This window comes from Microbacterium sp. UNCCL10 (assembly GCF_000746195.1).
Lineage (GTDB): Bacteria > Actinomycetota > Actinomycetes > Actinomycetales > Microbacteriaceae > Microbacterium > Microbacterium saccharophilum.
This window is the reverse complement of the sequence record NZ_JQKT01000008.1, coordinates 115344-171882: the sequence shown is the minus strand read 5'-3', so window position 1 is coordinate 171882 and position 56539 is coordinate 115344. Positions and strand designations below refer to the sequence as shown.

51 protein-coding genes and 1 riboswitch (2 of these 52 only partly in view) are annotated in these 56539 nt (G+C 71.7%); of the genes, 31 read left to right on the top strand and 20 right to left on the bottom strand.

From position 1 onward, the window contains the following. On the top strand, positions 1-640 hold the 3' portion of the coding sequence (locus tag BR85_RS09305) for a nuclease-related domain-containing protein (RefSeq protein ID WP_028496373.1). It extends 290 nt beyond the left edge of the window; 640 of the gene's 930 nt are visible here — the last part of the coding sequence; the start codon falls outside the window, past its left edge; its stop codon occupies positions 638-640. Positions 641-651: 11 nt separating this feature from the next. Here BR85_RS09305 and BR85_RS09300 read toward each other — a convergent pair whose 3' ends face one another. Then, positions 652-2016, bottom strand: a complete 1365-nt coding sequence (locus BR85_RS09300) for a D-alanyl-D-alanine carboxypeptidase family protein (protein ID WP_081782742.1) — start codon at positions 2014-2016, stop codon at positions 652-654. A 69-nt stretch (positions 2017-2085) separates the two neighbouring features. Continuing rightward, positions 2086-2195, top strand: a riboswitch (TPP riboswitch). Between BR85_RS09300 and BR85_RS09295 the strand changes: the two genes are divergently transcribed. The 3 genes from BR85_RS09295 to BR85_RS09285 all read left to right on the top strand — a co-directional run bounded on the left by BR85_RS09295 (position 2188) and on the right by BR85_RS09285 (position 5048). Continuing rightward, positions 2188-2814: an ECF transporter S component gene (locus tag BR85_RS09295; protein ID WP_028496374.1), complete on the top strand. Its 627-nt coding sequence runs from the start codon at positions 2188-2190 to the stop codon at positions 2812-2814. It overlaps the preceding riboswitch by 8 nt. A 3-nt stretch (positions 2815-2817) precedes the next feature. Beyond that, positions 2818-4263, top strand: coding sequence for an ABC transporter ATP-binding protein (locus BR85_RS09290; RefSeq protein ID WP_028496375.1), 1446 nt, complete (start codon positions 2818-2820; stop codon positions 4261-4263). Then, entirely contained in the window at positions 4260-5048 is a 789-nt protein-coding gene (locus BR85_RS09285; protein WP_028496376.1) for an energy-coupling factor transporter transmembrane component T family protein, read from the top strand. Before BR85_RS09290 ends, BR85_RS09285 begins: the two co-directional genes overlap by 4 nt. Positions 5049-5063: 15 nt before the next feature. On the opposite strand, the gene BR85_RS09280 is transcribed toward BR85_RS09285, so the two are convergent. Next, positions 5064-5456 carry an MmcQ/YjbR family DNA-binding protein gene (locus tag BR85_RS09280; RefSeq protein ID WP_028496377.1) on the bottom strand — a complete coding sequence of 131 codons (393 nt, stop codon included), beginning with the start codon at positions 5454-5456 and terminating at the stop codon, positions 5064-5066. A 51-nt stretch (positions 5457-5507) separates the two neighbouring features. On the opposite strand from BR85_RS09280, the gene BR85_RS09275 reads away from it, so the two are divergent. From BR85_RS09275 to BR85_RS09260, 4 genes are all read left to right on the top strand, one after another. Beyond that, positions 5508-6587 (top strand): DNA polymerase IV, encoded by a 1080-nt coding sequence (locus tag BR85_RS09275; protein ID WP_197018613.1) that lies wholly within the window; start codon positions 5508-5510, stop codon positions 6585-6587. Positions 6588-6793: 206 nt separating this feature from the next. Beyond that, a complete protein-coding gene (locus BR85_RS09270; RefSeq protein ID WP_028496379.1) occupies positions 6794-7552 on the top strand; it encodes an SDR family NAD(P)-dependent oxidoreductase in 759 nt (252 codons plus the stop codon). An 8-nt stretch (positions 7553-7560) separates the two neighbouring features. Then, a complete protein-coding gene (locus BR85_RS09265; protein ID WP_028496380.1) occupies positions 7561-8343 on the top strand; it encodes an enoyl-CoA hydratase/isomerase family protein in 783 nt (260 codons plus the stop codon). Continuing rightward, positions 8340-9176 (top strand): SDR family oxidoreductase, encoded by an 837-nt coding sequence (locus BR85_RS09260; protein WP_028496381.1) that lies wholly within the window; start codon positions 8340-8342, stop codon positions 9174-9176. The genes BR85_RS09265 and BR85_RS09260 overlap by 4 nt, the downstream gene beginning before the upstream one ends. Here BR85_RS09260 and BR85_RS09255 read toward each other — a convergent pair. Then, complete coding sequence (locus BR85_RS09255; protein ID WP_028496382.1) at positions 9152-9736, bottom strand: TetR/AcrR family transcriptional regulator; 585 nt, start codon at positions 9734-9736, stop codon at positions 9152-9154. The genes BR85_RS09260 and BR85_RS09255 overlap by 25 nt on opposite strands. Positions 9737-9882: 146 nt before the next feature. Between BR85_RS09255 and BR85_RS09250 the strand changes: the two genes are divergently transcribed. After that, positions 9883-10932, top strand: a complete 1050-nt coding sequence (locus BR85_RS09250) for a hypothetical protein (RefSeq protein ID WP_028496383.1) — start codon at positions 9883-9885, stop codon at positions 10930-10932. Positions 10933-10935: 3 nt separating this feature from the next. On the opposite strand, the gene BR85_RS09245 is transcribed toward BR85_RS09250, so the two are convergent. The 7 genes from BR85_RS09245 to BR85_RS09215 form a co-directional block, all read right to left on the bottom strand. After that, a complete protein-coding gene (locus BR85_RS09245) occupies positions 10936-11793 on the bottom strand; it encodes a Cof-type HAD-IIB family hydrolase (RefSeq protein WP_036272677.1) in 858 nt (285 codons plus the stop codon). Positions 11794-11853: 60 nt separating this feature from the next. Continuing rightward, positions 11854-13272 (bottom strand): glycoside hydrolase family 1 protein, encoded by a 1419-nt coding sequence (locus tag BR85_RS09240; RefSeq protein ID WP_028496385.1) that lies wholly within the window; start codon positions 13270-13272, stop codon positions 11854-11856. Between the two features lie 12 nt (positions 13273-13284). Then, positions 13285-15135 carry a beta-glucoside-specific PTS transporter subunit IIABC gene (locus BR85_RS09235; protein WP_036272679.1) on the bottom strand — a complete coding sequence of 617 codons (1851 nt, stop codon included), beginning with the start codon at positions 15133-15135 and terminating at the stop codon, positions 13285-13287. 184 nt (positions 15136-15319) lie between these two features. Next, complete coding sequence (locus BR85_RS09230) at positions 15320-16222, bottom strand: PRD domain-containing protein (protein ID WP_028496387.1); 903 nt, start codon at positions 16220-16222, stop codon at positions 15320-15322. 29 nt (positions 16223-16251) lie between these two features. Beyond that, entirely contained in the window at positions 16252-16893 is a 642-nt protein-coding gene (locus BR85_RS09225; protein ID WP_028496388.1) for a LysE family translocator, read from the bottom strand. A gap of 14 nt (positions 16894-16907) precedes the next feature. After that, entirely contained in the window at positions 16908-17378 is a 471-nt protein-coding gene (locus BR85_RS09220; RefSeq protein ID WP_028496389.1) for a GNAT family N-acetyltransferase, read from the bottom strand. 20 nt (positions 17379-17398) lie between these two features. After that, complete coding sequence (locus tag BR85_RS09215) at positions 17399-18163, bottom strand: hypothetical protein (RefSeq protein WP_028496390.1); 765 nt, start codon at positions 18161-18163, stop codon at positions 17399-17401. Positions 18164-18253: 90 nt separating this feature from the next. Here BR85_RS09215 and rlmN point away from each other — a divergent pair, with 90 nt between their 5' ends. The 4 genes from rlmN to BR85_RS09195 all read left to right on the top strand — a co-directional run bounded on the left by rlmN (position 18254) and on the right by BR85_RS09195 (position 21638). Beyond that, entirely contained in the window at positions 18254-19510 is a 1257-nt protein-coding gene (gene rlmN / locus BR85_RS09210) for a dual-specificity RNA methyltransferase RlmN (protein ID WP_028496391.1), read from the top strand. A gap of 219 nt (positions 19511-19729) precedes the next feature. Beyond that, positions 19730-20743: an aldo/keto reductase family protein gene (locus BR85_RS09205; protein WP_028496392.1), complete on the top strand. Its 1014-nt coding sequence runs from the start codon at positions 19730-19732 to the stop codon at positions 20741-20743. A gap of 1 nt (position 20744) precedes the next feature. Next, positions 20745-21221 carry an NUDIX hydrolase gene (locus tag BR85_RS09200; protein ID WP_028496393.1) on the top strand — a complete coding sequence of 159 codons (477 nt, stop codon included), beginning with the start codon at positions 20745-20747 and terminating at the stop codon, positions 21219-21221. Positions 21222-21278: 57 nt separating this feature from the next. Continuing rightward, positions 21279-21638, top strand: coding sequence for a VOC family protein (locus BR85_RS09195; protein WP_028496394.1), 360 nt, complete (start codon positions 21279-21281; stop codon positions 21636-21638). 1 nt (position 21639) lies between these two features. Here BR85_RS09195 and BR85_RS09190 read toward each other — a convergent pair whose 3' ends face one another. Beyond that, entirely contained in the window at positions 21640-22176 is a 537-nt protein-coding gene (locus BR85_RS09190) for a ribonuclease H family protein (protein WP_028496395.1), read from the bottom strand. 174 nt (positions 22177-22350) lie between these two features. Here BR85_RS09190 and BR85_RS09185 point away from each other — a divergent pair, with 174 nt between their 5' ends. The 6 genes from BR85_RS09185 (at position 22351) to pulA (ending at position 33996) form a co-directional block, all read left to right on the top strand. Continuing rightward, positions 22351-22980 carry a GntR family transcriptional regulator gene (locus BR85_RS09185; RefSeq protein WP_028496396.1) on the top strand — a complete coding sequence of 210 codons (630 nt, stop codon included), beginning with the start codon at positions 22351-22353 and terminating at the stop codon, positions 22978-22980. Then, positions 22977-24503 carry an MmgE/PrpD family protein gene (locus BR85_RS09180; protein WP_028496397.1) on the top strand — a complete coding sequence of 509 codons (1527 nt, stop codon included), beginning with the start codon at positions 22977-22979 and terminating at the stop codon, positions 24501-24503. The genes BR85_RS09185 and BR85_RS09180 overlap by 4 nt, the downstream gene beginning before the upstream one ends. After that, the gene (prpB, locus tag BR85_RS09175; protein WP_028496398.1) at positions 24503-25405 is read left to right on the top strand and encodes a methylisocitrate lyase; all 903 of its coding nucleotides are present in this window, start codon (positions 24503-24505) and stop codon (positions 25403-25405) included. The genes BR85_RS09180 and prpB overlap by 1 nt, the downstream gene beginning before the upstream one ends. Before the next feature lie 2 nt (positions 25406-25407). After that, positions 25408-26598 carry a bifunctional 2-methylcitrate synthase/citrate synthase gene (locus tag BR85_RS09170; RefSeq protein ID WP_028496399.1) on the top strand — a complete coding sequence of 397 codons (1191 nt, stop codon included), beginning with the start codon at positions 25408-25410 and terminating at the stop codon, positions 26596-26598. 35 nt (positions 26599-26633) lie between these two features. Next, positions 26634-27806 (top strand): thiolase family protein, encoded by a 1173-nt coding sequence (locus BR85_RS09165; protein ID WP_028496400.1) that lies wholly within the window; start codon positions 26634-26636, stop codon positions 27804-27806. A 124-nt stretch (positions 27807-27930) separates the two neighbouring features. Beyond that, positions 27931-33996 carry a pullulanase-type alpha-1,6-glucosidase gene (gene pulA / locus BR85_RS09160; protein ID WP_092896955.1) on the top strand — a complete coding sequence of 2022 codons (6066 nt, stop codon included), beginning with the start codon at positions 27931-27933 and terminating at the stop codon, positions 33994-33996. A gap of 30 nt (positions 33997-34026) precedes the next feature. On the opposite strand, the gene BR85_RS09155 is transcribed toward pulA, so the two are convergent. Both BR85_RS09155 and BR85_RS09150 read right to left on the bottom strand, forming a co-directional pair. Continuing rightward, positions 34027-35565, bottom strand: a complete 1539-nt coding sequence (locus tag BR85_RS09155; RefSeq protein WP_081782744.1) for an alcohol dehydrogenase catalytic domain-containing protein — start codon at positions 35563-35565, stop codon at positions 34027-34029. A 4-nt stretch (positions 35566-35569) separates the two neighbouring features. Then, a complete protein-coding gene (locus BR85_RS09150) occupies positions 35570-37141 on the bottom strand; it encodes a long-chain-fatty-acid--CoA ligase (protein ID WP_028496401.1) in 1572 nt (523 codons plus the stop codon). A 188-nt stretch (positions 37142-37329) separates the two neighbouring features. On the opposite strand from BR85_RS09150, the gene BR85_RS09145 reads away from it, so the two are divergent. The 3 genes from BR85_RS09145 to BR85_RS09135 all read left to right on the top strand — a co-directional run bounded on the left by BR85_RS09145 (position 37330) and on the right by BR85_RS09135 (position 40681). Next, on the top strand, positions 37330-38541 hold the full coding sequence (locus BR85_RS09145) for a TetR/AcrR family transcriptional regulator (protein ID WP_051526273.1): 1212 nt from the start codon (positions 37330-37332) through the stop codon (positions 38539-38541). Between the two features lie 121 nt (positions 38542-38662). Further along, a complete protein-coding gene (locus tag BR85_RS09140; RefSeq protein ID WP_028496402.1) occupies positions 38663-39829 on the top strand; it encodes an acyl-CoA dehydrogenase family protein in 1167 nt (388 codons plus the stop codon). 75 nt (positions 39830-39904) lie between these two features. After that, the gene (locus tag BR85_RS09135; protein ID WP_028496403.1) at positions 39905-40681 is read left to right on the top strand and encodes an enoyl-CoA hydratase; all 777 of its coding nucleotides are present in this window, start codon (positions 39905-39907) and stop codon (positions 40679-40681) included. On the opposite strand, the gene BR85_RS09130 is transcribed toward BR85_RS09135, so the two are convergent. Next, complete coding sequence (locus tag BR85_RS09130) at positions 40668-40949, bottom strand: aldehyde dehydrogenase family protein (RefSeq protein ID WP_028496404.1); 282 nt, start codon at positions 40947-40949, stop codon at positions 40668-40670. The two genes, BR85_RS09135 and BR85_RS09130, sit on opposite strands and share 14 nt — an antisense overlap. Before the next feature lie 131 nt (positions 40950-41080). On the opposite strand from BR85_RS09130, the gene BR85_RS09125 reads away from it, so the two are divergent. Next, the gene (locus tag BR85_RS09125) at positions 41081-41689 is read left to right on the top strand and encodes a TetR/AcrR family transcriptional regulator (protein ID WP_028496405.1); all 609 of its coding nucleotides are present in this window, start codon (positions 41081-41083) and stop codon (positions 41687-41689) included. A gap of 39 nt (positions 41690-41728) precedes the next feature. Here the strand turns inward: BR85_RS09125 and BR85_RS15415 are convergent, their stop codons facing one another. Then, positions 41729-42229: an NAD(P)H-dependent flavin oxidoreductase gene (locus tag BR85_RS15415; protein WP_155947971.1), complete on the bottom strand. Its 501-nt coding sequence runs from the start codon at positions 42227-42229 to the stop codon at positions 41729-41731. Here BR85_RS15415 and BR85_RS09115 point away from each other — a divergent pair. Then, positions 42185-43057, top strand: coding sequence for a phosphotransferase family protein (locus BR85_RS09115; RefSeq protein WP_231478646.1), 873 nt, complete (start codon positions 42185-42187; stop codon positions 43055-43057). The two genes, BR85_RS15415 and BR85_RS09115, sit on opposite strands and share 45 nt — an antisense overlap. A 10-nt stretch (positions 43058-43067) precedes the next feature. On the opposite strand, the gene BR85_RS09110 is transcribed toward BR85_RS09115, so the two are convergent. Beyond that, positions 43068-43580 (bottom strand): MarR family winged helix-turn-helix transcriptional regulator, encoded by a 513-nt coding sequence (locus tag BR85_RS09110; RefSeq protein WP_028496406.1) that lies wholly within the window; start codon positions 43578-43580, stop codon positions 43068-43070. Between the two features lie 106 nt (positions 43581-43686). Here BR85_RS09110 and BR85_RS09105 point away from each other — a divergent pair, with 106 nt between their 5' ends. The 3 genes from BR85_RS09105 to BR85_RS09095 are packed head-to-tail and all read left to right on the top strand — an operon-like array spanning position 43687 to position 47494. Beyond that, entirely contained in the window at positions 43687-44463 is a 777-nt protein-coding gene (locus BR85_RS09105) for an electron transfer flavoprotein subunit beta/FixA family protein (protein WP_028496407.1), read from the top strand. Between the two features lie 11 nt (positions 44464-44474). After that, positions 44475-45467 (top strand): electron transfer flavoprotein subunit alpha/FixB family protein, encoded by a 993-nt coding sequence (locus BR85_RS09100; RefSeq protein WP_028496408.1) that lies wholly within the window; start codon positions 44475-44477, stop codon positions 45465-45467. 2 nt (positions 45468-45469) lie between these two features. Then, on the top strand, positions 45470-47494 hold the full coding sequence (locus tag BR85_RS09095; protein ID WP_081782746.1) for a cytochrome b/b6 domain-containing protein: 2025 nt from the start codon (positions 45470-45472) through the stop codon (positions 47492-47494). Positions 47495-47546: 52 nt separating this feature from the next. Here BR85_RS09095 and BR85_RS09090 read toward each other — a convergent pair whose 3' ends face one another. Then, positions 47547-48053 carry a GNAT family N-acetyltransferase gene (locus BR85_RS09090; protein ID WP_028496410.1) on the bottom strand — a complete coding sequence of 169 codons (507 nt, stop codon included), beginning with the start codon at positions 48051-48053 and terminating at the stop codon, positions 47547-47549. A 154-nt stretch (positions 48054-48207) separates the two neighbouring features. Here BR85_RS09090 and BR85_RS09085 point away from each other — a divergent pair, with 154 nt between their 5' ends. After that, entirely contained in the window at positions 48208-48768 is a 561-nt protein-coding gene (locus tag BR85_RS09085) for an acyl-CoA thioesterase (protein ID WP_028496411.1), read from the top strand. Between the two features lie 41 nt (positions 48769-48809). After that, positions 48810-50036, top strand: coding sequence for a hypothetical protein (locus BR85_RS09080; RefSeq protein ID WP_051526275.1), 1227 nt, complete (start codon positions 48810-48812; stop codon positions 50034-50036). Position 50037: 1 nt separating this feature from the next. Here the strand turns inward: BR85_RS09080 and BR85_RS14915 are convergent, their stop codons facing one another. From BR85_RS14915 to BR85_RS09070, 3 genes are read right to left on the bottom strand one after another with little or no spacing between them, the layout of a single operon-like run. Next, positions 50038-50553: a hypothetical protein gene (locus tag BR85_RS14915; protein ID WP_147049734.1), complete on the bottom strand. Its 516-nt coding sequence runs from the start codon at positions 50551-50553 to the stop codon at positions 50038-50040. Beyond that, positions 50550-51092, bottom strand: a complete 543-nt coding sequence (locus BR85_RS09075) for a hypothetical protein (protein ID WP_028496413.1) — start codon at positions 51090-51092, stop codon at positions 50550-50552. Before BR85_RS09075 ends, BR85_RS14915 begins: the two co-directional genes overlap by 4 nt. Continuing rightward, positions 51089-51721 (bottom strand): hypothetical protein, encoded by a 633-nt coding sequence (locus BR85_RS09070; RefSeq protein ID WP_028496414.1) that lies wholly within the window; start codon positions 51719-51721, stop codon positions 51089-51091. Before BR85_RS09070 ends, BR85_RS09075 begins: the two co-directional genes overlap by 4 nt. 43 nt (positions 51722-51764) lie before the next feature. Here BR85_RS09070 and BR85_RS09065 point away from each other — a divergent pair, with 43 nt between their 5' ends. Together BR85_RS09065 and BR85_RS09060 are read left to right on the top strand one after the other, a co-directional pair. After that, entirely contained in the window at positions 51765-55469 is a 3705-nt protein-coding gene (locus tag BR85_RS09065) for a proline dehydrogenase family protein (RefSeq protein WP_028496415.1), read from the top strand. A 207-nt stretch (positions 55470-55676) separates the two neighbouring features. Beyond that, on the top strand, positions 55677-56539 hold the 5' portion of the coding sequence (locus BR85_RS09060; RefSeq protein WP_028496416.1) for an FAD-binding protein. 382 nt of this gene lie beyond the right edge of the window; only the first 863 of its 1245 coding nucleotides appear in the window; its start codon is at positions 55677-55679; its stop codon lies off the right edge, out of view.

Here is a 56539-nt window from a genome sequence, read left to right as displayed (position 1 = left end):
CAAGGCTCGCACGCACGGCCAGCCCGGCGGGTGGCGCCGGGAGCGCTACCTCACCCTCATCCGGGAGTGGGCGGGCCGCGGGGTGACGCTCGCCGACCCGTACGACCCGGCCCTCGTCCGCACGGCGCCGCATGAGATCAGGCGCCTCCTCGCCGATGCGCTGGCCGAGGAGGCGACGGCGCGCATCGTCGCGGACCTCGGCATGGGGTACACGGTCTGGCATGACGTCGAGGCCCGCGACCGCGGGCCGGAGGCGAAGCTCGACCACATCGTCCTCGGCCCGAGCGGTCTGTACGCCGTGCTGTCCGAGGACTTCGGCGGACCCGTCCGCACCCGGCGCGGGGAGGTGATCGGGGATGCCGTGTCCGGCACGCCGGTCGCGACCCTCGTCGCCGGCGCCCGGACCCTCGGGCGGGCCGCGCGCGTGAAGTTCAGCGGCGCCATCGTCGTCCTGCCCGACGACGATGTGTCGGTCGCGATCGACGAGCTCGGCCGGGTCAAGTCGCTCCCCGTCGCAGTGGTCTCCCGCGCCGCGCTGGCGACCGTCCTCCGCCGGGGCGTCACCGGCGCCCGCGAGATCGGCGGCAACGAGCTGTTCGACGTGCGCACCCGCCTGCAGCAGACCGTCCGCTTCGTCTGACCGCGGCGGCGCTAGTCGACGAGGCCGAACAGCTCGAGCGGGTGCGTGAGGCGCCACCAGCGCGACGGCGGTTCGATGTCTCCCGCGAGCCGGAGCCCCACGGTGTCCCTGTCGAGCGGGCCTTCGAAGCTGAGCCGGCCGACGCTGTCGTCCGCGGCCCGCGCCGCGTCGAGCTCGAATGCCGGTTCGGCGACCGCGAATGCGCCGTTCCAGAGCACGACGGCGCCGGCTTCGTCGGTCACGACCTCCGCGCGTGCGCCCCACGGCGTGGTGACGACGCCGGCGACGGTCCCCGCGGGCAGCACGGCGGGCTGTGCGACTTCGGCCGAGACCGCCTCGAGGAGACGCGCGGTCTCCTCGTCGCGCTCCGCGTCGCTCGGCTGGCCGAGCGCCGTCGCGTACACGCGCACCGTCGTCTCCCCGACGACGACTTCGCGGGCGGCCACGAGGTTGTAGTACTCCTCGAGGCCGCCGGTCTTCACGCCGGTGACGGCCGGATCGGCCAGCAGGTCGTTCGTGTTCTCCACCTCGCCGGCGCCGGGCAGCGTGACCGATTCGGTGTCGACGATCTCCGCGATCACGGGGTTGGCCAGGGCGCGGTCGGCGAGGGCGAGCACGGCGGCGGGGGCAGCCAGATTGCCCTCGTCGATGCCGGTCGGCTCGACGACGGTGATGCCGGAGAGGCCGTGCTGCGCGAGCCAGTCCCGCGCAGCGCGCGCGAAGACGGCATCCGAGGGCCAGAACGTCCGCGCCAGGCGTTCGGCGTAGTTCCCTCCCGAGCCGATGAGCATTCCCTGCAGCAGCTGGTACTGCGTGAGAGTGCCGCCGACGGGCACGTCCAGCGCGGACTCTCCGCGGGAGAGGAACTCCCGGTACGTGGCGCGATCGCGCGCCGTGAAGGCGTACTCCGGGCCGGGCTCGCCGACCGTGAGCGGCTGCTGGTCGAGCACCAGCAGCGCCGTCACGAGCTTCGTGATGCTCGCCATCATCGCCGGGTCGGCGGTCGAGGAGACGGTCCCGGCGATGCCATCGACGCTGACGGCGGCCGCACCCTCCTCCGGCCAGGCCGGCGCCGACAGCGGCGCGGAGACCGCCGAGATCTGGCTGGCGGTGATCACCGGCGGCACGGCGTGCAGGGGCCAGAGCAGCGTCGTGGCGACATACGCCGCGACGAGCAGCAGCATCCCGCCGATCGGCACCAGCACGCCCGGGCGGAACGGCGAACGCCGGGGCCGGCGCTCGAGCAGGTCGGGACTGACCATCGCGTAGGGGGCGGTCGCGGTCCGGAGGTCCATGCGCGGCGGGGCCGCCGCCAGCGCGCGCTCATCGACCCATTCCAACGCCCGGCGCTGAGGCGGGGCGGGGGGCCGGGTCATCCCATCAAAGTACCGCGCCGCGAGAGCGGCCTCGAACCGCCGCCGTGAAGAGCAGCTCGGTATACTCGAGCGCACAACCACGGGAGTCCGGTGAGCCGGGCTGAGAGGAAGCGAACCACGCTTCGACCGTCGAACCTGATCCGGATCATGCCGGCGCAGGGAGGAGAGAACATGAGCACATCCACGTCCGTGCCCGCACCCGTCGCCACGCGGAGCCGCTTCCGCTGGAGGGTCGTCGACATCGTCGTCGCCAGCGTCCTCGGGGTCGCATCCGGCCTCATCTTCCTGCTGTGGAACATCGGCTACCTCGGGCCGAAGGCGCTGCTAGACCCCCTGCTGCCCGGCCTGCAGGGCCTGCTCGACGGTCCGTGGCTGTTCGCCGGGGTGCTCGGCGCGCTGGTCATCCGCAAGCCCGGGGCCGCGATCTACACCGAGACCCTCGCCGCCGTCGTCTCGGCGCTGGTCGGCAACCAGTGGGGTGGCTTCCTCACCCTCGAGGCCGGGCTGGTGCAGGGACTGGGCGCTGAGATCGTCTTCCTGATCGTCGCCTACCGGCTGTGGTCGCTGCCCGTCGCGGTGCTGGCCGGTGCGGGGGCCGCCCTCGCCGGCGCGGTCAACAACCTGATCCTCTGGTACGCGGGCTCGGACACCACGTTCACGATCGTCTACCTCGTCTCCTCGGTGCTCTCGGGCGCCGTCATCGCCGGTGGCGGGGCCTGGCTCATCGCCCGGGGCCTCGCGCGGACGGGCGCGCTCGACCGGTTCGGGTCGGGTCGTGCCGCGCGCGAACGCGTCTGACGGATGATCGTCGGCCGCCCGGCAGCCGTTCACGCCCGTGGCTGGGGCTGGCGCCACGCGTCACGGCGCGCCTGGGCGCTGCGCGACGTCTCCTTCGAGATCGGCGTGGGGGAGCGCGTCCTGCTGCTCGGCGCGTCGGGATCGGGGAAGTCCACGCTCCTGCACGGACTGGCCGGCGTGCTCGGCGGCGACGAGGAAGGCGACGCCGAGGGCGAGCTCCTGCTCGACGGCCGGCCGGCCGCCGACGTGCGCGGACGTGCGGGCCTCGTACTGCAGGACCCGGACTCGCAGGTCATCCTCGCGCGGGTCGGCGACGACGTCGCCTTCGGCTGCGAGAACCTCGGCATCCCCCGAGACGAGACCTGGCGCCGCGTCGACGAGGCGCTGGCCGCGGTCGGCCTCGACGTGCCGAAGGATCGCCCGACCAAGCACCTGTCGGGCGGGCAGAAGCAGCGGCTCGCGCTCGCCGGCGCCCTCGCGATGCGCCCCGGCCTGCTCGTGCTGGACGAGCCCACCGCGAACCTCGACCCCCAGGGCGTCGCCGATGTGCGCGATGCGGTCGCGGGGCTCCTGGACCGCACCGGCACGACCTTCGTGGTGGTCGAGCACCGTACCGAGGTCTGGCTGCCGATCGTCGACCGTGTGATCGTGCTGGGCGACGGCGGCGTCGTCGCCGACGGCACCCCGGCCGACGTCCTGGGTTCGAACGGCAGGCGGCTGGCCGAGGCGGGGGTGTGGGTGCCCGGCATCCCGCCGGCCGTGCCGGCCCCTCCCGCCCGGCCGCACGGCGACGTGCTGCTGAGCGCACGCGGCCTCGCCGTCGAACGGCTCCGCGGCCTCCCGGTCGCGACGGGGGTCGACCTCGACGTGCACGCCGGCGGGGCCCTCGCGATCACGGGGCCGAACGGCGCCGGCAAGTCGACGCTCGGGCTGACCCTCGCCGGGCTGCTGCCCCCTGCGGCGGGGACGCTACGGGCGACCGAGGCGCTCGCCGCCGGCGCGGGACCCGCGCCCTGGAGCTGGCGGTCGCGTGAGCTGCTCACCCGGATCGGCACGGTGTTCCAGGATCCCGAGCACCAGCTGCTCGCACCCACCGTGCGGGAGGAACTCGAGGTGGGGCCGCGCGCGCTTCGGCTCGGCGAGGCGGAGACGGCGCGGCGGGTCGACGAGCTGCTGGGAAGGCTGCGGCTGTCCTCGCTCGCGCGCGCCAACCCGTACACCCTGTCCGGCGGCGAGAAGCGCCGGCTCACGGTCGCAGCGGCCCTGGCAACCCGGCCCCGGGTGCTCGTCCTCGACGAACCGACCTTCGGTCAGGACTCCGTGACATGGGCCGAGCTCGTGGCACTGCTGGCGGGGCTCCGTGACGAGGGCAGCGCCATCGTCACGATCACCCACGATGCCGCCGTCGTCGAGGCGCTGCACGCCCGACGGGTGGAGCTGCGCGGATGACGCAGCTCGACGCCCACGCACGCACCGGCGGCTTCGCCCGGATCAACCCGGTCGCGAAGCTCGCGGCGAGCGGACTGATCGCGCTGCCGCTGATCCTCACCCTAGACGTCGTCTCCGCCGCCGTCGCGCTGGCGCTCGAGCTGGTCCTCTTCCCCTTCGCGGGGGTCGGGTGGCGCGAATTCTGGGTGCGCACCTGGCCCGTCTGGCTCGCCGCGCCGCTGACCGCGCTGACCATCGCGCTGTACGGCGAGGCATCCGGTCAGGTCCATTTCGAGTGGCTGTTCGTCCGGGTCAGCGACGGCTCCCTCGCCCTCGCGGCGGCGACACTGCTCCGGGTGCTCGCGATCGCGCTCCCCTCGGTCGTGCTCTTCATCACCGTCGACCCCACCGACCTCGCCGACGGCCTCGCCCAGATCGTCCGGCTGCCGGCCCGCTTCGTGCTCGGCGCGCTGGCCGGCCTGCGGATGGTCGGTCTCTTCCTCGACGACTGGCGGGCGCTCGAACTGGCCCGTCGGGCGCGCGGGGTGGCCGACCGCGGCCGCATCCGCCGTTTCGCGGGCATGGCGTTCGCGCTGCTGGTCCTCTCGATCCGCCGCGGGTCGAAGCTCGCCACGGCGATGGAGGCCCGCGGATTCGGAGCGCCGATCCCGCGCACCTGGGCGCGCGCCTCGACGTTCGGGCGGCGGGAGTGGCTGCTCGTCGCGATCGGCGCGGCGATCAGCCTGACCGCGGTGACCGCCGCCGTGCTCACCGGGTCGTGGAACGTCATCCTCGGCTCTTCGTAGGGTTCGGGTCCCCACTCAGCGAGCGTCGAGGGCGCGGACGAGCCGGCGCGGCGCCGTCACCCGGTACGACGACTCGATGAGCTCCGCGACCTCCTGCCAGTCGGTGTCCCCGTCCAGGTCGAGACCCAGCCAGCCGGAGGGGCCGAGGTACCCCGGCACCCAGAACCGCGGGTCCTGCCGCAGGGCGGGGCCGTCGTCGGGATCGGGCTGCACCATGATCGCCGCGTCGTGTGCGAACCACTCGCCGTCGATGCGCTGCGATCCGCCGAAGTACACGAAGACCTTCTGTGTGAAGAACGCGGGGCGCCCGTGGCTGACCTTCTCGTTCGCCTCCGGGAGCGCGAGCGCGATGCCGCGCACCCGCGCCAGCAGCGGATCGGTCTCGTCGAACATGATCGGATGCTCCACGTCGCGAATTCTCCCACCCGGCATCGGGATGCGCGATGGCACACTGGGCGCATGGCCGACTCCGCTCGTCCGTGGGTGCTGCACGTCGACCTCGACCAGTTCATCGCGGCGGTCGAGGTGCTCCGGCGACCCGAGCTCGCCGGCAAGCCGGTGATCGTGGGTGGCCGCGGCGATCCCACGGAGCGCGCCGTCGTGTCGACGGCGTCCTACGAGGCGCGGGCGTTCGGAGTCGGGTCGGGGATGCCGCTGCGCATCGCCGCCCGCAAGGCGCCCGACGCGATCATCCTGCCGGTCGACGCGCCCGCGTACACCGCTGCGTCGGAGGAGGTCATGGCGACGCTGCGCGCCCAGCCCGGCGCCGTGGTCCAGGTGCTCGGCTGGGACGAGGCCTTCGTCGGCGTCACGACCTCCGACCCCGAGGCCTACGCGCGGCGCATCCAGGACGAGGTGCTCGAGCGCACCCGCCTGCACTGCAGCGTCGGGATCGGCGACACCCTCATCCGCGCGAAGAATGCGACCGACTTCGGCAAGCCGCGCGGCACCTTCCGGCTCACGGCCGAGAACTGGATCTCGTTCATGGGCGAGCGGCCGGTGATCGAGCTCTGGGGTGTCGGCGGCAAGATCTCCAAGCGGCTCGCCGCCCACGGCATCCTCACGGTCGCCCAGCTCGCGGCCGCCGACGAAGCGGTGCTCGTCGCGGAGTTCGGGCCCAAGATGGGCCCGTGGTACCGGCAGCTGGGACGCGGTGACGGCTCGGCGGTCGTCGACGACACCCCCTGGGTGGCGCGGGGGCACGGGCGCGAGAGCACCTTCCAGCAGGATGTCGCCGCGCGCGCCGACATCGAGCAGGCGGCGCGCGACCTCCTCGCCCAGGTGCTCGAGGATGTCATCGCCGAGGGGCGCCCCGTCGTCGGGGTGGGGCTCAAGGTGCGCTATGCGCCGTTCACCACGAAGACGCTCGTGCACAAGATCGACCCCACCTTCGACCGGGCCGTGGTGACCGCCGAGATCATGGCGCTCGTCGCCCGGATCGAGCCGGACAGGCCGCTGCGCCTCCTCGGCGTGCGTGCCGAGATGGCGATGCCCGACGACGCACGGGCAGGTCACACGCCCACGCGCAGCGGATGGTGACGACCGGCGCGTGACGCCATGCCCGGCCGGGTAGCCGAGAAACCACATCGAGCATGAGAAACCGCGCCGGAACGTATTTCTCATGCTGATCGTGGTTTGTCAGCGGGGACGAGGGTCGCCCGGCCCGGTAGCCTGTTCGCAGGGATGCGGTCCTGGCACGCAGTCCCGCGTAGTGTGGAACCGAATTCCAGTTCGAAGGAGAACGCATGGACATCGCCGGATCCGGCGCCCTCGTCACGGGCGGCGCCAGCGGCCTGGGCCTCGCCACGGCTCGCCGCCTCGCCGCGGCGGGTGCGCTCGTCACGATCGTGGATCTGCCGGGCTCGAACGGCGCGGATGTCGCCGCGGAGTTCGGCGGCCGTTTCGCCCCTGCCGACGTCACCGACGGCGAGCAGGTCGCCGCCGCCGTCGCCGTCGCAGACGCCGCCCCCTTGCGCATCGTCGTCAACTGCGCCGGCGTCGCCCCGCCGGCGAAGGTCCTCGACCGGGACGGCAACCCGTCGCCGCTCGGCGGATTCGAGAAGATCGTCCGCATCAACCTCATCGGCACGTACAACGTGATCGCGCACGCCTCTGCGGCGATGGCGAAGACCGAGCCCACCGCGGGCGGCGACCGCGGCGTCATCGTCAATACGGCATCCGTCGCGGCGTTCGACGGCCAGATCGGGCAGCCGGCCTACGCCGCGAGCAAGGGCGGTGTGCACGCGATGACGCTGCCGATCGCACGCGAACTCGCCCGCTACGGCATCCGCGTCTGCACGATCGCGCCCGGCATCATGGAGACGCCCATGCTGGCCTCGCTCCCGCAGGCCGCACAGGACTCGCTCGGCCAGCAGGTCCCGTACCCGCAGCGTCTCGGTCGGCCCGACGAGTACGCCGCGCTCGTCCAGTCCATCGTCGAGAACGGCTACCTCAACGGCGAGACGATCCGTCTCGACGGCGCGATCCGCATGGCCCCGAAATGAGCGACGGCATGAGTGACACCATCCTCCTCACCCGTGAGGGCGCCCTCGCGCGCATGACCTTCAACCGTCCGGCGTACCTCAACGCGATGGACTTCGAAATGGGCACCCGCTGGCGGGAGATCGCCCGCGAGCTCACGTCCGATCCGACGGTCGGCGCGATCCTGCTGGATGCCAACGGCCGCGGCTTCTGCGCCGGCGGCGACGTCGTCGCGATGGCCGGATCCGGCGCGGGCGGCGCGGCGGTGACCGAGATGGCCCACACGATCCACGACGGCATCCGTGCGTTCGTGGAATCCGACAAGCCGATCGTCGCGGCCGTCGACGGGCCGGTCGCGGGCGGCGGCCTGGGGCTCATGCTCGTCGCCGACTACATCGTCGCGTCCGAGGGGGCGAAGTTCGTCAGCAAGTACGCGAACATCGGCCTGACTCCCGATCTCGGCGTCTCCACGCTGCTCCCCGCCGCGATCGGCCAGCGACGGGCCCTGCGGATGCTGCTGCAGGACGTCACGATCGACGCCGAGACGGCCCTGGACTGGGGCCTCGTCACCGAGATCGCCGCCGACCCCGGCGCCCGCGCCGCGGAGGTCGCGCAGTCCTGGCTGGACGGCGCCACCGCGGCGTACGGCCAGGCCAAGCGCCTCATCCGCACCGGCGCGGGCCGCGGCTTCGCGGACAACCTCGACGACGAGGCGCGCTCGATCGGCGCCCGGTTCGACACGGACGAGTCGAAGGCGCGCGTCGCGGCCTTCGCCGCGGCATCCGCCAAGCGCACGACCAAGGAGCCCTCATGACCGCCACCCTCGCCGGCAAGACCATCCTGATGTCCGGCGGCAGTCGTGGCATCGGCCTCGCCATCGCCCTGCGCGCGGCCCGCGACGGCGCCAACATCGCGCTGCTGGCAAAGACCGACACACCGCATCCCAAGCTCGCCGGCACCGTGCACAGCGCCGCCGAGGAGATCCGCGCGGCGGGTGGAGAGGCCCTTCCGATCGTCGGCGACGTCCGCAATGACGACGACATCACCGAGGCCGTGCTGAAGACGCAGGGCGAGTTCGGGGGCATCGACATCATCGTCAACAACGCCTCCGTCATCGACCTGTCCGGCTCGCTCGACCTGGCCGCCAAGAAGTACGACCTCATGCAGGACGTCAACGTGCGCGGCACGTTCCTGCTCTCCCGCGCCGCGATCCCGATCCTGAAGGAGGCGGAGAACCCGCACATCCTGTCGCTGTCGCCGCCGCTGAACCTCAGCCCGAAGTGGCTGGGCGCGCACACCGGCTACACGATGGCCAAGTACGGCATGTCGATGGCGACCCTGGGGATGGCGGCGGAGTTCGCGAAGGACGGCATCGCCGCCAACACCCTGTGGCCGGCGACGACGATCGCGACCGCCGCCGTGCAGTTCGCCCTCGGCGGCGACCGGATGATGAAGGTCAGCCGCACGCCGGAGATCTACGCGGATGCCGCCTACGAGGTGCTGCGGAAGCCCGCGCGGGACTACACCGGGCACAGCCTCATCGTGGAGGACGTGCTGCGCGAGGCGGGCGTCACCGACTTCGCGCGGTACGCCGCGACGCCCGGCACACCGGATTCCGAGCTCTACCCGGACATCTTCCTCGACTGAGGCTTCGCCGTCGCGAGCCCGGCGGCGAAGACCGTCACGAGACGGGGCACGAGCTTCGGCGTGAGCGCGCGCAGCGCCGGGGGGACCGGCCGCGTGATCATCCCGATCGCCAGGACGAGCTCGAGCGCGTCCAGCTCGGCGCGCACGAGCCCTGCCGTCCGGGCCGCCTCCAGCAGCGCGCTCACCTCGGCGAGGGTGCGGTCCTGCGCCGTGCGCACCTCCTCGGAGAGGTCCTCCGCCACCAGGAGCGCCAGCGCGTCGGTGAGGGCGCCGAGTTCGAGCTCGACGAGCCGGACGAGGAAGTCGTGCCATGCGGCGGCGGGGCGTCCGGCCATCTGCGCGAGCGCCTCGGACGCGGCCTGCTCCATCTCCGCCAGGATCGCCAGCGAGACCGCGTCGGCCAGGGCGGAGCGGGACTCGAAGTTCCTGTACAGCGTCGCGATGCCGACCCCCGCGGTCTCGGCGACGGCTTCCAGCGGGACCGCCGCACCATGAGCCGCGAAGAGGTGCCGTGCGGCGCGCACGATCGTCTCCCGGCGTCGCACGGCGTCAGAGCGCATGATCGGCCTCCCTCTCGGTCCATCGTGTCGGGCATCGGGCGCCGGCGCGATGGGGAGCGTGGCCGAAGCCGCCGCTCACAGCATAAGCGGAGGAAATGTCTCCGTATAATCGGAGACAATCACTCCACTTCTTCCCTGGGAATCGCATGACCACGCTGCTCGACACCCCATCCGCCCGCGCCGATACCCCCGCCGACGCCTCTGAGCCGGGCACCGCGCCGACCGCCCGCCGCGCGCCCTCCCCGCCGGCGAAGCTCCTCGGGCTCACCGCGGGACTCGGGATCATCCTCGCGGTCCTGCTCCTGGTGTTCATCATGCCGTCGCTCAAGAGCGGCCCGCACGACCTGCCGCTCGGGGTCGTCGGCTCGCCCGCGGCGGCCGAGCAGCTCGAAGCGGGCCTGGCCGGAGCCGCGCCCGACGCCTATGTCCTCCACGAGTTCGCAACCGAGGCGGACCTGCGTGCGGCCATCGAAGCGCGGGAGGTGGTCGGCGGTCTCGTCGTCGACGGCGCCGGTGTGCACGGACTCGTCGCGAGCGCAGGCTCGGCGGCGATCTCCGCGACCGTCACGGCCACGGCGGAGGCGCTCGCCGCGGCCACCGGCGGCGCAGCCGAGATCACCGATGTCGTGCCCCTGCCTGCGGCCGATCCGTCCGGGATCGGCATCGGCGGGCTCGCGTTCCCGCTCGTGTTCGGCGGCATCGTGCCCGCCGTCGCCTTCCGCAAGACCTCGCCCACGCTCGGCTGGGCGGTCGCCGGCATCGCGACGTTCTCGGTGGTGGGGGGACTCATCGTCGCCGGTGTCCTGATGGGCGTGTTCGGCAGCATCACGACGGGCTTCTGGGCCGTCGCTGCCGCCATGGCGCTCGGCATCGCCGCCCTCGCCCTCCCGCTCGCGGGACTGCAGGAGGTCTTCGGCGGCAAGGGGTTCACGATCGGCGCCATGGCGATGATGTTCCTCGGCAACCCGCTGGCAGGCATCTCGACGACGGCGGCCTGGCTGCCCGGCATCCTCGGCACGATCGGACAGATCCTCCCGCCCGGCGCCGCCGGCACGCTCGTCCGGTCCGCCGCCTACTTCGGCGGCGCGGGCGGGCTCACGGCCGGTCTGACGCTCGGCGCCTGGGTGGTCGCCGGCATCGTCCTGCTCGTGATCGGCGCGCGCCGGAACGCGCGCGCCGATGCGGGGGCGGCCTGAGCCTCAGACGAGGCCGAGGGCGACGAAGGCGTTCCACACGCCGTCATCCAGCACCCCGGTCGTGACGCGGTCGGCGCGGGCCTGCAGCTCGGGGTCCGCGTTGCCCATGGCGACGGACACGCCGCACACCTCGAACATCTCCACGTCGTTCCAGCTGTCGCCGATGCCGATGGCATCCGCGGGGTCGCGGTCGAGGAGCGCGAGCACCTCGAGGATCGCGGCCCCCTTCGTCGTCCCGAGCATGCTGATCTCGCCGTTGCTGCCGCCCGGCATCGGCATGCTGCCCGGGATGACGTGGAAGGTGTCGCCGAGGTCGGTCTGCGCCCGGTCGAGGCTGTCGGAGCGGTCGCTCACGAACACCGCCTTGGCGATCTCGTCGAGGTCGGCCTCGGACACGTCGGCGTACTGGTGCAGCGAGACGTCCGGAAGGTCGTCCTCCGCCACCCCGAGCGTGCGGAGGTCCTCGGCGCGCCGCTCGCGCCGGTGGCGCATGAACTCGTCGACGCGGACGCGGATGCCCGCGCTCGCGAACACCCGCTCGTGCGACTGCAGGAAGTACTCCATCCCGTGCGCCGTGAAGTAGGCCACGAGCCGTTCCACCTCGGGCCGGGGCATGGGGTGGGAGACGATGAGCTCGTCGCCACGCGTCGCGTAGGCGCCGCCGTTCGTGATCGCGCCGTCGAAGCCGATGGCGCGGACGTCGGGGTGCACGTCGCCGTCGGAGCGGCCCGTGCTCAGATAGACGAGATGACCGTTCTTGCGGGCGGTGCGGACGGCGGTGACAGTGGAGGGGGCGATGACCGAGCCGTGCTCGAGGATCGTGCCGTCCACGTCGAGGAAGGCGATGCGCTGCGACGTCATGACGAACTCCACGCTAGTCGCAGCGCCGGCCGGGGAAGACCCCGGCCGGCGCTGGACGGCTCACGACGTGAGGCTCGCGCCGTTGGTCCGGATGACCTCGGCGTACCAGTCGAACGACTTCTTCTTATAGCGCTCGAGGGATCCTGACCCGTCGTCGTCACGGTCGACGTAGACGAATCCGTAGCGCTTGCTCAGCTGCGCCGTCGAGGCGCTGACGAGGTCGATGCACCCCCACGTCGTGTACCCGAGCAGGTCCACGCCGTCGGCGATCGCCTCGCCGACCTGCTCCAGGTGCGCCTGGAGGTACGCGATGCGGTAGTCGTCGAGGACCGTCTTGACGCCGTCGACCTCGACCAGCTGATCCTTCGCGCCGAGGCCGTTCTCCACGATGAAGAGCGGCTTCTGCCAGCGGTCCCAGAACGTGTTGAGCACGAACCGCAGCCCGACGGGGTCGATCTGCCAGCCCCACTCCGACTCCTTGAGGGTGGGGTTGCGCACGCCGCCGAACAGATTCCCCTCGCCCATGTCGCGCTTGTCGGCGTCGACCGTCTCGCAGATGCTCGAGTAGTAGCTGAACGAGACGAAGTCGACCGTGTTCTCCTTCAGCAGCGCACGGTCCTCCGCAGTGACCTGCAGCTCGACACCCTGCTCCCGCAGGCTCCGGAGGTAGTACCCCGGGTACTCGCCGCGCACATGGATGTCGCCGAACGCGAGGTTCGTCCGTTCCGTCGTGAGGGCGGCGAAGACGTCGTCGGGGTTCGGGGTGAGCGGGTAGACGGGCATCGACAGCACCATGCAGCCGATCTGCGCGTCTGGCGCGAGCTCCCGCGCGACCTTCGTCGCGAGGGCGGAGGCCACGAGCTCGTGATGGACGGCCTGGTAGAGATCGGTCTTGGAGAGCTGCTCCTTGGGGGTGTTGATGCCGCCCGACATGAACGGGGCGTGCAGCACCGAGTTGATCTCGTTGAAGGTCAGCCAGTACTTCACGCGCGCGCCGTAGCGCGCGAACAGGGTGCGCACGTAGCGCTCGTAGAACCCGATGAGGTCGCGGTTGACCCAGCCGTCGTAGGTCTCGGCGAGGTGCAGCGGCGTCTCATAGTGCGAGATTGTGACGAGCGGCTCGATGCCGTGCTTCTCGAGTTCGTCGAGCACGCGGTCGTAGAACGCCAGACCGGCCTCGTTCGGCTCCGTCTCGTCGCCGTTCGGGAAGATGCGGCTCCACGCGATCGAGAAGCGGTAGGTCTTGAACCCCATCTCCGCGAAGAGGGCGATGTCCTCCGCATAGCGGTGATAGAAGTCGATCCCGACCTGCTTGAGGTTGTCCGGCGTGGGGGCCGCGGTCCGCGGTGTCAGGATGCCCTTCGGCATCACGTCCTGGATCGACAGGCCCTTGCCATCTTCGAGGTACGCGCCTTCGAGCTGGTTCGCGGCGGTCGCGCCGCCCCAGAGGAAGCCGTCGGGGAAGGTCGTGGTGGTCATGCGGGATGCTCCTTACTTCGCGGCCGCGAGGGACTCGACCGACACCGCGGTGAACAGCGCCTCGCCGTGCGCGATCGGACCGGATGCCGCCGCGGTCACCGCGGGATACAGGTCGGGGTTGGTGATGATGACGGGCGTCGTGAGGTCGTAGCCGGCCGCCGTGATGGCCTCGACGTCGAACTCGAGCAGAAGGTCGCCGGCGGCCACCCGCTGGCCGGTCTCCACCTTCAGGGCGAAGTGCTTCCCGGCGAGCTTGACGGTGTCGATGCCGACGTGGACGAGCAGCTCCGCACCGTCGGCGTGCCGCAACCCCAGGGCGTGCCCGGTCGGGAACGCCGCAACGACGGTCCCGTCGAACGGGGCGTACAGCGCACCGGAGCGCGGGACGATCGCGACGCCCCGGCCCAGCGAGCCGTCGGCGAAGGCGGCATCCGGCGTCTCGCTCAGGTCGATGACCGTGCCATCGAGCGGGCTCTGCACGACGATGTCGTTGCCCGCGGCGGGGGAGACGGTTGTCTCTTCGGGCTCGGTGAAGCCCACGAGCACCACGAGCAGGAAGGGGATGACGATCGCGGCCGCGAGCCCCAGCACGAGGAAGATCATGTTGCCGTTGCCGAAGAGAGCGGGAAGCGCCAGCCCGGACGGCACGACGAACGCCGTCGAGAAGACGCCGCCGATGGCCACGATCGCGCCTCCGACGGCACCGCCCACGATGCCGAAGGCGAAGGGGCGCTTGAGGGGAAGGTTGATGCCGTAGATCGCGGGCTCGGTGATGCCGGCGAGGAAGCCGGACAGGGTCGCCGGCGCGGCGAGGGACTTCAGGGCCTTGTTCCGGGCACGCACCCACACGCCGGCGACGGCGGCAGCCTGCGCCAGCACCGCGGCGAAGACCGGGGCGATCAGCAGCATCTGGCCGGTGCTCTGGAACTCGATCTGGAAGATCGGGACGAGGCCCCAGTGCAGACCGAAGATCACGAAGACCTGCCACAGACCGCCCATGATCGCGCCGCCGAGCCACGGCACGGTCGCGAAGACCCAGCCGATGCCGTCGCCGAGAGCTCCGCCGAGGATGTCGGAGATGGGGCCGACGACGAGGAAGACGAGCGGAACGCCGATGAGCACGACGATCATGGGGGTGACGAAGCGGCGGATCGCGGTCGGGAGCTTCGCGTAGAGGAAGCGCTCGGCGTGACTCTGCAGCCAGACGATGATGATGATCGGGATGACGCTGGAGACATAGCTGACCATCGTGAAGGGGATGCCGAAGAAGGTCAGGTCGGGGGCGCCGTTGAGCGCCGTGATCGTCGGGTAGACCAGCGCGCCGGCGATCGCGAAGGAGGTCCACTCGTTGGCCTTGAAGTACCGCGCCGCCGTGATGGCGAGCGCCATCGGCAGGAAGTTGATGAACGCGTCGGAGAGGGCGTTGAGCACGGTGTACGTCGAGGTCTCGGCGCTGATCCAGCCGAAGGTGACGGCTGCGGCGAGGAACGCCTTGAGGAGGCCGGTGCCGGCGAGCGCCCACAGCACCGGGGTGAAGATCGAGGAGATCATCGCGATGAACCGGTTGAACAGGTTGCTCTTGGGGGCGTCGCCCCCGTCGGCGGCATCCGTCGAGCCGAGCCTTGAGATCTTCCCGATCGCGGCGTAGACCTCGGGCACGTCGTTGCCGATGACGACCTGGTACTGGCCGCCGGCCTCCGTGGTCGTGATGACACCGGGGACGGCCTTGACGGCGGCGGCATCCGCTTTCGCATTGTCCTTCAGCACGAAGCGGAGCCTCGTCGCGCAGTGCACGAGCGACTGCACGTTCTCTTCGCCGCCGACGCCCTTGAGCACGCCGGCCGCTGTCTTCGAGTAGTCCATGAGACTCACTCACCTTCCGCCGCCACACCGCGGCTCCTGTTCGGATGGATGCCGTGGGGCCGTTTCCGGGCAACAAAAAAACCTGAACTCGTTCACCGCCGATTCGGCGATGTGAGTTCAGGTTTTGCCTGCTGACGCAGTAACAATCCGGAGCATCCGCAGAGCATTCGTCGCTCTGCAGCGCTCACGGTAGCACGTCGGCCGCGGGACCGCCACCCGCGACGTGCTGCGCGAGACGTTCGACATGCACGATGAGGTACAGCACCTCCTCGTCCGTCAGCTCGGACCCGGTGGCCTCGCGGACGTAGTCCTTGACGTCCTGCGCGATCTCGAACGAGCGCGGATACGAGCGCTTCGCGAACTCGAAGAACGACGAGTCGGCGCTGCGCAGCATGGACCGCGACACCAGGCGCTGGAGGAGGAACTGCACGTGCAGGATGAAGCGCGCGTAGTCGGGGCTGTCCGGCGCGACGCGCACGCCCAGGCCCGTTTCGACTGTCGTGACGACGTGCTGCACGCGGCGGAAGAGCAGGGCCGCCGTGCCGTTGGGCTCGTCGCGCGTCGCGTTGAGCAGGTGCATCGTGAGGAAGACGGCCTCCTCCTCCGGCAGGGTCCGCTCCAGCGACGCGCCGATCGAGGATGCCATGGCCGTCGCCGCCGCGAACTCGTCGGGGTGGAGGACCCGCAGCTCGGGCATCGACGTCGTCGGTATGCGCAGCCCCTGGTCGAGCCGCTCGAGGACGTACTGGATGTGATCGATGACCGCCATCGCGACGCGGCGGCCGAGGTCGCGGCCGAGGGTGCGTTCTGCCGCGTCGACGGCGCGGGTGACGGCCTCGATCACGGGGTAGGGGACCTCCGCCAGGATGCGCCGGGTGTTCTCGCCCTCGGTCCCGGTGTCGAGGACGAATGTCTTCTCCACCTTGGCGAGGTCGACGGCGTCGGCGGCCTTGAGCTGGAAGCCGAGGCCGCGGCCCATCAGCACGCGCTCACGACCGGACTCGTCGATCGCGATCACGACGTTGTTGTTGAGCACCTTGTGGACGGTCCGTCCGGTGACGCGCGCGGCGCTGCGGTCGTCGGGCATGCCAGCAGTCTAGGAGTCCGGCCGCGCGGTCAGTGCTGGGGTCCTGTGACGAGGAGGACGCCGCCGAGGCTGATCATCATCCCGCCGCCCGTGGCCGTCAGCGTCTCGATCCGCTTCGGGGAGCGCGCGAACCAGGCGCGGGCGGCCGCGGCGGCGAACACCCAGACGCTGTCGGAGATGAGCGCGATGGCCGCGAACACGAGGCCCAGCTCGATCATCTGCAGCGGGACCGGGGCATCCGCGCGGATGTCGACGAACTGCGGCAGGACGGCGACGAAGAACGCGATCGTCTTCGGGTTGGTGATCCCGACGACGAAGCCCTGCCGGAGCTGGGTCGCGGGCGACTGCGGCAGCCGGGCGGCCACGACGTCGGGGGCGCTGTCCTTGCGGTGCCGGATCGCCTGGATGCCGAGATACACGAGGTACAGCGCGCCCAGCACCCGCAGGACCGTGAACAGCACGACCGACTGGGCGATGACGGCGCCGACGCCGAAGGCGACGAGGACGACGATCGGGATGAGCGCGAGCGTGACGCCGAGCACGCTCAGCAGGCCGCCGCGCCGCCCGAGCGCGAGGGTCCGGCCGACCGAGAACAGCACGGCGGGTCCCGGGATGACGATCAGGACGAGTGCCGCGACGGCGAAGGCGGCAAGGGACTCGAGGGAGACCACGGGCGCGGGCCGGTTCAGGCCAGCGGCTTGCGCAGGAAGATCTGGTCGCTGCCGTCGCCGGGGACGCGCTCGGTCTCGGCGTAGCCCTCGCGTTCGTAGAGGCGGAGGTTCGCTTCGCTGAGCGAGCCGGTGAACAGCTCCGCCTCGGTCGCGCCGGCATCCCGCCCGCGCTTCTCGACCGCGGCGAGCAGCTGCGAGCCGATGCCGGCCCCCTGCTGATCGGGGGCGATCGCGATCCGGCCGATGAGGAGCAGGTCGCCGTCGCGCTGCGCGCGGACGGCGCCGACGATCCGGGAGCCGTCGAGCGCGACGCAGCCGAGGTTGTCGCGGAGCTCGGCCTGCAGCTCCTCGAGCGTCTGGGTGAGCGGCGGCATGTCGACGCTGCGGTAGATCTGCGCCTCGCTCAGGAACGCGGCGCGCTGGATCGTGAGCACCTCGCCGGCATCGTCGGGGCCGATGTCGCGGATCCGGACGTCATCGCTCATGGCTCCACGTTACCGAAGCCTCAGTCTCCGTTCGTCGTGGTGCGCACCACGTAGATCGCCCGCTCGGCAGCGGACCACCAGAACCCCAGGCGCTCGCCGGGCAGCGGACGCCCGCCGCGTCCCGACGCCGCACCCGGCACCGTGACGGCGAGGACCTCATCGTCCTGATCGTCGGCGAGCACGCAGCGCGCCCACGCCTCGTCCTCCCGCTCCGCCGCCAGGCAGTGCTCGGTCCCGCGTTCGCCATCGGCGCCCGCGATCCACACGGCCCAGCCGTGGCTGTGGGCGACCAGCACGGCCCACTGCATCGTCCCGTCCGTCGGGAACGCCGGAACGTGCTCGCCCTCCGGCAGCGGCACGAGGTCGAAGCCGCTCAGGACCACGATGCGCTGCAGCATGACGGCACCGGCATCCGCGGCGAGGGCGCGCGCCTCGGCCGCCGGCACCGCGTGGGTGGTGATCGCCGGCGGGCGGCCGAACACGCCGCTGAGCGCCAGGGCCACGACGACGATCACGACCGCCCCGACGGCCGTGGGCACCGTCCGCCGCCAGGCGGGCGGTTCCGCGTCGCGGGCGCGCGGGGGAGTGGCCGTGTACACGGTCGCCGTCTCGGGGGTGACGGTGGTGAGGGCCGGGGCGGCGAACGCCTCGGTCGGCGGCACGTCGCGGTGCAGCTCCTCCTCGAGAACGCGCAGCCGGTCCAGCGTCTCGGGGTCGTGCGCGCCCTCCGGTCCGTAGACGCGGCGGCGGAGGTCATTCAGCGCGGCGCGTCGTTTCGCGTCCACGCGCTCACGGTAGTCCCGGCGACACGGCGGCGGCAGGGTGTCGCCCGCGCCACGCGGCACTCGCCCAGGTCGCTCCTCTACCCTGGAACGATGACCGAGCCCTCCCCTGTGCGCGCCACGAAGCCGCGCACCGCGCCGCCGCGCCAGGTGCGCCCCGCCACCGAGGGCTGGTCGCAGAAGAAGGACGAGGAGGGGCGCCCCCTCCTCCAGTTCGCGAGCCCGAAGCGCGGCAAGCCGCCCGTGCATCTCGCCGACCTCACCCCCGAGCAGCGGGTGGAGAAGGTGAAGGAGCTCGGGATGCCGGGCTTCCGCGCCAAGCAGCTCGAGAAGCACTACTTCACGCACTTCACGTCCGACCCCGCGCTCATGACCGACCTCCCGGCCGCGGGCCGCGAGGAGCTCGTCGCCGGCATGCTGCCGCCGCTGCTCACCGAGGTGCGGCGGCTGGAAACCGATCGCGGCGACACGATCAAGTTCCTGTGGAAGCTGCACGACGGCGCTCTCGTCGAGTCCGTGCTCATGCGCTACCCGGGACGGATCACCCTGTGCGTGTCGAGCCAGGCCGGCTGTGGCATGAACTGCCCGTTCTGCGCGACCGGTCAGGCCGGCCTCACCCGCAACATGTCGGCCGCGGAGATCATCGAGCAGATCGTCCGCGCGAACCGCCTCATCGCCGACGGCGGGCTCGGCGACCCGCGGGGTCTCGGCCACGAAGGCGAGCGCGTCACGAACATCGTCTTCATGGGCATGGGGGAGCCGCTCGCGAACTACGCGCGGGTCATGCAGGCCGTGCGGGTCATGGTCGACAAGACGCACGGCATCGGGATGAGCGCGCGCGGCATCACGGTGTCGACGGTCGGCCTCGTGCCGGCGATCCTCAAGCTCGCCGCCGAAGACATCCCGGTGACGTTCGCGCTCTCGCTGCACGCCCCGGACGACCACCTGCGCGACGAGCTCATCCCGGTGAACTCCCGGTGGAAGGTGGACGAGGCGCTCGATGCCGCCCGCACCTACTTCGAGAAGACCGGCCGGCGCGTGTCGATCGAGTACGCGCTCATCAAGGACATGAACGACCACGCCTGGCGCGCGGATCTCCTCGCGGAGAAGCTCAACGCCCGCGGTCGCGGCTGGGTGCACGTCAACCCGATCCCGCTGAACCCGACGCCGGGGTCGATCTGGACGGCATCCGACGTCGACGTCCAGAACGAGTTCGTCCGCCGCCTCAACGAGTCCGGCATCCCGACCACCCTCCGCGACACCCGCGGCAAGGAGATCGACGGGGCGTGCGGCCAGCTCGTCGCCACCGAGGATGATCAGCGCGCCGCGGACGACGTCCCCGTCGCCTGACCGGACGGCGACGACCCGCTGCTCCCGCCCCTGCGCGCGCTCGAGCGAAATGCAGGATCGGGTGTGAAAGCTGTGGCAGGTGTGCTGTCCCACGCCCCACCCGTCACGCCCGCTCCTGCAGTTCGCAGTGCGGACACGGCAGCGGCGGCGGTGCGCGACGTCAGAAAACGTTTCGCCGATCCGGGCCCCGCCCCCGCGCGGCGCCGCTAGCGTGGAGGGATGGTCAACTATCGCTATCTCGGCAACAGCGGATTCAAGGTCTCGGAGATCACCTACGGCAACTGGGTGACGCACGCCTCCCAGGTGGAGAACGACGCGGCGATCGCGACGGTCCACAAGGCGCTCGACCTCGGGATCACGTCGTTCGACACCGCCGACACGTACGCCAACACGGCCGCCGAGGTCGTCCTCGGTGAGGCGCTGAAGGGCCTGGACCGTACGCAGTTCGAGGTCTTCACGAAGGTCTACTGGCCGATCGGCAGGAAGGGTCCGAACGACCAGGGCCTCTCCCGCAAGCACATCTTCGACGGCATCAACGGCTCGCTCTCCCGCCTCGGCGTCGACTACGTCGACCTGTACCAGGCGCACCGGTACGACTACGAGACGCCGCTCGAGGAGACGATGCAGGCCTTCGCCGACGTCGTCCGCCAGGGCAAGGCGCTGTACATCGGCGTGAGCGAGTGGACGGCCGAGCAGCTGCGCGAAGGCGCCGCACTGGCGAAGGAGCTGAAGTTCCAGCTCGTGTCGAACCAGCCGCAGTACTCCGCCCTCTGGCGCGTCATCGAGGGCAAGGTCGTGCCGGCCTCGGAAGAGCTCGGCATCTCGCAGATCGTCTGGTCGCCGATGGCGCAGGGCGTCCTGTCGGGCAAGTACCTGCCGGGGCAGCCGGTTCCCGAGGGGTCGCGCGCGACGGATGACAAGAGCGGGGCGCACTTCATCCAGCGCTTCATGAACGACGAGGTCCTGACGGCCGTGCAGAAGCTCAAGCCGATCGCGGAGGAGGCGGGTCTGACGATGCCGCAGCTCGCGATCGCGTGGGTGCTGCAGAACCCGAACGTCGCGGCGGCGCTCGTGGGCGCCTCCCGTCCCGAGCAGCTCGAGGACTCCGTCAAGGCGTCCGGCGTGGTGCTCGACGAGGGCACGATGTCGGCCATCGCCGACGCGCTCGCGCCGGTCGCGGTGACCGACGTCGACGAGACATACACGGTGTCCCCGAAGGGCCGCCCGGCCTGACATGGCGACGACGAGCGCCGGCATCCTGCTCTACCGCCTCGGCGGGACGGGGGAGGTGTCGGTGCTCGTCGCGCATATGGGCGGTCCGTTCTGGGCCGCGAAGGACGACGGTGCCTGGTCGATCCCGAAGGGCGAGTACGGCGAGGACGAGTCGGCGTTGGATGCCGCGCGGCGGGAGTTCCGCGAGGAGCTCGGAGTCGACGCGCCCGATGTCGCCTACGCCGAACTCGGCACGTTCGCGTACTCCTCCGGTAAGCGGGTGACGGTGTTCGTCGCCGACGGCGCCGAGTTCACGGAGACGGAGTTCGTCTACGGCGAGTTCGAGATGGAGTGGCCGCCCCGGTCGGGACAGACGCAGTCCTTCCCCGAGGTCGACCGCGTCGAATGGATGCCGGTGGGCAGGGCACGAGCGCGTCTGGTCAAGGGCCAGCGGCCCGCCCTCGACCGTCTCGAAGAGCTGCTCGCGGCCGCGCGCTGACCTCCCTTGCGGGTGTCCGTGGCTGGGTCGACACTGGCGGAGAGGAGAGGAGCCGTCATGGCGCATGGAGACATCACGCACACCGAGATCCCGGTGACGGACTTCGCGCGGGCGACCGCGTTCTACGGTGATCTGTTCGGCTGGAAGATCGAGGACACGCCCGGGTTCGACGACTATCCGACGTGGCAGGCCCCAGGCGGCTTCGGCGGCGGGGCGCTGACGGTGCGCACCGAGGGCTTCACGCAGCCGCGGTCGATCGTCGAGGTCGACTCGATCGATGAGACGATCGCGAAGGCCACGGCATCGGGCGGCAGCGTGAAGCTGCCGAAGTCCGGCATCACCGAGACCAGCTGGTGGGCGATCATCGTCGACCCGGACGGCAACGACATCGGCCTCTTCGAGGGCTCGATGGACTGAGTCAGCGCTTCTTGGCGGGCGCGGCGGAGACGTCGAGCTTCTCGTGCAGCCCGCCGAGGGACGACCAGGCGCTCGTCTTGCCCTGGGCCCCGTGCTCGGCGCCTCGGACGGCCCGTTCGTCCGCCCACTCGTTGAGCACGTGGCCACGGTGGCCCCGGACGTGCTCGAGGACGACGTCGGGGAGCCCGGCGGCGCGGCGCGCGTCGCGCGCGACGATGAGCTGCTCGAGCAGGTCGCGGTTCTTCGTCGGGGCGCCGGTCGACGTCTTCCAGCCGCGGCGGCGGTGCCCGTCCATCCACTTCTCGTACGTGTCGATGGCGTACTTCGAGTCGGCCTGCACGACGAGGTGGGGGACGTCGGCGTGGTCTTCGATCGCGCGCAGCAGCCCGAGGAGTTCGCCGACGTTGTTCGTGCCCTGGGGGAGGGCGCCGGCGGCCCAGTGCCCGTCCTCGCCGACCCACGCCCACCCCGTCGGCCCCGGGTTGCCCTTGCAGGCGCCGTCGGTGGCAACGATGTAGGGCTGGGGGTCCTCGGTCACCCTTCGACGGTAGTCGATGGTGTGGAGCGCGCCGTCCGGGGAGGGATTGGGGACAGCGCCGACATCATCTTTGTATACCCAAAGCGGACCAGGTCGCCTTGGTGACCCTTCACGACGGAATTATGTATACACTGGGGCCTCATGGCAACAGTCGTCGGACACGAGGAGGTGTCGATGCGGGCGAGCGATCGGGCGTACCGGGCCCTCCTCGAGGAGATCCAGTCCGGCGCCCTCCGGCCCGGCAGCGTGCTCGCCGAGGTCGAGCAGGCCGCCCGGCTCGGCGTCAGTCGCACACCGCTGCGCGAAGCCCTCGGGCGCCTCGCCGCCGACGGCCTCGTCGCGCAGGCGTCACCGCGCGTCACGGTGGTCACCGACATCGACGTCGGCGACATCCGGGAGCTCTTCGAGGTGCGCCGCGCGCTCGAGGAGACGGCCGCACGGCTGGCCGCCGTCCGCGGCGACGCCGGCGCCTTCGCCGCCCTCGCCGACGAGTTCGCGCGCGTCGAGCCGGCCGCGGAGGCCGACGCCTACTACGGTCTCATCGCGCGGTTCGACGACGCCCTCGACGCCGCCGTCGCCAACGACTACCTCACCGGCGCGCTGCGGAACGTGCGGACGCACCTCGTCCGCGTCCGCCGCCTCGCCCGCGACAACCCGGCGCGGCTCGCGGCATCCGCCCTCGAGCATCGGCTGATCGCGTCCGCGATCGCCGCCCGCGACGCCGACCTCGCGGCGCACGCCACCCACGTCCACCTGCACAACGCCCTCGTCAGCATCCTCGACTCCCTGGAGGCCACCCCATGACCGTCACCCACCACGTCCGCGTCCACCGCAGCGACGAAGACCTCCCGCGCACCGGGCAGCTGGCGTACAAGATCGCCGAGGTCGCCGCCGACCCCGTGGACGTCGACGCCGACGTCGTCGACATGATCATCAACCGCGTCATCGACAACGCCGCGGTCGCCGCCGCCTCGATCACCCGCGCCCCCGTCAGCGCCGCCCGCGCGCAGGCCCTCGACCACCCCGTCTCCCGCGGCGGCGCCGGCTCGACGGTCTTCGGCGTCGCCAACGCGACGCACACGAGCCCGGAGTGGGCGGCGTGGGCGAACGGCGTCGCGGTCCGCGAACTCGACTACCACGACACGTTCCTCGCGGCGGAGTACTCGCACCCCGGCGACAACATCCCCCCGATCCTGGCCGTCGCCCAGCACGTCGGCGCCGACGGCGCCGCCCTCGTCCGCGGCCTCGCGACGGGCTACGAGATCCAGATCGACCTCGTGCGGGCCATCTGCCTGCACAAGCACAAGATCGACCACGTCGCCCACCTCGGCCCGTCCGCCGCCGCCGGCATCGGCACCCTGCTCGACCTCGACGTCGACACGATCTACCAGGCCGTCGGCCAGGCCCTGCACACGACGACCGCGACCCGTCAGTCCCGCAAGGGCGAGATCTCCACCTGGAAGGCGCACGCCCCCGCCTTCGCGGGGAAGATGGCCGTCGAAGCCGTCGACCGCGCCATGCGCGGCGAGACCAGCCCCAGCCCCATCTACGAGGGCGAGGACGGTGTCGTCGCCTGGATGCTCGACGGCAAGGACGCCTCCTACGACGTGCCGCTGCCGGCGGCGGGCGAGCCCAAGCGCGGCATCCTCGACTCGTACACGAAGGAGCACTCCGCGGAGTACCAGGCGCAGGCATGGATCGACCTTGCCCGCAAGCTCCACGGGGAGCGCCCGGAGCTCGCCGACCCGGCGAACATCGAGCGCATCGTCCTGCACACGAGCCACCACACGCATTACGTCATCGGCTCCGGCGCGAACGACCCGCAGAAGTACGACCCGGCGGCCTCCCGCGAGACGCTCGACCACTCGATCCCGTACATCTTCGCCGTCGCGCTGCAGGACGGCGGCTGGCACCACGTCGACTCGTACACCCCCGAGCGCGCGGGCCGCCCCGACACCGTGGCCCTCTGGCACAAGATCACGACGGCCGAGGATGCCGAGTGGACGCGCCGCTACCACTCCGAGGACCCGAACGAGAAGGCCTTCGGGGGTCGCGTCGAGATCCGCCTCACGAACGGCGAGACCGTCACCGACGAGATCGCCGTCGCCGACGCGCACCCGCTGGGCGCCCGGCCCTTCGCGCGCGCCGACTACGTCCGCAAGTTCCGCCTCCTCGCCGAGCCCGTCCTCGAGGCCGCCGAGATCGACCGCTTCCTCGCGCTCGCCGAGCGCCTGCCCGCGCTGACGGCCGACGAGGTCCGCGAGCTCAACATCGTCGCGAAGTCCGGGATCCTCGACGCCGCGCCCTCCCCGAGAGGCCTCTTCTGATGCTGTACGCCACGACGCCCGCGGCCGACAAGCGCCGCATCCTGCGTGAGCGGCTCGCCGCCGGCGAGCTGCTCCGCTTCCCGGGCGCGTTCAACCCGCTCTCCGCACGGCTCATCGAGCAGAAGGGCTTCGACGGGGTGTACATCTCCGGCGCCGTCCTCGCGGCGGACCTCGGCCTCCCCGACATCGGGCTCACGACCCTCACCGAGGTCGCCGGCCGCGGTCAGCAGATCGCCCGGATGACGGAGCTGCCGGCCATCATCGACGCCGACACCGGCTTCGGCGAGCCCATGAACGTCGCCCGGACCATCCAGACCCTCGAGGACGCCGGCATCGCGGGCGCCCACATCGAGGACCAGGTGAACCCCAAGCGCTGCGGGCACCTCGACGGCAAGGCCGTCGTCGACGCCGACACGGCGGTCAAGCGCATCCGTGCCGCCGTCGACGCCCGCCGCGACCAGAATTTCCTCATCATGGCGCGCACCGACATCCGGGCCGTCGAGGGTCTCGACGCGGCCATCGACCGCGCCCAGGCGCTCGTCGACGCGGGCGCCGACGCGATCTTCCCCGAGGCCATGCGCACCCTCGACGAGTTCGAGGCGATGGCATCCGCCGTGAGCGTGCCGATCCTCGCCAACATGACCGAATTCGGCAAGAGCGAGCTGTTCTCCGTCGACCAGCTGCGCGGCGCCGGCGTCGGGATCGTCATCTGGCCGGTCTCGCTCCTGCGCATCGCGATGGGCGCCGCGGGGCGCGCGCTCGATACGCTGACCGAGGAAGGGCATCTCACCGGGCGCCTGGGAGAGATGCAGCACCGCGCCGACCTGTACGACCTCATCGACTACGAGGCGTACAACCACTTCGACACATCCGTCTTCAACTTCCAGATCACGAAGGAGTGAGCATGGCCGACACCGACATCAAGAAGGGGCTGGCCGGGGTCGTCGCCGACGTCACCGCGATCAGCAAGGTCAATCCCGACACCAACTCGCTGCTCTACCGCGGGTACCCCGTGCAGGAGCTGGCCGCGACGCAGCCGTTCGACGCCGTCGCCTACCTGCTCTGGCACGGGGAGCTGCCCACCGACGAGCAGCTCGCCGCGCAGCGCGCCGAGGGGCGGCAGTACCGCGCGCTCGCCCCCGAGGTGAAGACCGCGATCGACCAGCTGCCGCTGGACTGCCACCCGATGGACGAGCTGCGCACGGCCGTCAGCGCCATCGGCGCGATCGACCTGGCCGGCAAGGGGTCGGTCCTCGACGCCGTCGGCACGGTCGAGGAGAACCGGGCGCGCAGCCTCCACCTGTTCGCCGCGCTGCCCTCGATCGTCGCGTACGGGCAGCGCCGCCGGCACCACCTCGAGCCCATCGCTCCCCGCGAAGAGCTCGACTACTCGTCGAACTTCCTCTGGATGACCTTCGGCGAAGAGCCCGACCCGGTCGTCGTGGACGCGTTCAACCGCTCGATGATCCTGTACGCCGAGCACTCCTTCAACGCCTCGACGTTCACGGCCCGCGTCATCACGTCGACCCTCAGCGACCTGTACTCCGCGGTCGTCGGCGCCATCGGCGCGCTCAAGGGTCCCCTGCACGGCGGGGCGAACGAGGCCGTGCTGCACATCTTCGACGAGATCGGCTCGGCCGACAACGTCGTGCCCTGGCTCGACGACGCGCTCGCGTCCAAGCGCAAGATCATGGGCTTCGGGCACCGCGTCTACAAGCGCGGCGACTCCCGCGTGCCCACCATGAAGGCGGCGCTGGACACGCTCATCGACTTCTACGACCGCCCCGACGTGCTCGACCTGTACTCGACGCTCGAGGCCGAGTTCGTGGGGCGGAAGGGCATCTACCCGAACCTGGACTACCCGTCGGGGCCGGCCTACAACCTGATGGGCTTCGACACCCTCACCTTCACGCCGCTGTTCGTGGCGGCACGGATCACCGGCTGGACGGCGCACATCCTCGAGCAGCAGGCGTCCAACGCGCTCATCCGCCCGCTGTCGGCCTACGACGGCCCGGACGAGCGGCACATCAACGGCTACCGGCCCGACACCGAGGCGATCGCGATCGCCGAGCGCCCGGAGGAAGCGGCCGACTGACCCGGCGGCGGGCGCGGGCGCGCACAATGGATGCCATGACCCGCACCGCCGTCATCGTCGACGCCGTCCGCACGCCCTCCGGCCGGGGCAAGCCGGGCGGGGCGCTCAGCGGCATCCATCCCGTCGACCTGTCCGCCGCGATCCTCAGCGCCGTGCGGGAGCGCAACGGCCTCGGGCCGGGCGACGTGGACGACGTGCTGTGGGGCTGCGTCAGCCAGGTCGGCGAGCAGAGCGGGAACATCGCGCGCCACGCCGTCCTGGCGGCGGGGTTCGACGAGACGGTTCCGGCGACGACGATCGACCGGCAGTGCGGGTCGAGCCAGCAGGCCGCGCACTTCGCGGCGCAGGGCGTCATGGTGGGGCAGTACGACATCGTGATCGCCGGCGGGGTCGAGTCGATGAGCCGCGTGCCGCTGGGCGTCTCCGCCTCCGTCGCCGGCTCGCCCGTCTCGCCCGCGCTGCGCGCACGGTACCCGGAGGGACTGGTGAACCAGGGGGTCTCCGCGGAGCTCATCGCGCAGCGCTGGGGTTTCACCCGGCAGGACCTGGACGCCTACGCCGTCGAGTCGCACAGCCGTGCCGCCGAGGCCGCCGCCGAGGCCCGCTTCGACGAGGTGCTCCTTCCGGTCGGCGGGGTCGCGAGGGACGAGACCGTCCGCGCAGGCACGACGATGGCCGCGCTCGGCGCCCTGTCTCCCTCGTTCCGCACCGACGCGCTCGCCGCGCGGTTCCCGGAGATCGACTGGAAGATCACCCCGGGCAACTCGTCGCCGCTCACCGACGGCGCATCCGCCGTGCTCATCATGAGCGAGGAGAAGGCGCAGGAGCTCGGCCTCACGCCGCGCGCCCGTTTCCACGCGTTCACCGTCACCGGCGACGACCCGCTCATGATGCTCACGGGGCCCATCCCTGCGACGCGCCGGATCCTCGAGCGCAGCGGCCTCACGATCGACGACCTCGACGTCTACGAGGTCAACGAGGCCTTCGCGTCCGTCCCGCTCGCCTGGGCTGCCGAACTCGGCGCGGACGCCGCCAAACTCAATCCGTGGGGCGGCGCGATCGCCCTCGGGCACGCGCTCGGATCCTCCGGCACGCGGCTCCTCGGCACCATGCTGGCCTACCTCGAAGCGACCGGCGGCCGCTACGGGCTGCAGACGATGTGCGAGGGCGGCGGCATGGCCAACGCGACCATCATCGAGCGCCTCTGACACCGCACCGGTCAGACCCATCATGAGAGTCCTCTCATGATGAAAGCGCGTGCGGATGCCGGGTGGGTAGCGTCACCCTCGTACCGGGCACATCGGGGTGCCCGCATCGAACTCGGGAGCTCCAGTGTCCACGACGACCGCCCCGTCCGAACCTTCGCAGCGCCCCCGCGGGCGCCGCATCCTCGCCGCCCTGGCGGGTTTCGCCCTCGTCCTGGGCGGAGCGGTGGCGGGCGTCGCGCCGGCGGTGGCCGCCGACCGGACCTTCGCCCTCGTGGGCGATCTGCAGAGCGAGCTCGGCTGTTCCGCCGACTGGCAGCCGGAGTGCGCACAGACCGAGCTCGTCCCCACCGCCACCCCGGGTCTCTACGCCGCCGAGTTCGAGGTTCCGGCGGGTACCTGGCAGTACAAGGTCGCCGTCGACGACACGTGGGACGAGGCGTACGGCCTCAACGGCGGCGCCGACAACATCCCCCTGACGATCGCCGGTCCGGCCACCCTCCGCTTCCTCTTCGACGACGTGCAGCACCGGGTCGGCCTCGAGGTCGTGACCATCGCGGGCGGCTACACCGCCGCCGACGACGCGCTCGTCGCGGACCCCGTGCGGCAGCCCGGCGACGGCAAGCAGTTCTACTTCGTCATGACCGACCGGTTCGCCAACGGCGACACCGCCAACGACACCGGCGGGCTCTCCGGCGACCGCCTCGCGACCGGGTTCGACCCGACCTCGACCGGCTTCTACAACGGCGGCGACATCGCCGGCCTCCGCTCCCAGCTCGACTACATCGCGGGGCTCGGCACGACCGCGATCTGGCTGACGCCGAGCTTCAAGAACAAGCCCGTGCAGGGCACCGGCGCGGACGTCAGCGCCGGATACCACGGGTACTGGATCACCGACTTCACGCAGATCGACCCGCACCTCGGCACGAACGCCGACCTCGCGGCCTTCATCGACGAGGCGCACGCCGCCGGCATCGACGTGTACTTCGACATCATCACCAACCACACCGCCGACGTCATCTCCTACGCCGAGGGCACGAACGGCTACATCGACCAGGCGACCGAGCCCTACCGGGACGCCGCGGGCACCGTGTTCGACCCCGCCGACTACGCCGGCACCGGCGACTTCCCCGACCTCGACCCCGCGACCTCCTTCCCCTACACCCCGGTCGTCGGGGACGCCGAGAAGGATGCGAAGGTCCCGGCGTGGCTCAACGACGTGACGCTGTACCACAACCGCGGCGACTCCACCTATGCGGGCGAGTCGACGACGTACGGCGACTTCTCCGGCCTCGACGACCTCATGACCGAGCACCCCGACGTCGTGTCCGGCTTCGTCGACGTGTACGCGGACTGGATCGACCTCGGCATCGACGGCTTCCGCATCGACACCGCGAAGCACGTGAACTTCGAGTTCTGGGAGCAGTGGAGCGAGGAGGTGCTCGCCTACGCCGCCGCCCAGGGCAAGGACGACTTCTTTATGTTCGGGGAGGTGTACGACGCCGACCCCGCGCTCCTGGCCCCCTACGTGCGCGACACCGACATGAACTCCGTCCTCGACTTCGCGTTCCAGTCCTCCGCCGTCAGCTACGCCAAGGGCGGGTCGGCGACCAAGACGCTCCAGAGCATGTTCGCGGGCGACGACCGCTACACGACCCCCGACTCCTCGGCGACCGCCCTCCCGACCTTCCTCGGCAACCACGACATGGGCCGCGTCGGCTACTTCCTCAAGAACAGCGACAACGCCGAGCAGCGCGACCGCCTCGCGCACGACTTGCTCTTCCTCAGCCGCGGCCAGCCCGTCGTGTACTACGGCGACGAGCAGGGCTTCACCGGCGCCGACCCCGGAAACGACAAGAGCGCCCGGCAGACCCTCTTCGCCAGCGACGTGCCCGAATACCAGAACCAGCCCCTCATCACGGGCGAGACGGCCGGCTCGGTGGACCGCTACGACGTCGGGGCGCCGATCTACTCGCACGTCGCCGCGCTCTCCCAGCTGCGAGCCGACCATCCGGCGCTCGTGGACGGCGCGCAGATCGAACGGTACGCGGCCGACGGTCCCGGCATCTACGCGTTCTCCCGCGTCGACCGCGACGAGCGCGTCGAGTACCTCGTCGCGGTGAACAACACGGCGGATGCCGCGGGCGCCGCGCTCACGACGCTCACCTCCGGTGCGACCTACACCCCCGTGTACGGCGACGCCGCCCCGGTGTCCTCCGACGCGTCCGCCGCCCTCACGGTCACGGTCCCCGCCTTCTCGTCCGTCGTGCTGCGAGCCGACCGCGAGGTCACGGCGCCGGCATCCGCCGCCCCGCTGACCGTCACCGTCCCCGCCGCCGGGGCCGGCGTCTCCGGCTCGACCCCCGTGGCCGCGACGGCCGACGAGTCCTGGCGGGAGACGAGCTTCGCCTGGCGCGTCGTCGGATCCGACGAGTGGCACCCGCTCGGCACCGCGGAGGACACCGACCCGCGCGTCTTCCACGACGTCCGGGTCGACACCGGCACCCTCCTCGAGTACCGGGCCGTCTCCACCGACGCGGCCGGCCAGCGGTCGGCGGCATCCACCTACGCCTCCGCCGGCAACCGGGTGACGCTGGCCGTCGAAGAGGACCCCGAAGACCCCGGCGACCCGACGCCGTACGGCAGCGTCAGCATCCCGGGCAGCCTCAACTCGGAGATGGGCTGCGCCGGCGACTGGGCGCCGGACTGCGACCAGGCGCAGATGCAGCTCGTGGACGGGATCTGGCGGCTCACCGTCGACCTGCCGGCCGGGTCGTACGAGTACAAGGTCGCGACGGAGAAGAGCTGGGACGAGAACTACGGCGCGAACGGCGCCCTGAACGGCCCCAACATCGCGTTCACGCATCCCGGCGGACCCGTCACGTTCTACTTCGACCCGCGCACCAAGATCGTGCAGTCCTCCTCGGAGGGGCCCGTCGTGACGCTGCCCGGGTCGCACCAGAGCGAGCTGGGCTGCGCCGCCGACTGGTCGCCGGATTGCCTCCGCACCCTCATGCTCGACGGGGACCGGGACGGCGTGTACGAGTTCGCCACGAACAAGATCCCCACCGGCACCTACGAGCTCAAGGTCGCGCACGGCCTCAGCTGGGACGAGAACTACGGCGAGAACGGCGCGCCGGGCGGAACCAACATCTCCTTCAGCGCCACCGAGGGATCCTTCGTCGTCTTCACGTATGACTCCGCGACGCACCTGCTCACGATCGAGGCGGCCGATCCGCCGCTCGCCGGCACGGGCGAGTCCCGTGCGCACTGGATCGACGCCGGCACCATCGCCTGGCCCACGACGCTCGGCGGCGCGTTCGCGGGGGGCCAGTGGCAGCTGTACTCCTCCGCGGATGCCGCGCTCGACGTCGCGGACGGCGCGGTCGTCGGGGGGACCGACCCCGTATCCCTGTCGCCGGTCGTCGGCGGCCTCACCGAGGCGCAGGCCGAGAGGTTCCCCGCACTCGCGGACTACACGGCCCTGCGCGTCGAAGGTGTCGACCGTGCCGCCGTCGCCGAGCTGCTCCGCGGCCAGCTGCGGGTGGCGCGCCGGGACGGCACCGGGGCCCTCACGGCGTTCACGGGCGTGCAGATCCCGGGCGTCCTCGACGACCTCTACGCGGGCGCCGCGGCCGACGACGCCCTGGGCGTCACCTTCCGCGGGGCGAAGCCGACGTTCCGGCTGTGGGCGCCCACGGCGCAGTCCGCGACGCTGCTGACCTGGGATGCCGGTGCGACCGGCACCCCCGCGCGCCACGAGGCGACGTTCGACGCCGACGCCGGCACGTGGAGCGTCGCGGGCAAGAGCGGATTGAAGGGCGACGAGTACCAGTGGGAGGTCGTCGTCTACGCGCCGTCGACGGACGCGATCGAGACGAACGCCGTCACCGATCCGTACTCCCTCGCGCTCACGGAGAACTCGGTCCGCTCGGTCGCGATCGACCTCGATGACAAGACGTGGATGCCGAAGCAGTGGCGCAAGGCGAAAGCCCCCGTCATCGACGATCCCGTCGACCGGACGATCTACGAGCTGCACATCCGCGACTTCTCCATCACCGACGAGACCGTGCCCGCCGAGGAGCGCGGCACCTATCTCGCGTTCACCCGGAAGAGCGCCGGCACCGCTCAGCTGAAGCAGCTCGCCGACGCCGGCATGAACACCGTACATCTGCTGCCGTCGTTCGACATCGCCACGATCGAGGAGAATCGCGCTGCGCAGGCGACACCGGACTGCGATCTCGCGTCGTTCGGGCCGGCATCCACCGAGCAGCAGGCGTGCGTCGAAGCCGTCGCCGACACCGACGGCTTCAACTGGGGCTACGACCCGTTCCACTTCACCGTGCCGGAGGGCTCGTACGCCTTCGACCCGGACGGCGGGGCCCGCGTCGGCGAGTTCCGCTCCATGGTCGGGGCGTTGCACGGCATGGGTCTGCAGGTCGTCCTCGACCAGGTGTTCAACCACACGGCGCAGTCCGGTCAGGGTGAGAAGTCGGTGCTCGACCGGGTCGTGCCCGGCTATTACCACCGGCTGAACGCGGCCGGCGCGGTGCAGACCTCGACCTGCTGCCAGAACGTCGCGACCGAGCATGAGCTCGCCGAGAAGCTCATGGTCGACTCGGTCGTCACGTGGGCGCGGGACTACAAGGTCGACGGCTTCCGCTTCGACCTCATGGGCCACCACTCCAAGGCCAACATGCTCGCGGTGCGCGAGGCGCTGGATGCCCTCACCCTGAAGCGCGACGGCGTCGACGGATCGAAGATCTACCTGTACGGCGAGGGGTGGAACTTCGGCGAGGTGGCCGACAACGCGCTGTTCGAGCAGGCTACGCAGGGGCAGCTCGGCGGGACCGGCATCGGGACCTTCAACGACCGCCTGCGCGACGCCGTGCACGGCGGCAGCCCGGTCGACTCCGGGTCCACGTTCCGGCAGGGCTTCGGCACGGGACTGGGCACCGACCCCAACGGCGACCCGATCAACGGGACCACGGAGCAGGCGCTCGCCGACCTCGGCCACCAGATGGACCTCGTGAAGCTCGGCCTCGCCGGCAACCTCCGCGACTACCGCCTGATCGACCACACCGGAGCGGTGAAGCTCGGGTCGGAGCTGGATTACAACGGACAGCAGGCCGGATACGCCGACGAACCCGACGAGGTCATCAACTACGTCGACGCGCACGACAACGAGACGCTCTTCGATCTGTCGGTGCTCAAGCTCCCGACCGACACCACGATGGCCGAGCGGGTACGGATGAACACGCTGTCGCTCGCGACGGTCACACTGTCGCAGACGCCGTCGTTCTGGCACGCCGGCACCGAGCTGCTGCGTTCGAAGTCACTCGACCGCAACAGCTACAACTCGGGCGACTGGTTCAACCGGATCGACTGGACGGGGCAGGAATCGACCTTCGGCTCGGGTCTGCCGCGGGCGGCGGACAACGAGGAGAAGTGGCCGATCATGCGGCCGCTGCTGGAGAACCCCGATCTGAAGCCGGATGCCGCGGCCATGGCGGCGGCGGAGGCCGCCGCGCTGGATCTCCTCCGCGCGCGCTCCGACATCGATCTGCTGCGGCTGGGCTCGGCGGCGCTCATCGAGCAGAAGGTCACGTTCCCGGGCAGCGGTGCGCAGCAGACCCCGGGCGTCATCGTCATGCAGATCGACGACCTCGTCGGGCCCGACGCCGATCGTGACCTCGACGGCGCGCTCGTCGTGTTCAACGCCTCGCCCGAGCCGACGACGCAGACCGTCGCCGATCTCGCCGGGCGCGACTTCGCCCTCACCGCCGCGCAGGCGGAGGGCGCCGATCCCGTCGTCAGGGCGACGACGTGGGACGCCGGCACCGGCACCGTGACGGTCCCGGCCCGGACGGTCGCGGTGCTCGTCGACCAGGCGCCGGTCAAGACGAGCATCGCGGCGGGGCCGGACCGGCTCGTCGCGAAGCACGGCGCCACGGTGAAGGTCGTCGGCGTGGTGCACGCCGCGGACGGCAGCGCGCCGGTCGGCACGGTGACGGTCAGGGACGGATCGACGGTGGTCGCGACGACGGAGCTGACGGCATCCGACAAGGGTCGTGTCTCCGTCACGCTCCCGCAGCTGAGTCGTGGCCTGCACTTCCTCCGCACGTCGTTCACGGGCGGCCCCGGATACCGCGACGCGAGCAGCCTCGCGCCGGTCCCGCTCCTCATCCGCTGACGCGGGTGGGGCCACCTCGTCGGTGGCGGCTCAGCCGGTCTCGACGGGGCGGTCGGCGACCTTCTCGAGGACGAAGTAGTAGAGCCGGTCGCCGTCGGCGGCATCCCTGCCGGTCATGACGCCCAGCACCTCCGTGGGGGAGAGGCGGGTGAAGTGGTCGATGAGGGGCTGGCCGTCGTACGCCATGGCGGCCGTGACGATGCCGTCGTGGCCCGCGGTCAGCAGGCGTGCGCCGCCCCGGGCCAGCCGCTCGTCGATGAAGAGGTCACCGGACGGCCCGGTGCACACCAGCGGCGCGACGTCGTCATCGGAGCGGAAGAGCTTGCCGAACCAGCCGCTGCGCTCGAGGAGGCGGTGCGCGCGATGCGCCGTCGAGAGGCCCCGGCCGTGCCACAGTCCGCGGAGCTCGCCGGGCGCCACGGCCGGCAGCGAGCGCCACAGGGCGGGCAGGTCGGATTCCCGGGCGTCCCGGAGGTGCCTGGTCGTGGCGGCCTCCGGTGCAACGGGTTCGTCGGACATCACCAGGACCGGCTTGATCGTCCGTCCGGCGCGGGCGTCGGCGACCGCGGCGGAGACCTCCGCGAACGGGTACGTCGTCAGGAGGCGCTCCACCGGAAGCCGCCCGATGCGCCACAGGGCGACGAGCAGCGGGATGTCGCGCCGGATGTCGGCGTCGCCCTCGATGACGCCGGTGAACGTGCGCCCCCACAGCAACTGCGACTGCGAGACGGTCACGCGATTCGACCCGGGACGCAGCGCGACGGTCGCGCAGACGCCCCGCGGCGCGAGACTCGACAGGGCCGCGTCGATCGTGTCCTGCGCGCCGACCGTGTCGAGGGCGCGCGAGGCGACGATGCCGCCCGCGTCTTCGGGGGCGATCGCGCGGGTCGCGCCGAGCCGAAGGGCGAGGGCGCGCCGCTCGGCAGACGGGTCGGAGACGACGATGTCGGCGACGCCGCGGTGCCGCGCGGCCATCACCGCGGCGAGTCCGGTCGTCCCTGCGCCGATGACGAGCAGGGTGTCGGCGGGGCCCGGTCGCAGGACGTTGACGATCGTGCCGACGCCGGTGAGGATGCCGCAGCCCAGGGTCGCGGCGACGGCCCACGGCACGTCGGCATCCACCCGTACGGCGTTCGTCGTCCGCGCCACCACACGGGTGGCCCAGGAGGACTGGCCCATCCACCCGGTCGTCGCGGCTTCGCCGGCGACGTCGATGCCGGCGGACGCCGCGTAGTTGAGCTCCGCGAAGCGGGCGCAGTACGCCGGATGACCCGCGGTGCACGCCGCGCACGCGCCGCAGGAATCGAAGCTCAGCACGACCCGATCACCGGGGGCGAACCCGGTCGCGCCGGGACCGACCGCCTCGACGACGCCGGCGCCCTCATGGCCGAAGACCGCGGGGAAGCGGTCGCCGGCGCCGCCGCCGATGCCGAACAGGTCGGTCGGGCAGACGCCGGAGGCCATGATGCGCACGAGCAGTTCGCCCTCGCCGGGGGCGCGCAGCGTGACGTCCGCGAGCGCGACGGGTCCGCCGCGCTCCCGGACGAGCGCGGCCACAGCGGAGACCATGCCGCTACGCCGGCGAGAGTTCGCGGTCCGCGGCGCGCAGGGCGACCTTGTTGACCTTGCCGGCGGCGTTGCGGGGCAGCGCAGGGAGGACGACGAGCGCCTTGGGCTGCTTGAAGCGGGCGAGCTTGTCACTCAACCACTCCTGCAGCTCATCGATCGTCAGCTCCTGCTCGGGGCGCAGTGCCACGGCGGCCACCGGGACCTCGCCCCAGCGCTCGTCCGCGCGGCCGTAGATCGCCGCCTCGAGGACCCTCGGGTGCCCGGCGAGGACGTTCTCGACCTCCGCGCAGTACACGTTCTCGCCACCGGAGATGATCATGTCCTTCTTGCGGTCCACGACCCACACGAAGCCCTCCTCGTCCTGGCGGACGAGGTCGCCGGAGTGGAACCAGCCGCCCTGGAACGCCTCCGCGGTCTCCTCGGGCTTGCGCCAGTACCCGCTCATCATGTTCGGCCCGCGGTACAGGATCTCGCCCACCTGGCCCGGCTCGACGTCGTTCATGTCGTCGTCCACGACGCGGTACTGGAGGGTCGGGATGGGCTTGCCGACCGAGCCGAGCTTGCGCAGCGAGTCCTCCCCGCGCAGCGCGCATGTGATCGGCGACATCTCGGTCTGGCCGAAGACCGCCACGTTCATCGCGTGCGGGAAGCGGTCGGCCATGGTGTGCAGCAGCGTGTCGGAGGCGGGCGCCGCACCCCAGCTGATGATGCGCAGATGCAGGTCACGCGCCGGGATCGACGGATCGGCGCAGATCACCTGCCACTGCTGGGGGACGTTGAAGACGATCGTGGCCCGCTCCCGCTCCCAGGCGTCGATCAGCTCGCCCGCGTTGAACGCGCCGAGCGGATGGATGACGGTCGGGATGCCGATGACGAAGTTGGGTGAGATCGACCCGAGGCCGGCGATGTGGAACAGCGGCGCCGTCATGAACGCGACGTCGCTCTCGTCGAAGGTCTCGTTGACCCGCAGCAGCGTGAGCGCCTGCGCGAAGAGGTTGCCGTGGTCGAGCATCGCCCCCTTGGGGCGACCGGTCGTGCCGGAGGTGTACATGATGAGGCAGGTGGTGTCCTCCGGGACGTCCGGGGCCTGGAAGTCGCCGGGGTCCTCCGCGACGAGGTCGGCCCACGACTCCTGGCCTTCGCCGGCGTCGCCGATCACGATGACCCGCCGGATGCGGTCGGTCGCCTGCGCGACGGCGCCGACGAGGGGGGCGAGGGGAGCCTCCACGATGAGGATGTCGGCATCCGCGTCATCGACGATGTAGGCGATCTCCGGCGGTGTCAGGCGGACGTTGATGGGCACGGCGATCGCGCCGATCCGGTTGATGCCGAACACGGAGATGACGACCTCGGGACGGTTGAGCGTCAGCAGCAGCACGCGGTCGCCGAACCCGACGCCGCGGCGGGCGAGCGCGGCGGCGAACGCCTCCATCCGGTCGCTCGTCTGCTTCCAGGTGGTCGTCTCGCCGAGGAACCGGAACGCCGGGGCGTCGGGTTTCATCTCGGCGTGCGTCGCGACCTGGTTCATCCAGTGGTTGCGGCGGACGGCGGCGGGGATCACGGTCGGGTCGGGCATCGGGCAGTCCCTTCGTACGTCTTCGTAAGGATGCCGCGACTCTGCGGCCTCCGGGGCTGATCAGCAGTATGGCAGTGCGGCGCCGTCATGTCACGACTTTTGTTAACCGATATTCACATGCGGCGCGAGGTGCAAGTGAAGTCCGGTTCACGCATCGACGGTCGTTGTGCGGCGGGTAGGCTGTCGGCATGACGGTGGCCGGCGAACCGACCCGTGCACGCCCCCGGGACCGGAAGCGGCGGATCGAGGAGGCTGCCGCCGTCGCCTTCGCGGAGCATGGGTATCACGCCGTCGGGATGCAGGACATCGCGGCGGCCGTCGGGATCTCTGCCCCCGCGCTGTACCGGCACTTCCCGAACAAGTACGCACTGTTCGTGCGCACGGCGTTCATGCTCGCCCATCGCCTCATCGAGGCGACCGATGACGTCCATGCCGCACCGGTGGAGTCCATCTCGGATGCGCGCGCCGCGCTCGACGCGCTGCTGGATGCCGTCATCGACACGACCATCGAACTGCGCGCGACCGGCGGGATCTACCGCTGGGAGGGGCGCTACCTCGCCAAGCCCGACCGCGAACTGCTGACCGCGGAGTTCCGGGAACTCCGCGAGTGTCTTGAGCGCCCGCATCGTGTCTACCGCCCGGACGTCGCCGAGGGGGATCGTCGCCGCGCGGTGCTGGCGGCGCTGAGTGCGATCGCCAGCATCACCGCGCATCACACCGTGGTCGCGGCACGCACTCTGCGGGTGCTGTTGAAGGATGCCGCGTGGCGCGCCCTCGACGATGAGGCGGCACCGACGCCGACGCCGGCACCGGAGCCGGAGCGCGTCGCCGACGCGGTCCCGCCGGCCCCGGAGCCCGGCCGACGGGGACAGCTCATCGATTCCGCCATCCGGCTCTTCGCGGCGCGCGGGTACAACGAGGTGACCATCGAGGACCTCGCCGACGAAGTCGGACTGACCCCCTCCGGCGTGTACCGCCACTTCGAAGGCAAGTCCGCCCTGCTGCTGGCCGCCTGCGAGCGTGCGGCGGTCGCCCTGGACCGGGCGGCGCTGCAGGCCCGCGAGTCATCCCCGTCCGCCGAGGAGGCGCTGCGGCGTCTGTGTGCCGGGTATGTCGCGCACACCTTCGCGAACCTGGCCCTCATGCGCGTCTACTTCTCCGAGCTCGGCAACCTGCCGGCGGAGGACCGGCGGCGCCTGCGCTCGCTGCAGCGCGCGCACATCGCAGACTGGGTCGCGCTCCTGCAGTCCGTACGGCCCGAGCTGGGCGGCCGGGAGGCGACCGTCCTGGTGCACGCGAGCCTCAGCGTCGTCGCCGACCAGGCGCCGCTGCTGCCCGAGCGGGACGGGGCCGCCGCGGCCCGGCTCACGCGCCTCGCCGAACTCGTCATGGGGATCTGAGGCGGAGCGTCCCGGCGCCGGGAGAGGTGCGGCGGGATACTAGGACATCCATGTAAAATGATCAGTGTGCCCAACCCGGCGCCGACAACGATGTCACCCTGTCTCACGAGGACGTGATCACATGAGCATGACCCTTCCCTCCGCGCTCGGCGCCGACGAGCGCGCCGCCATCCTCGATGCCGTGCGGGCCTTCGCGCAGTCCGCACTCGCGCCGCACGCGCTGGAATGGGATCAGCAGAAGCGCTTCCCCCGCGACGTGCTGGAGGCAGCCGGCGAGCTGGGACTCGGGGGCATCTACGTCCGCGAGGATGTCGGCGGCACGGCGCTCGCTCGCGAGGACGCCGCCGCGATCCTCGAGGAGCTCGCGATCGGCGACCCGACGATCGCCGCCTACATCTCGATCCACAACATGGTCGCGTGGATGATCGACGCGTACGGCACCGACGCCCAGCGCACGCAGTGGCTGCCCCGCCTCGTCGCGATGACCGACCTCGGCGCCTACTGCCTCACCGAGCCGGGGGCCGGATCGGATGCCGCCGCCATCACGACGAGCGCGATCGCGGACGGCGAGGAGTTCGTCCTCACCGGCGTCAAGCAGTTCATCTCCGGCGGCGGTGAGGCCGCCGTCTACGTCGTCATGGCGCGCACCGGCGAGCCCGGCGCCCGCGGCATCACAGCGTTCCTCGTGCCCGGCGACGCGGCCGGGCTCTCCTTCGGGCCCAACGAGAAGAAGATGGGCTGGAATGCGCAGCCCACCCGGCAGGTGATCCTCGACGAGGTGCAGGTACCGGCATCCGCGGTTCTCGGGGGGATCGGCAACGGGTTCAAACTCGCGATGAGCGGACTCAACGGCGGCCGCATCAACATCGCCGCCTGCTCGCTCGGCGGGGCGCAGTGGGCACTGGACCGGGCCGTGCAGTACGTGCAGGAACGCTTCACGTTCGGCGAGCCGCTCGCCGAGAAGCAGTCCGTCGTCTTCACCCTCGCGGACATGGCGACCGAGTTGCACGCGGCGCGTGCGCTCGTCCGCGACGCGGCGCGCGCCGTCGACGAGGGTGCCGAGGATGCCGTCATGCGGTGCGCGATGGCAAAGCGCTTCGCCACCGACGCGGGGTTCCGCGTCGCGAACGAGGCGCTGCAGCTGCACGGCGGGTATGGCTACCTGCAGGAGTACGGCATCGAGAAGGTCGTCCGCGACCTCCGCGTCCATCAGATCCTGGAGGGCACGAACGAGATCATGCGCGTGATCATCGGCCGTCACCTGTTGAGTGCGCATTCCCGCTCGTGAGTGCGTATTCGGGCTGTTGAGTGCGTATCCGACCTGTCGAGTGAGTATTCGACCACGTCGTGACAGCATGAGGGCATGACTGACTTCGAGACGATCCTCGTCGACACGCGAGGACGCGTCGGCTGGATCACCCTGAACCGCCCCGAGGCTCTCAATGCCCTGAACTCCCAGGTGATGCGCGATGTCGTCGCGGCCGCGGAGGAGTTCGACGCCGACGAGGGCATCGGCGCCATCGTCGTGACGGGCAGCGAGCGCGCGTTCGCCGCCGGCGCGGACATCAAGGAGATGGCGGACAAGACCGGCCTCGAGATGGTCATGGGCGACCACTTCGGTGCATGGGGCCGGTTCGCCGCCGTGCGGACGCCCGTCATCGCCGCCGTCTCGGGCTACGCGCTCGGCGGCGGATGCGAGCTCGCCATGATGTGCGACATCATCCTTGCCGCCGATACGGCGCAGTTCGGGCAGCCCGAGATCAACCTCGCCGTCATCCCCGGCATGGGCGGAACGCAGCGCCTCATCCGCGCCGTCGGGTACTACAAGGCGGCGGAGCTCGTGCTGACGGGGCGGATGATGAAGGCCGACGAAGCCGAGCGCGCGGGGCTCGTCTCGCGCGTCGTGCCGGCATCCGATCTCCTCGACGAGGCGCACAAGACTGCGGAGATCATCGCGGCGAAGTCCCTGCCGTCGGTCTATGCCGCCAAAGCGGCTCTGGATGCCGCGATGGAGACATCGCTCGCCGAGGGGCTGCGCTTCGAGCGCCACGTCTTCGCGTCGCTGTTCGACACCGCCGACCAGAAGGAAGGGATGGCGGCGTTCCGCGAGAAGCGGTCGCCGGACTTCACCCACCGCTGAGCCGCGAGTACGCGCTCAACGGCGCGAGAGAGATGACGGCTGCGAGGTCCGCGGCGCCCCGGGCGATCGCGCCCTTCCACGCCAGCAGCACGCGCCTCCGGCCGTCGAATCCCTGCGCCGCCCACCATGTCGCGGCGCGGTGCGCGACCGCGACGCGTTCCTCGACGCGGCCGGCGTCCTCGAGCGCATGGTCGGCGATCAGCGCGCCGTCCCGCGGGTCGTGGGTGGAGTACGTGGTGGCGGAGTCATCTCCTGCGATCAGCGTCATGTCGGGTCCCTCTCGCTCATCATCGAGCCTGCGGTTCATGAAGTGAATTGCGGTTCACATTAGGACCCCGCGGGGCACAGCACAAGAGGTTTTCGAATCTTCGTTAGAATGAGCCCGAGAGGGGAGGTCGCATGCCAACGGAGTCGCAGACGGCGAAGTCGGCGCGCACGCGCGAACGCATTCTCGACGCCGCCGCGCAGGTGCTGAGCCGCAAAGGCTACGCCGGCACGCGACTCACCGACGTCGCCGAGGTCGCCGGCGTGCAGGCACCCGCGATCTACTACTACTTCGCCTCCCGGGACGACCTCGTCGAGGAGGTCATGTGGGCCGGCGCCCACCGTGTGCGCCTGCACGTCGAGGAGGTGCTCGCGGCGCTGCCGGAGGCCACCGATCCGCGTGCCCGACTGCTCGCCGCCGTCGATGCGCACCTCCGCTACGAGCTGCAGATCTCCGACTACACGACCGCGTCGGTCCGCAACGCCGGCCAGGTGCCCGAGCACCTGCGGGTGCGCCCTGCGGCGGAGGAGGGCGAGTACAGCCGCCTGTGGCGCGAGCTGTTCCTCTCCGCGCAGGATGCCGGGCTGCTCCGCGACGGTCTCGACATCAACGTCTTCCGCCTCCTGCTGCTCGGCTCGATGAACTGGGCCGTGGAGTGGTGGAACCCGCGCACCCGGTCGCTCGACGACCTCGTCCGCGGCGCGCAGGACATGCTGCGCTACTCCACTTTCGCGCAGCCCTGACCTCGCGCAGCCCTGACCCCGCGCAGCCCTGACCTCGCCTCAGCCGAAGAGGGCGAGCTTCGCCGCGAGGATCTCGTGCGCCTGCGCGACGGTCCGCCGGACGACCTCGCCCGCCGTCGGGATGTCGCGGATGAGGCCCTGGACCTGACCCACGGTCCAGATGCCGGCGTCCAGGTCGCCGTCCTCGAACACCTTCCGCCCGCGCGCGCCCGCGACGAGCGGCTGCACGTCGGGGAACTGCCCGCCGGCGGCGAGGATCTTCACGACCTCGTCCGAGACGGCGTTCTTCGCGACGCGGGCGGTGTTGCGGAGGCTCCGGAAGATGAGGTTCGTGTCGAGTTCGGATGCGGCCACGATGCGCTCCTTGACCGCCTGCGCGATGGGCGATTCGACGGTGCACATGAACCGCGAGCCCATGTTGACCCCGTCCGCGCCGAGCGCGAGGGCGGGCACTCGAACGTCACGTACCTGCTCGAGCTCGATGGGCGCCGCCTCGTGCTGCGCCGGGGGCCCCGCCCGCCGCTGCCGCCGACAACCCATGACATGCTGCGCGAGGCGCGCATCCAGCGGCTCCTCGCCGCCACGGGCGTCCCGGTTCCGCAGATCCTCGCGGTCTGCGACGACGAGAGCGTCCTCGGTGTGCCGTTCTACGTCATGGAGCACCTGGACGGCGTCGTCGTGACCGACACGATTCCCGCCGCGCTCGCCGACCCGGCCGGCCGGCGCGGGCTCGCTTTCGCCGCCGTGGACGCGCTCGCCGCCCTGCACGCCGTCGACGTCACCGCGGGCGAACTCGCGCAGATCGGGCGACCGGACGGCTACCTGACGCGCCAGGTCGACCGGTTCGCGACGCTCTGGCCGACCGTGTCGCGGCGCGTGCTCCCCGAGGTCGACCAGGTCGCGGCGTGGCTCGCGGCGCACCTGCCGGCATCCGCAGGGTCCAGCGTCGTGCACGGCGACTTCCGGATCGGGAACCTCATGCTCGCGCGCTCCGCGCCGGCTGCCGTCGAAGCGATCCTGGACTGGGAGATGGCGACGGTCGGCGACCCGCTCGCCGACCTCGGCTACTTCATCGCGACCTACGCGGAGCCGGGCGCCGTCGCCACCCCGCTCGAGCTCACGCCCGTGACGCGCGGGGACGGCTTTCCGCGCCGCCGTGACCTCGTCGCACGGTACGTGGACCGCACCGGCGCGGATGTGTCGGCGCTCGCGTGGTACCAGACGCTCGCGCTGTTCAAGGCCGCGGTGTTCTGCGAGGCGATCCACACCCGCTGGCTCGCCGGGGAGCGGCCGGGCGACACGTTCGCCCCGACGCTCACCGCCGGGGTCCCGGCGCTGCTGGCGGAGGCGCAGCGGGTCAGTGCGTGAGGTGGGCGGATCAGTCTGCGAGGTCGCCGGATGCCGCGCGCAGTCGCGCGATGACGTCGATGAGCGTCTCCGCGTCGTCGGCGTCGAGGCCGGGACGCTCGAAGACGGCGCTGTTGAGTGCGGCCGTCGCGCGAGCCGCGAGCCGGCGTCCGTCGTCGGTGAGCGCCACGAGCGTGCCGCGTCCGTCGGAGGGATGCGGTTCGCGCCGCACGAGACCGGCCGCCTCGAGCCGGTCGACGGTGTTCGTCACGCTCGTCGGGTGCACCTGGAGGCGGCGGGCCGCGGAGGACAGCGGCATCCGGCCCTCGCGCGCGAAACTCAGCAGGGTCAGCAGCTCGTACCGCGCGAAGGTGAGTCCGAGCGGCTTGAGCGTCTCGTCCACGCGCGCGAGCATGAGCTGGTGCGCGCGCATGATGCTCGTCACGACGGTCATGCCGGCCGCGGCGTCGGTCCAGCCGTGCGCCGTCCACTGGCGCCGCGCCTCGGCGATGGGGTCGAGCGCGACGGGTTTCACGCGAGCCACGGATCACCTCCTGCGATCGGTGACAACGGTAGCCGGTTCCGCGTCGCTCGATTCGGCTGACGGGGTCCGCGCTGAATAGACTCGGCGCAGGCGTGAGGAGTTATCGATGAAGATCGTCGTGCTGGTGAAAGAGGTCCCCGACACCTACGGGGACCGCAAGCTCAACCTGCAGACCGGGCTCGCGGATCGCGAGGCGTCGGACCGCGTGCTCGACGAGATCGGCGAGCGGTCGCTCGAGGTCGCGCTGTCCTACGCGGACAAGAACGCGGGGACCGAGGTCGTCGTCCTGTCGATGGCCCCGGAGGCCTCGACCGCGACGATCCGGAAGGGCCTGGCGATGGGCGCAGCCTCCGCCGTCCACGTCGTCGATGAGGCGCTCGCCGGCGCCGACCTGGGCATCACCGCCCGCGTGCTCGCCGCCGCCTTGCAGCGCACCGGTTTCGACCTCGTCATCACCGGAAACCTCTCTACCGACGGCTCCGGCGGCGTCATCCCCGCGATGATCGCCGAGCACCTCCGGGTGCCGCACGCCACCGCGCTCTCCGCCGTGGAGATCTCCGAGACCTCGGTGTCCGGCACGCGCGCCTCCGACGCCGGCGCGGCCCAGGTGACGACGCCCGTGCCGGCCGTGATCTCGATCACGGAGGCCCTGCCGGACGCCCGGTTCCCGAACTTCAAGGGGATCATGGCGGCCAAGAAGAAGCCGCTGGAGACCGTGTCGCTCGCCGACCTCGGCGTCGACATCGACCCGGCGGCGGCCCCGCAGACCATCGTGACGGTCGTCACGGAGAAGCCCCCGCGCGGCGCGGGCGTCAAGATCGTCGACGAGGGCGACGCGGGCGAGAAGGTCGCCGCGTTCCTCATCGAGAACCGCCTGGCGTGAGGGAGAGCATCATGACCGACTTCGCTGCAGACGCGATCCTCGTCCTCCTGGACATCACCCCGGCGGGCGAGCTCGCCAAGTCGTCCGCCGGCCTGCTGGGCGCGGCCGCGGGTGTCGGCACCCCCGTCGCGCTCGTCGTCGCCGGAGAAGAGCGGCACGCCGACCTCGCCGCCGCGGCCGGCGCCCTCGGCGCCGCGCACGTGCTCACGGCGGGGCTCGGCGGCGCCGACACGGCGCTCACCGTCCCGGTCGTCGACGCCCTCGCCGCCGCGGCCGCCCTCGTCCGCCCCGACGCCGTCCTCGTCTCGAACTCGATCGAGGGTCGCGATGTCGCGGGACGGTTCGCGGCGCGCACGTCCTCGGCGCTCTCGGTGGACGCCGTCGGCGTCGCCCGCGACGAGCAGGGCGTGCTCGCGCAGCACTCCGTCTACGGCGGCGCGTACAACGTCACGAGCGCGCCGACCTTCGGCGCCCCCGTCATCACGGTCCGCCAGGGCGCCGTCGAGGCGCGCGCCGAAGCCGTCGCCGCACCGGTCGTCACGCCCCTGCAGGTCGAGGCATCCGACGCCCCCGCTGCCGTCATCGAGTCGTTCGAGGCGGCCGTCGCGGCATCCTCGCGTCCCGAGCTGCGCGGCGCCGGCAAGGTCGTATCCGGCGGCCGCGGCCTCGGGTCGGCGGAGAAGTTCGCGCTCGTCGAGCAGCTCGCCGACGCTCTGGGTGCCGCCGTCGGCGCGTCGCGCGCGGCCGTCGACGCGGGCTACGTCCCGTACTCGTACCAGGTCGGACAGACGGGCGTCTCCGTGTCGCCGCAGCTGTACATCGCGCTGGGCATCTCCGGGGCGATCCAGCACAAGGCCGGCATGCAGACGGCGAAGACCATCGTCGCGATCAACAAGGACGGCGACGCCCCGATCTTCGACGTCGCCGACTTCGGCGTCGTCGGCGACCTGTTCACCGTCGTGCCGCAGCTGATCGCGGCGCTCGAGGCGAAGAAGGCCCAGTAGTCATGGCGACGTACGCGCGGACGCTGCGCCGCGGCCTGCCCCGCCGCCCCGGCGGTGACGCGTGGCCGCCCGCCGGCGACGCGCCCGTCGGGGATGAGGTCGAGGTCGAGGTCGACTCGCGTCAAAGTGCGGGTGTAGGCGCGGTCGACCCGCACATCGGCGCCGGTGAAGTGGATGCCGCGGCGACGGCTGGCGCTGAGTCGCGTCTAAGTGCGGGTGCTGAGGCCCTGGACTCGCAATTCGGCGCGGGTGAAGCGTCCGCCGCGGCGGGGCCGAGCGTTGAGTCGCGCGAAAGTGCGGGTGTCGGCGCGGTCGACCCGCACAATGGCGCGGGTGAGGTGGATGCCGCGCCCGCGGCGCCTGCGGCGCCCGCGGCGCGCGCACTGCGTCGCGGCCTGCCGCGGGTGCCCGGCGGGGAGCCGTGGCCCCCGGCATCCGCCCGGCCTGCGGAGAGCGCCGCGGCTACGGCGCCTTCGACCGTTGCTCCGTCGACGGCAGCCGCGGCAGCCCCCGCATCGGCGACGACGGCCGGCGGCGACGCACCGGCGCCCGCCACGTCGACCGTCGGCGACGCACCCATTCCCGTCACCTCGGCCTCCGCTGACGCGGCCCCGACAGCCCCTGCGGCGCCGTCGACAACGGACGTGGCCGCCGCCACGGCCGGCGGCGCAGAGCTTCGGCGCGGACTGCCCCGTACGCCCGGCGGTGAGCCCTGGCCTCCTGCCGGCACGATCGATTCCGCGCGGGTCGCTTCCAGCGTCGCGCCTACGCAGCCCGTCGGCGCGACGGTCCTCGACTCCGGGGCGGCCGCGACGGCCGCGATGTCTCCGACGGCTTCCGCGGCCCCCGCGCCGACGACGCCCGCACCCGGGACCGCCTCTCCGACCGCCGCGGCCGCTCCCACCGCACCCGCCGCCGCGCCCGCGCCGACCACCGCCGCGCCCGCACCCACCGCCGCCGCGCCCGCGCCGACCACCGCCGCGCCCGTACCCGCCGCTCCCGCACCCGCGACCGGGCCGCGCCCGCCGCTGACGGTCCCCCGGACCGTGTGGGCCGGACGCGGCGCAAGCCGCCGCGACACCGCGACCGCCACCGAGCCGGAGCGCATCGGCCCGTTCACGAAGGCGCAGTGGGCCGGTGCGCTCGTCATCGGCGGGGCCGTGCTGCTCATCCTCGCGGGCATGGCGGTCGCGGCCGTCCGCTTCGTGCTCTCGCTCGACGCGATGCAGGACTTCCTCACGACCTACCCCGGCGAGTACCACCTGCCCGAGGGGGCGCCCGTGGGCTTCCCGGCCTGGGTCGGCTGGCAGCACTTCTTCAACGCGTTCCTGATGGTGCTCATCATCCGGACGGGCCTGCAGATCCGCACCGAGAAGCGTCCCGCGGCCTTCTGGACGCCCCGGGGCGACCCGAAGGGCAAGACGAGCCTGACGATCTGGTTCCACCAGTCGCTCGACATCCTCTGGCTCCTAAACGGCGTGATCTTCGTCGTGCTGCTGTTCGTCTCCGGGCAGTGGATGCGGATCATCCCGACGAGCTGGGAGGTGTTCCCGAACGCGCTCTCGGCGGCCCTGCAGTACGTCTCGCTGGACTGGCCCACCGAGAACGGCTGGGTCAACTACAACGCGCTCCAGCAGCTCGCGTACTTCGCGACGGTGTTCCTCGCCGCGCCGCTGGCGGCGGTCACCGGCTACCGGATGAGCGGACTCTGGCCCAAGGACAACACCCGCCTCAACAAGGCGTACCCGATCGAGTGGGCGCGCGCCGTGCACTTCCCGACGATGCTGTACTTCGTGGCGTTCATCTTCGTCCACGTCGCGCTCGTCTTCGCGACGGGGGCGCTGCGGAACCTCAACCACATGTACGCCGCGCAGGGCTCCGTCGACGGGGTCGCCTACGCCGACAACTGGACCGGGTTCTGGATGTTCTTCGCCTCGCTCGTCGTGATCGCCGGTGCGTGGGTGGCCGCCCGTCCGCTCGTGCTCGCGCCGATCGCGCGCCTGTTCGGCACCGTCAGCGGGCGCTGAAAGAGCGGGATGCCGTCAGGGACGGCATCCCGCTCTTCGGACCCTGCACGGGTCAGCGGACGAAGCGGACCTCGGTCAGCGTCTCGCCCAGGAACGGCTCGGTGTGCGTGGCGCCGTCGAGGGCGAACCCGTTGCGCGTGTAGAACCGGTGCGCGCGGGGGTTGTCGTCGGCGACCCACAGGTACAGCGGCTCGCCGGGCTCGACCGCGGCGTCGAAGAGACGCTGGCCGATGCCCGTGCCGTGGAACTTGTCGAGAAGGTAGATGAAGTAGAGCTCGCGCGTGCGCGGAGCGTCGCGGTCGCGCGCGGGACCGGAGCCGACGAAGCCGACGATCTCGCCGCCGACGAGTGCCGCGCGCATCTTGAACTCGGGTCCCTGGACCGCCCAATGGGTCCAGAGATCGGCCAGGCGCTTGTGCGAGACGTTCTCGAGCGCGGCCTTGCTGATCAGGTGGTCGTACGTCTCATGCCAGCACGCCGCGTGCACGCGCCCCAGGGCCTCGGCATCCACGTCGCGAACCGGACGGACGACGATGTCGGTCTGCTGTTCGGCTTCCATGGGGCGACTCTACGCACGGCCCCTGCAATAGGGAAATCCGCGCCGGCCGTGACAAACCCGCTCCTCGGAGCCGGCGCCGCCGCCGGCCGCGGGCTGTCGTCATCCCACAACGGATTCGGCCCCCACGTGCCGGGAACCGCTAGCATCGCGCCTCGTGAATGTATGGTGGCGGACTCTGTTGACGATCATGCGCGCGAAGACGCTGCTGCGCCGTCGCCGGCCCATTCCTCCGACGAGCGTCGGACGCGTGCGGCTGCGCACGCTCCCCACCGACATCGACCTGCTCCGGCACATGAACAACGGGCGTTACGCCTCGCTGTTCGACCTCGGGCGGTTCGACCTGCTCATCCGCACCGGCATCTGGGATGCCATGAACACGCGCGGCTGGTATGCCGTCGTCGCGAACGAGACGATCACCTTCCGGAAGTCCCTCGAGCTGTGGCAGCCGTTCACGGTCGAGTCGCGGCTGTACGGCCACGACGACAAGGCGGTCTACCAGATCCACCGCGCCGTCGTCGACGGCGAGGTGTACGCCGAGATGATCGTCCGGGCCCGCTTCCTCCGCCGCGGGGGCGGTGTCGTGCCGATGGAGGAGCTCTTCTCCGCCCTGCACCGCCCCGACGACCTCCCCCCGCTGCCGTCCTGGGTGGAGGCGTGGGCGAAGGGGGCCGCACTGCCGTCGACGAAGGCCGACGCGCCGAGCCTCTGGGACTGACGCCGCACGGCACGCGCGGGCCAGGGCGCTAGCGTAGGGCCGTGCTGACGATGCTGCGGACCGCGGGGCGACTGGTCCTCAGTCACGGTCCCCTTCTGGTCGCCATCTATCTCGCCGGGTCTCTCCTCCAGTACGTCGCGATCGAGGCGTTCGGCTTCGTCGGCGCCTACTCGGCGGTCGTCGGCGCGCTGCTGTTCCCGCTCGTGATCGTCGTGCGCCTCGTCGCGCTCGTGACGATGCTGCTCGTGCTCCGCAGCGGCCTGCGCACGCTCGGCGTCATCGCCCCGCTGCCGGACGAGCCCGCGGCGCGCCGACGCGCCTTCACCGACGCGCTGCTCGGCTCGATCCTCGTGTTCGTCGCGTTCTACGCGGCGTGGGGGTACCTCCGCGACGACGCAAGCGCGTACTACTCCCGCGTGCTGGAGATCAACACGGGCCTGATCGCGAACGAGAGCATCCTCGGCCTCGAATCCGGTGGGGACGGAGCGGCCGGCGAACTGTCGTTCTCGCCGCTGACGGTCGGCATCATCGTCGCGGCCTTCGTGCTGCGGTGGGCGTACGGGCGGTACAAGGGGCGCCTCTCGAAGAGCGTCGTCGTGCTCGCCGTGTACCTCGAGGCGCTGTGGGTCGTGTGGTCGGCGCTGCTCCTGTCGCAGGCGTTCGACGCCGTCGGCTCATGGGTCGACTCACGTCAGGCCATGGTGTGGCTTGCTGATCTGCGGAACTGGCTGGCCACGCAGGTCGCTCCGGTGGCATGGATCTGGGATGCCGTGGAATGGCTCCTCGGGGAGGCCGGCGGCATCCTGCTGCTCCCGCTCGCCTGGCTCACGGTCGCCGGCGTCATCTTCGGCCAGGCCGTCGCGCCGCCGCCGGCTCGGCTGAAGGGTGCGATCGTCGACCGCGCGCGCTCCGGCTTCGGCCGCCTCCCGGCGTGGACGCGGCGACGGTCGGCCGACCTGTGGGGTCAGGTCGTCGGCCGATTCCGTCCCATCGTCCAGGCGATCGTGCTGATGTGGCGCGCCGGGCCGGCGCTCATCGGCGGCTACGTGCTCCTCTTCACGCTCGTGCTCGCACTCGACGCGCTGCTCGGCATCGCTCTCACCCGCCTCGTCGGACCCCAGTCGTTCGCGGAGTTCTGGCTGCCGTACTCGACGATCGTGTTCTCCATCCCGGCGCTGCTCATCGAGCCGCTGCGGCTGATGGTCGTGGCGGCGGCGTACGACCGGGTCGTGGGGCGGCTGAGCGCACCTGCACTCGCGGAGGTCTGACTCAGGGCGCCACGCGCAGCCGGGCGAAGGCCGGCAGGGCGTCGGCCCACGTGAGGTCCACGTCGAACGGGCCGGTCGCATCCGCCGGCACGAGGTAGCTCGTGACGAGCGTGAACCAGCGTCCACCGTCCGCGGGGCACGATGTCGGCCGCTCCGCATCGAACGAGTCGAGACCGAGCTCGAGGGCGGACTCCCGCCAGCTGCGCTGCAGCCCGTCGGCCTCGCGCAGCACGGGCGGCAGGCACGACATGTCGTCGCCGTGCGTGTCCACGGGCAGGTGCACCGTGACGACGCGGGTGCCGTCGGGGGCGCCGGCCGGGCTCTCGAACTCCGCACGGGCCGGACCCACCGTGATGCCGGCGAGCTCCACGGCGCCGGCGGCGTCCGCCGTGACGGGGTCCTTCCCGGAGCCGGTGAGGGCCGTGCGTTCATGCTGGGCGACGCCGATCCCGCCGACCGGCACGAGCACCGCCAGCGCGAGGAGGGCGATGCCGTTCCGCCGCCACCACGCGTTCACGGCCGAGCCCATTCCCGCGGCCGCAGCTCCGCCTCGCCGGAGCGCTCGATCTCCGACAACGGCACCGCGGCCTCGACGACCGAATCCAGCCGGACGTCGCTCAGCGTCGCGAGACGCAGCACGGCTGTCTCGGCATCGAGGTCGGCGGGCAGCTCGAACGCGATGCTGCCGCTTCGCGGCACCCCCGCCGTGAGCCCCTGCTGGTAGAGGGAGCCGTCGGCCCGCTCGGTCGCGGCGAAGGTGCGATCGCCGATCTGGAGCGTCGCGTGCGCCAGGGTGCGCGGGCTCACGCGCGACGAGATCGACAGGTCGACGACGAGCCAGTTCCCCTCCGCCGACCATGCCCCGTCGGTCACGGTGTCGGCGCGGCGGAGCCCCTCGACCGTCGCGACGATGTCGCGGCCGGTGGCTTCCTCGCCGACGGATGCCGTGACGGTGAACGGGGCCTCGCGGGCATCCTCCGGCGGCGTCGCGAGCGCCACGAGCCACGCCCCGACGACGAAGACGACGCCGAGTGTCCAGGACAGCCACCGCTTCATTCGTCCCCCGGGCGGTACTCCACCGGCAGCGTCACCCGGGCGCTCGGCACCGGGTCGTCCCACCACTGCCCGCTCGTGACGGCCTGCCCGGTCCGCAGGGTGGGATCGCTGACGGTCACCGTCACCTCGTCGCCGCCGGCCAGGGCATCGTCCGGGACGAGCCAGGCGACGGCGAGCTCGGCGGGGACGCCGGGCTGCAGCCGCGGGTTCGTCGTCGCGTCGTCGATCCGGGCCATCGACGTCAGCTCCGCGCCGGGCACCGCGACCGACAGCGTCTCGCGCATGCCGCTGAAGCCCTCCGGGGAGGTCCAGACGTTCTCCACCGTGATCCGCAGCGCCAGGACGCGCTGCCCCTCCGCCGGGTACGCGCCGGCCTCCGCGAGCTCATCGAAGAGGAACGCGCGGTCCACGGACAGCGCGTACAGCGGCCCCGTGTGGGTCTCTCCGACCTCGAGTTCGGGGACCGGCTCCGCCGCGGCGGTCGCGAGACCGCCGAACGCCGCGGTCGCGGCCAGGAAGAGTCCCGTCCCGATCGCCGCGAACCACTTCGTGGGCACCCGGTCGGCCGCGGCCCGCAGCCGCGAGAACGGCGACGCGCGCCTTCTGGCGGGGGGCTCCGGCGTCGTCACACGCACAGCCTAGGGCGGCGGGTTCCTCCGTAGAGTTGTCGCCATGCCGAACACCTCCCCCGCGGCGCCACAAGCGCCCCACGCGGACCTGGCGGCGCGAGCGATCGACCTCGCGCAGCGCTGGGTCGCAGAATCCGCCGACGCCGATGTCGACCCCTCCGCCGAACGCCTCGCCGGCGTCCTGAAGGACCCGAACGGGCTGCCGTTCACGATCGGGTTCGTGGACGGCGTCATGCGTCCCGAGAGCCTCGCGGCCGCAGCCTCCAATCTGCAGCGGGTCGCCCCGCTCGTGCCCGACTTCCTGCCCTGGTTCCTGCGCGGCGCCGTACGCGCCGGCGGGGCCGTGGCCCCCGTGCTGCCGGCACCCACCGTGCCGATCGCGCGGCGCGTTCTGCGCGAGATGGTAGGGCACCTCGTCGTCGACGCCCGGCCGGAGAAGCTCGGACCGGCGATCGCGAAGATCCGCGAGTCCGGTGCACGCCTGAACCTCAACCTCCTCGGCGAGGCCGTGCTCGGCGAGGGGGAGGCGCTTCGGCGGCTCGCCGGCATCCACGATCTCATCCGTCGCGACGACGTCGACTACGTCTCCGTCAAGGTCTCCGCCATCGCGAGCCACATCTCGATGTGGGCGTTCGACGAGGTCGTCGACGCCGTCGTCGAGCGGCTGCTGCCCCTCTACGTCACGGCATCCGGCGACGGCACCTTCATCAACCTCGACATGGAGGAGTACCGCGACCTCGATCTGACGATCGCGGTGTTCACCCGCATCCTGGAGGACCCGCGCCTGCAGGGGCTCGAGGCGGGGATCGTGCTCCAGGCGTACCTGCCCGACGCCCTGCCGGCGCTCCGCCGGCTCACGGCGTGGGCGCAGAACCGCCTCGCCGCCGGCGGCGCGCGCATCAAGATCCGGCTCGTGAAGGGCGCGAACCTCGCGATGGAGCGCGTGGATGCCGTCATGCACGGCTGGCCGGTCGCGACCTACGGGTCGAAGCTCGACTCGGATGCCAACTACATCCGCTGCCTCGACGAGGCGCTCCGGCCGGAGAGCACGGCGGCGGTGCGCATCGGTGTCGCCGGGCACAACCTCTTCGACATCGCGTACGCGTGGCTGCTCGCCGGCGAGCGGGGCGTGCGCGATGACATCGAGTTCGAGATGCTGCTGGGGATGGCGCAGGGCCAGGTCGAGGCCGTCGCCCGCGAGGTCGGGCACGTCCTCCTGTACGTGCCGGTCGTGCGACCCGACGAGTTCGACGTCGCAATCAGCTACCTCGTGCGGCGCCTCGAGGAGAACGCATCGAGCGACAACTTCCTCTCCGCCGCGTTCGACCTCGTCGACGACCCCGCGATGTTCACCCGGGAGGAGCGGCGTTTCCTCGCCTCGCTGGAGCGCGCCGCCGACCCGGCGCTGACGGCGGGACCGCACCGCACGCAGGACCGCGCGGCGCGGTCCGCCGATCGATCCGCGGATGCGCCCCGGCTCACCCGCGATGCGCCGGAGGAGACCGGGATGACCCAGGCGGTGCTCGGTATCGCGCGCTCCTCGGCCACCGACGCCGACGGCACCGAGCTCGGCGACACGCAGCCGCTCGAGCCCGCCGCGCACGAGATGCTCTTCGGCGGCGAGGCGTTCGTCGAGACCGCCGTCTTCGCGGCGCGCGAGACCCGCACCGCCGCCGGCGCACCGGGATTCCAGAACACGCCGGACACCGACCCCGCCCTGCCGGCCAACCGTGACTGGGCGCGGGACATCCTCGGCCGTGTCGGCAGCTCGACGGCGGGGGAGGCCACGATCCGCGCGGCGCGCGTCGAGGACGAGGCCGCGCTCGAGGACGTCGTGGCGCGCGCGCGGACCGCCGCCGAGACGTGGGGCGCCACGCCCGCCGCAGACCGCGCCGTCATCCTCCAGGCCGCGGCGCGCGCACTCGAGGAGCGTCGCGGCGAGCTCATCGAGGTCGCCGCGTCGGAGACCGGCAAGGTCTTCGCCGAAGCCGACGTCGAGATCAGCGAGGCCGTCGACTTCGCGAACTACTACGCCGCGACGGCGCGCGAGCTCGACCGCGTGAGCGGCGCGGTGTTCGTCCCGGCGCGCCTGACGGTCGTCACACCGCCGTGGAACTTCCCGATCGCGATCCCCGCCGGCGGCGTCCTCGCGGCGCTCGCGGCGGGGTCGGCCGTCGTATTCAAGCCGGCGCCGCAGGCGCGCCGCTGCGCCGCCGTCGTCGCCGAGGCGCTGTGGGCGGCCGGCGTCCCCCGCGACCTCCTGGCCCTCGTCGACATCGACGAGGGCGGGCTGGGGCAGCAGCTGCTCTCGCACCCGGACGTGGACCGCGTCATCCTCACCGGGTCCTGGGAGACCGCGGCGCTGTTCCGCTCCTGGCGGCCCGACCTCCCGCTTCTCGCGGAGACCAGCGGCAAGAACGCCATGATCGTCATGCCGTCGGCCGACCTCGACCTCGCGGCATCCGATCTCGTCAAGAGCGCCTTCGGCCACGCGGGCCAGAAGTGCTCGGCCGCGTCGCTGGCGATCCTCGTCGGACCGGTCGCGCGCTCGAAGCGCTTCCGTCGACAGCTCGTGGATGCCGTCCGCTCGCTGCGCGTCGGCCCGCCCAGCGACCCGCTCAGCGAGGTCGGTCCCGTCATCGAGCCCCCGCAGGGCAAGCTCGAGTGGGCGCTGACGACGCTCGAGCCGGGCGAGGAGTGGCTCGTCGCCCCGGAGCGGGTCGACGCGCCGGGGCTGGAGGGGCGGCTGTGGCGCCCCGGCATCCGCGTCGGCGTGCGACCCGGTTCGCGCACGCACCTCGAGGAGTTCTTCGGCCCCGTCCTGGGGGTCATGCACGCGACCTCGCTGGCGCACGCCATCGAGCTGCAGAACGCGGTCGCGTACGGGCTCACGGCAGGCCTGTACACGCAGAACCCCGCCGACCTCGAACGCTGGCTGGACGGCGTCGAAGCCGGGAACCTGTACGTCAACCGCGGGATCACCGGCGCGATCGTGCAGCGCCAGCCGTTCGGCGGCTGGAAGCGCTCGTCGGTCGGGCCCGGCACGAAGGCGGGCGGACCGAACTACCTGATCGGGCTCGGCGCGTGGCGCCCGTCGGCGGGCGGCGCGCCGTCGTCGACGCTGCACCTCCGCGGCCTCGACTCGCGCATCACGACGCTCATCGAGGCGGCACAGCCGTCGCTGGACTACGAGGGCTTCGACTGGCTGCGTCGTGGGGCGCTGTCGGACGCGCTCGCGTGGGACCGGGAGTTCGGGCAGGTCAAGGACGTCTCGCAGCTGAAGGTCGAGCGGAACCTCTTCCGCTACCGCCCCGTGGATGTGGCCGTGCGCGCGACCGGCGATGCCCTGTGGCACACGGTGCTCCGGGTGATCGTGGCAGGCCTCCGCGCCGGCTCCGCCCTGACCCTCAGTGCGCCCGTCGGGCTGCCCGCCGCCGTGCGGCGCACGCTGGGCGATCTCGGCATCCCCGTGTTCGTGGAGAGCGACGACCAGTGGCTCGAGCGGATGACGGCGACCGGCGAGCCGCATCCGCCGCGGACGCGGCTCGTCGGCCAGCCGGCGTCGGTCGCGCAGCTGCACCGCGCGCTCGCGGAGGCCGTGGGCGGCGACCCCGACCTCGCGGTCTACGACAACGAGGTCACGACGGCGGGACGCATCGAACTGCTGCCGTTCCTGCACGAGCAGTCCGTCACGATCACGGCGCACCGCTTCGGCAACCCCGACCGATGGAGCGAGGACGTCATCTGACCCGGGGTCGTGTCCGGCATCCGGCATCCGGCATCCGGTGTCACCGAAGGCGCGGGTACTGCCGCTGCGACCTGCGGATGCTGTGACGCCCCGCTGGCGTGTGTCACACATCGCGCGGGTCGGTCGGGGCACCACCCGCGTGGAGTGGGACAGGGTGAGACCATGGAGTCCGCTCCACCGTGCCTGAGGGAGCGGACGGGAGCGGTCATGACGGATGCCGGAACCAACTGGGCGGGCAACATCTCCTACGCCGCCGAGCGCCTCGTCGCGCCGCGGACGTTCGAGGAGCTCGCGGAGATCGTCGTCTCGGCGCCGAAGGCGCGAGTGCTCGGCAGCCGGCACTCGTTCAACCGGATCGCCGACACCCCCGGCGTGCTGGTCTCCCTCGCCGCCCTCGACGAAACGCCCCAGCTCGACACCGACCGGGCCACCGTGCGGGTCCCCGGCGGGCTGCGGTACGGCGACCTCGCCCCCTGGCTGCACGAGCGCGGCTGGGCGCTGCGGAACCTGGCATCGCTGCCGCACATCTCCGTCGCGGGGGCCGTCGCGACGGGCACGCACGGCTCCGGCGAGCGGATCGGGTCGCTGGCGACGCAGGTGGCGGCCCTCGAACTCCTCACCGCCGACGGCGAGGTCGTCCGGATGGCGCGCGGCGACGAGGATTTCGACGGCGCGGTCGTCTCGCTCGGCGCGCTCGGGATCGTCACGGCGCTCGAGCTCGACGTCGTCCCCACCTATGACATCGCGCAGACCGTGTACGAGGGCGTGCGCTGGGATGCCGCGCTGGCGGCCTTCGACGAGCTGCAGCGCAGCGGCGACTCGGTGAGCCTGTTCACGACGTGGCGGTCGGCCGACGACATCGATCAGGTCTGGGTGAAGACGCGCGGCGCGGCGCCCGATCTCAGCGCCATCGGGGGTGCGCCGGCGGACGGCCCGCGGCATCCGCTCCCCGGCATCGATCCCGCCCCGTGCACCGTGCAGGGCGGGGTGCCGGGCCCGTGGTACGACCGGCTGCCGCACTTCCGCCTCGCCTTCACCCCCTCGGCGGGGGAGGAGCTGCAGAGCGAGTA

What these genes read in the sequence shown, in the direction of transcription:
- BR85_RS09300 (WP_081782742.1), bottom strand. Translation starts at nt 2,016, where the DNA reads ATGACCCGGCCCCCCGCCCCGCCTCAGCGCCGGGCGTTGGAATGGGTC.
- BR85_RS09295 (WP_028496374.1), top strand. Translation starts at nt 2,188, where the DNA reads ATGAGCACATCCACGTCCGTGCCCGCACCCGTCGCCACGCGGAGCCGC.
- BR85_RS09290 (WP_028496375.1), top strand. Translation starts at nt 2,818, where the DNA reads ATGATCGTCGGCCGCCCGGCAGCCGTTCACGCCCGTGGCTGGGGCTGG.
- BR85_RS09285 (WP_028496376.1), top strand. Translation starts at nt 4,260, where the DNA reads ATGACGCAGCTCGACGCCCACGCACGCACCGGCGGCTTCGCCCGGATC.
- BR85_RS09275 (WP_197018613.1), top strand. Translation starts at nt 5,508, where the DNA reads ATGGCCGACTCCGCTCGTCCGTGGGTGCTGCACGTCGACCTCGACCAG.
- BR85_RS09270 (WP_028496379.1), top strand. Translation starts at nt 6,794, where the DNA reads ATGGACATCGCCGGATCCGGCGCCCTCGTCACGGGCGGCGCCAGCGGC.
- BR85_RS09265 (WP_028496380.1), top strand. Translation starts at nt 7,561, where the DNA reads ATGAGTGACACCATCCTCCTCACCCGTGAGGGCGCCCTCGCGCGCATG.
- BR85_RS09260 (WP_028496381.1), top strand. Translation starts at nt 8,340, where the DNA reads ATGACCGCCACCCTCGCCGGCAAGACCATCCTGATGTCCGGCGGCAGT.
- BR85_RS09255 (WP_028496382.1), bottom strand. Translation starts at nt 9,736, where the DNA reads ATGCGCTCTGACGCCGTGCGACGCCGGGAGACGATCGTGCGCGCCGCA.
- BR85_RS09250 (WP_028496383.1), top strand. Translation starts at nt 9,883, where the DNA reads ATGACCACGCTGCTCGACACCCCATCCGCCCGCGCCGATACCCCCGCC.
- BR85_RS09245 (WP_036272677.1), bottom strand. Translation starts at nt 11,793, where the DNA reads ATGACGTCGCAGCGCATCGCCTTCCTCGACGTGGACGGCACGATCCTC.
- BR85_RS09240 (WP_028496385.1), bottom strand. Translation starts at nt 13,272, where the DNA reads ATGACCACCACGACCTTCCCCGACGGCTTCCTCTGGGGCGGCGCGACC.
- BR85_RS09235 (WP_036272679.1), bottom strand. Translation starts at nt 15,135, where the DNA reads ATGGACTACTCGAAGACAGCGGCCGGCGTGCTCAAGGGCGTCGGCGGC.
- BR85_RS09230 (WP_028496387.1), bottom strand. Translation starts at nt 16,222, where the DNA reads ATGCCCGACGACCGCAGCGCCGCGCGCGTCACCGGACGGACCGTCCAC.
- BR85_RS09220 (WP_028496389.1), bottom strand. Translation starts at nt 17,378, where the DNA reads ATGAGCGATGACGTCCGGATCCGCGACATCGGCCCCGACGATGCCGGC.
- rlmN (WP_028496391.1), top strand. Translation starts at nt 18,254, where the DNA reads ATGACCGAGCCCTCCCCTGTGCGCGCCACGAAGCCGCGCACCGCGCCG.
- BR85_RS09205 (WP_028496392.1), top strand. Translation starts at nt 19,730, where the DNA reads ATGGTCAACTATCGCTATCTCGGCAACAGCGGATTCAAGGTCTCGGAG.
- BR85_RS09200 (WP_028496393.1), top strand. Translation starts at nt 20,745, where the DNA reads ATGGCGACGACGAGCGCCGGCATCCTGCTCTACCGCCTCGGCGGGACG.
- BR85_RS09195 (WP_028496394.1), top strand. Translation starts at nt 21,279, where the DNA reads ATGGCGCATGGAGACATCACGCACACCGAGATCCCGGTGACGGACTTC.
- BR85_RS09185 (WP_028496396.1), top strand. Translation starts at nt 22,351, where the DNA reads ATGCGGGCGAGCGATCGGGCGTACCGGGCCCTCCTCGAGGAGATCCAG.
- BR85_RS09180 (WP_028496397.1), top strand. Translation starts at nt 22,977, where the DNA reads ATGACCGTCACCCACCACGTCCGCGTCCACCGCAGCGACGAAGACCTC.
- prpB (WP_028496398.1), top strand. Translation starts at nt 24,503, where the DNA reads ATGCTGTACGCCACGACGCCCGCGGCCGACAAGCGCCGCATCCTGCGT.
- BR85_RS09170 (WP_028496399.1), top strand. Translation starts at nt 25,408, where the DNA reads ATGGCCGACACCGACATCAAGAAGGGGCTGGCCGGGGTCGTCGCCGAC.
- BR85_RS09165 (WP_028496400.1), top strand. Translation starts at nt 26,634, where the DNA reads ATGACCCGCACCGCCGTCATCGTCGACGCCGTCCGCACGCCCTCCGGC.
- BR85_RS09155 (WP_081782744.1), bottom strand. Translation starts at nt 35,565, where the DNA reads ATGGTCTCCGCTGTGGCCGCGCTCGTCCGGGAGCGCGGCGGACCCGTC.
- BR85_RS09150 (WP_028496401.1), bottom strand. Translation starts at nt 37,141, where the DNA reads ATGCCCGACCCGACCGTGATCCCCGCCGCCGTCCGCCGCAACCACTGG.
- BR85_RS09145 (WP_051526273.1), top strand. Translation starts at nt 37,330, where the DNA reads ATGACGGTGGCCGGCGAACCGACCCGTGCACGCCCCCGGGACCGGAAG.
- BR85_RS09140 (WP_028496402.1), top strand. Translation starts at nt 38,663, where the DNA reads ATGAGCATGACCCTTCCCTCCGCGCTCGGCGCCGACGAGCGCGCCGCC.
- BR85_RS09135 (WP_028496403.1), top strand. Translation starts at nt 39,905, where the DNA reads ATGACTGACTTCGAGACGATCCTCGTCGACACGCGAGGACGCGTCGGC.
- BR85_RS09130 (WP_028496404.1), bottom strand. Translation starts at nt 40,949, where the DNA reads ATGACGCTGATCGCAGGAGATGACTCCGCCACCACGTACTCCACCCAC.
- BR85_RS09125 (WP_028496405.1), top strand. Translation starts at nt 41,081, where the DNA reads ATGCCAACGGAGTCGCAGACGGCGAAGTCGGCGCGCACGCGCGAACGC.
- BR85_RS15415 (WP_155947971.1), bottom strand. Translation starts at nt 42,229, where the DNA reads ATGGGTTGTCGGCGGCAGCGGCGGGCGGGGCCCCCGGCGCAGCACGAG.
- BR85_RS09105 (WP_028496407.1), top strand. Translation starts at nt 43,687, where the DNA reads ATGAAGATCGTCGTGCTGGTGAAAGAGGTCCCCGACACCTACGGGGAC.
- BR85_RS09100 (WP_028496408.1), top strand. Translation starts at nt 44,475, where the DNA reads ATGACCGACTTCGCTGCAGACGCGATCCTCGTCCTCCTGGACATCACC.
- BR85_RS09095 (WP_081782746.1), top strand. Translation starts at nt 45,470, where the DNA reads ATGGCGACGTACGCGCGGACGCTGCGCCGCGGCCTGCCCCGCCGCCCC.
- BR85_RS09090 (WP_028496410.1), bottom strand. Translation starts at nt 48,053, where the DNA reads ATGGAAGCCGAACAGCAGACCGACATCGTCGTCCGTCCGGTTCGCGAC.
- BR85_RS09075 (WP_028496413.1), bottom strand. Translation starts at nt 51,092, where the DNA reads ATGAAGCGGTGGCTGTCCTGGACACTCGGCGTCGTCTTCGTCGTCGGG.
- BR85_RS09065 (WP_028496415.1), top strand. Translation starts at nt 51,765, where the DNA reads ATGCCGAACACCTCCCCCGCGGCGCCACAAGCGCCCCACGCGGACCTG.